This window comes from Bradyrhizobium sp. SZCCHNR1098, from assembly GCF_032489375.1.
Lineage (GTDB): Bacteria > Pseudomonadota > Alphaproteobacteria > Rhizobiales > Xanthobacteraceae > Bradyrhizobium.
In genome coordinates this window covers 1-57,671 of sequence record NZ_JAUEXY010000016.1, presented here as the reverse complement: position 1 = coordinate 57,671, position 57,671 = coordinate 1, and the positions used below count along the sequence as shown (strand labels likewise).

General features: G+C 65.4%; 46 protein-coding genes (1 of these 46 running past the window's edge). 23 read left to right on the top strand and 23 right to left on the bottom strand.

Going from position 1 to position 57,671, the window contains the following annotated elements:
* The 5 genes from QX135_RS28115 to QX135_RS28095 all read right to left on the bottom strand — a co-directional run.
* On the bottom strand, nt 1-966 hold the 5' portion of the coding sequence (locus QX135_RS28115) for an ABC transporter permease (protein ID WP_316181672.1). 213 nt of this gene lie to the left of the window's left edge; 966 of the gene's 1,179 nt are visible here — the first part of the coding sequence; it begins with the start codon at nt 964-966; its stop codon lies beyond the left edge, outside the window.
* Nucleotides 966-2,078, bottom strand: coding sequence for a microcin C ABC transporter permease YejB (locus QX135_RS28110; protein ID WP_315734646.1), 1,113 nt, complete (start codon nt 2,076-2,078; stop codon nt 966-968). The genes QX135_RS28115 and QX135_RS28110 overlap by 1 nt, the downstream gene beginning before the upstream one ends.
* A 3-nt stretch (nt 2,079-2,081) precedes the next feature.
* Nucleotides 2,082-3,959 carry an extracellular solute-binding protein gene (locus QX135_RS28105; protein ID WP_316181675.1) on the bottom strand — a complete coding sequence of 626 codons (1,878 nt, stop codon included), beginning with the start codon at nt 3,957-3,959 and terminating at the stop codon, nt 2,082-2,084.
* Nucleotides 3,956-5,800 (bottom strand): extracellular solute-binding protein, encoded by a 1,845-nt coding sequence (locus QX135_RS28100; protein ID WP_316181717.1) that lies wholly within the window; start codon nt 5,798-5,800, stop codon nt 3,956-3,958. Before QX135_RS28100 ends, QX135_RS28105 begins: the two co-directional genes overlap by 4 nt.
* Before the next feature lie 368 nt (nt 5,801-6,168).
* A complete protein-coding gene (locus QX135_RS28095) occupies nt 6,169-6,717 on the bottom strand; it encodes a c-type cytochrome (protein ID WP_315734650.1) in 549 nt (182 codons plus the stop codon).
* A 255-nt stretch (nt 6,718-6,972) separates the two neighbouring features.
* Here QX135_RS28095 and QX135_RS28090 point away from each other — a divergent pair, with 255 nt between their 5' ends.
* Both QX135_RS28090 and QX135_RS28085 read left to right on the top strand, forming a co-directional pair.
* Entirely contained in the window at nt 6,973-7,713 is a 741-nt protein-coding gene (locus tag QX135_RS28090; RefSeq protein WP_315783707.1) for a 3-deoxy-manno-octulosonate cytidylyltransferase, read from the top strand.
* 18 nt (nt 7,714-7,731) lie between these two features.
* Nucleotides 7,732-8,592 (top strand): prephenate dehydratase, encoded by an 861-nt coding sequence (locus QX135_RS28085; protein ID WP_315734654.1) that lies wholly within the window; start codon nt 7,732-7,734, stop codon nt 8,590-8,592.
* On the opposite strand, the gene QX135_RS28080 is transcribed toward QX135_RS28085, so the two are convergent.
* Entirely contained in the window at nt 8,573-9,496 is a 924-nt protein-coding gene (locus QX135_RS28080; RefSeq protein ID WP_316181678.1) for a LysR family transcriptional regulator, read from the bottom strand. The genes QX135_RS28085 and QX135_RS28080 overlap by 20 nt on opposite strands.
* A gap of 101 nt (nt 9,497-9,597) precedes the next feature.
* Between QX135_RS28080 and QX135_RS28075 the strand changes: the two genes are divergently transcribed.
* On the top strand, nt 9,598-10,467 hold the full coding sequence (locus tag QX135_RS28075; protein WP_316234386.1) for an NmrA/HSCARG family protein: 870 nt from the start codon (nt 9,598-9,600) through the stop codon (nt 10,465-10,467).
* Nucleotides 10,468-10,552: 85 nt separating this feature from the next.
* Nucleotides 10,553-11,221, top strand: coding sequence for an SDR family oxidoreductase (locus tag QX135_RS28070; RefSeq protein ID WP_316234385.1), 669 nt, complete (start codon nt 10,553-10,555; stop codon nt 11,219-11,221).
* A 25-nt stretch (nt 11,222-11,246) separates the two neighbouring features.
* Here the strand turns inward: QX135_RS28070 and QX135_RS28065 are convergent, their stop codons facing one another.
* Nucleotides 11,247-12,266 (bottom strand): LLM class flavin-dependent oxidoreductase, encoded by a 1,020-nt coding sequence (locus QX135_RS28065; protein WP_316234384.1) that lies wholly within the window; start codon nt 12,264-12,266, stop codon nt 11,247-11,249.
* A 371-nt stretch (nt 12,267-12,637) separates the two neighbouring features.
* Here QX135_RS28065 and metF point away from each other — a divergent pair, with 371 nt between their 5' ends.
* From metF to QX135_RS28035, 6 genes are all read left to right on the top strand, one after another.
* On the top strand, nt 12,638-13,555 hold the full coding sequence (gene metF / locus QX135_RS28060) for a methylenetetrahydrofolate reductase [NAD(P)H] (RefSeq protein ID WP_316234383.1): 918 nt from the start codon (nt 12,638-12,640) through the stop codon (nt 13,553-13,555).
* Nucleotides 13,555-17,424, top strand: coding sequence for a methionine synthase (metH, locus tag QX135_RS28055; RefSeq protein ID WP_316234382.1), 3,870 nt, complete (start codon nt 13,555-13,557; stop codon nt 17,422-17,424). The genes metF and metH overlap by 1 nt, the downstream gene beginning before the upstream one ends.
* Nucleotides 17,425-18,587: 1,163 nt before the next feature.
* Nucleotides 18,588-19,967, top strand: coding sequence for a hypothetical protein (locus QX135_RS28050; protein WP_316181685.1), 1,380 nt, complete (start codon nt 18,588-18,590; stop codon nt 19,965-19,967).
* Nucleotides 19,968-20,519: 552 nt separating this feature from the next.
* Nucleotides 20,520-21,653 carry an ABC transporter permease gene (locus tag QX135_RS28045; RefSeq protein ID WP_315775496.1) on the top strand — a complete coding sequence of 378 codons (1,134 nt, stop codon included), beginning with the start codon at nt 20,520-20,522 and terminating at the stop codon, nt 21,651-21,653.
* Complete coding sequence (locus QX135_RS28040; RefSeq protein WP_315797079.1) at nt 21,650-22,369, top strand: ABC transporter ATP-binding protein; 720 nt, start codon at nt 21,650-21,652, stop codon at nt 22,367-22,369. Before QX135_RS28045 ends, QX135_RS28040 begins: the two co-directional genes overlap by 4 nt.
* Complete coding sequence (locus QX135_RS28035; RefSeq protein ID WP_316181687.1) at nt 22,366-23,388, top strand: HlyD family secretion protein; 1,023 nt, start codon at nt 22,366-22,368, stop codon at nt 23,386-23,388. Before QX135_RS28040 ends, QX135_RS28035 begins: the two co-directional genes overlap by 4 nt.
* Nucleotides 23,389-23,494: 106 nt before the next feature.
* Here QX135_RS28035 and QX135_RS28030 read toward each other — a convergent pair whose 3' ends face one another.
* Nucleotides 23,495-24,127 (bottom strand): glutathione S-transferase family protein, encoded by a 633-nt coding sequence (locus tag QX135_RS28030; protein ID WP_316181689.1) that lies wholly within the window; start codon nt 24,125-24,127, stop codon nt 23,495-23,497.
* A 60-nt stretch (nt 24,128-24,187) separates the two neighbouring features.
* Entirely contained in the window at nt 24,188-24,781 is a 594-nt protein-coding gene (locus tag QX135_RS28025; protein WP_316181691.1) for a GNAT family N-acetyltransferase, read from the bottom strand.
* 110 nt (nt 24,782-24,891) lie between these two features.
* On the opposite strand from QX135_RS28025, the gene QX135_RS28020 reads away from it, so the two are divergent.
* Nucleotides 24,892-25,782 (top strand): alpha/beta hydrolase, encoded by an 891-nt coding sequence (locus tag QX135_RS28020; RefSeq protein ID WP_316181693.1) that lies wholly within the window; start codon nt 24,892-24,894, stop codon nt 25,780-25,782.
* Nucleotides 25,783-25,803: 21 nt separating this feature from the next.
* Here the strand turns inward: QX135_RS28020 and glpK are convergent, their stop codons facing one another.
* The 7 genes from glpK to QX135_RS27985 form a co-directional block, all read right to left on the bottom strand.
* Nucleotides 25,804-27,306, bottom strand: coding sequence for a glycerol kinase GlpK (gene glpK / locus QX135_RS28015; protein WP_316181697.1), 1,503 nt, complete (start codon nt 27,304-27,306; stop codon nt 25,804-25,806).
* Between the two features lie 290 nt (nt 27,307-27,596).
* A complete protein-coding gene (locus tag QX135_RS28010) occupies nt 27,597-28,370 on the bottom strand; it encodes an SDR family oxidoreductase (RefSeq protein WP_316181699.1) in 774 nt (257 codons plus the stop codon).
* 274 nt (nt 28,371-28,644) lie between these two features.
* Nucleotides 28,645-29,787, bottom strand: coding sequence for a pimeloyl-CoA dehydrogenase small subunit (pimD, locus tag QX135_RS28005; protein WP_315734685.1), 1,143 nt, complete (start codon nt 29,785-29,787; stop codon nt 28,645-28,647).
* 144 nt (nt 29,788-29,931) lie between these two features.
* Entirely contained in the window at nt 29,932-31,122 is a 1,191-nt protein-coding gene (gene pimC / locus QX135_RS28000) for a pimeloyl-CoA dehydrogenase large subunit (RefSeq protein ID WP_315813424.1), read from the bottom strand.
* Between the two features lie 251 nt (nt 31,123-31,373).
* A complete protein-coding gene (locus QX135_RS27995) occupies nt 31,374-32,561 on the bottom strand; it encodes an acetyl-CoA C-acyltransferase (RefSeq protein WP_316234381.1) in 1,188 nt (395 codons plus the stop codon).
* Nucleotides 32,562-32,580: 19 nt separating this feature from the next.
* Complete coding sequence (gene pimA / locus QX135_RS27990) at nt 32,581-34,245, bottom strand: dicarboxylate--CoA ligase PimA (RefSeq protein ID WP_316234380.1); 1,665 nt, start codon at nt 34,243-34,245, stop codon at nt 32,581-32,583.
* A gap of 178 nt (nt 34,246-34,423) precedes the next feature.
* A complete protein-coding gene (locus QX135_RS27985; RefSeq protein WP_316234379.1) occupies nt 34,424-36,517 on the bottom strand; it encodes a 3-hydroxyacyl-CoA dehydrogenase NAD-binding domain-containing protein in 2,094 nt (697 codons plus the stop codon).
* A 213-nt stretch (nt 36,518-36,730) separates the two neighbouring features.
* Between QX135_RS27985 and QX135_RS27980 the strand changes: the two genes are divergently transcribed.
* From QX135_RS27980 to QX135_RS27940, 9 genes are all read left to right on the top strand, one after another.
* Nucleotides 36,731-37,615 (top strand): IclR family transcriptional regulator, encoded by an 885-nt coding sequence (locus tag QX135_RS27980; RefSeq protein ID WP_315734694.1) that lies wholly within the window; start codon nt 36,731-36,733, stop codon nt 37,613-37,615.
* Between the two features lie 66 nt (nt 37,616-37,681).
* Nucleotides 37,682-38,479, top strand: a complete 798-nt coding sequence (locus tag QX135_RS27975) for an ABC transporter ATP-binding protein (protein ID WP_315734696.1) — start codon at nt 37,682-37,684, stop codon at nt 38,477-38,479.
* Complete coding sequence (locus tag QX135_RS27970) at nt 38,476-39,189, top strand: ABC transporter ATP-binding protein (protein ID WP_315753502.1); 714 nt, start codon at nt 38,476-38,478, stop codon at nt 39,187-39,189. The genes QX135_RS27975 and QX135_RS27970 overlap by 4 nt, the downstream gene beginning before the upstream one ends.
* 13 nt (nt 39,190-39,202) lie before the next feature.
* A complete protein-coding gene (locus QX135_RS27965) occupies nt 39,203-40,081 on the top strand; it encodes a branched-chain amino acid ABC transporter permease (protein ID WP_315753504.1) in 879 nt (292 codons plus the stop codon).
* A gap of 2 nt (nt 40,082-40,083) precedes the next feature.
* Entirely contained in the window at nt 40,084-41,100 is a 1,017-nt protein-coding gene (locus QX135_RS27960; protein ID WP_315753507.1) for a branched-chain amino acid ABC transporter permease, read from the top strand.
* 10 nt (nt 41,101-41,110) lie between these two features.
* Complete coding sequence (locus tag QX135_RS27955) at nt 41,111-42,334, top strand: ABC transporter substrate-binding protein (RefSeq protein ID WP_315734705.1); 1,224 nt, start codon at nt 41,111-41,113, stop codon at nt 42,332-42,334.
* A 313-nt stretch (nt 42,335-42,647) separates the two neighbouring features.
* Entirely contained in the window at nt 42,648-43,871 is a 1,224-nt protein-coding gene (locus tag QX135_RS27950) for an ABC transporter substrate-binding protein (RefSeq protein ID WP_316167360.1), read from the top strand.
* Between the two features lie 249 nt (nt 43,872-44,120).
* Nucleotides 44,121-45,344, top strand: a complete 1,224-nt coding sequence (locus QX135_RS27945; protein ID WP_316163838.1) for an ABC transporter substrate-binding protein — start codon at nt 44,121-44,123, stop codon at nt 45,342-45,344.
* 28 nt (nt 45,345-45,372) lie between these two features.
* Nucleotides 45,373-46,653, top strand: a complete 1,281-nt coding sequence (locus QX135_RS27940; protein ID WP_316181713.1) for a glycerate kinase — start codon at nt 45,373-45,375, stop codon at nt 46,651-46,653.
* 18 nt (nt 46,654-46,671) lie between these two features.
* Here QX135_RS27940 and QX135_RS27935 read toward each other — a convergent pair whose 3' ends face one another.
* Nucleotides 46,672-47,178, bottom strand: a complete 507-nt coding sequence (locus tag QX135_RS27935) for a MarR family winged helix-turn-helix transcriptional regulator (protein ID WP_315734713.1) — start codon at nt 47,176-47,178, stop codon at nt 46,672-46,674.
* A 196-nt stretch (nt 47,179-47,374) separates the two neighbouring features.
* Here QX135_RS27935 and QX135_RS27930 point away from each other — a divergent pair, with 196 nt between their 5' ends.
* Genes QX135_RS27930 through QX135_RS27920 form a run of 3 tightly spaced genes read left to right on the top strand, consistent with a single transcriptional unit; the run spans nt 47,375 to nt 50,910 of the window.
* Nucleotides 47,375-48,415 (top strand): branched-chain amino acid ABC transporter permease, encoded by a 1,041-nt coding sequence (locus tag QX135_RS27930; RefSeq protein ID WP_315734716.1) that lies wholly within the window; start codon nt 47,375-47,377, stop codon nt 48,413-48,415.
* Nucleotides 48,416-48,418: 3 nt separating this feature from the next.
* A complete protein-coding gene (locus QX135_RS27925) occupies nt 48,419-50,188 on the top strand; it encodes a branched-chain amino acid ABC transporter ATP-binding protein/permease (protein ID WP_315797096.1) in 1,770 nt (589 codons plus the stop codon).
* Nucleotides 50,185-50,910, top strand: a complete 726-nt coding sequence (locus QX135_RS27920; protein ID WP_315734720.1) for an ABC transporter ATP-binding protein — start codon at nt 50,185-50,187, stop codon at nt 50,908-50,910. The genes QX135_RS27925 and QX135_RS27920 overlap by 4 nt, the downstream gene beginning before the upstream one ends.
* Before the next feature lie 29 nt (nt 50,911-50,939).
* Here QX135_RS27920 and QX135_RS27915 read toward each other — a convergent pair whose 3' ends face one another.
* The 6 genes from QX135_RS27915 to QX135_RS27890 form a co-directional block, all read right to left on the bottom strand.
* Nucleotides 50,940-51,746, bottom strand: coding sequence for a shikimate dehydrogenase (locus QX135_RS27915; RefSeq protein WP_315775515.1), 807 nt, complete (start codon nt 51,744-51,746; stop codon nt 50,940-50,942).
* A gap of 102 nt (nt 51,747-51,848) precedes the next feature.
* On the bottom strand, nt 51,849-52,994 hold the full coding sequence (locus tag QX135_RS27910; protein WP_315775516.1) for an ABC transporter substrate-binding protein: 1,146 nt from the start codon (nt 52,992-52,994) through the stop codon (nt 51,849-51,851).
* Nucleotides 52,995-53,207: 213 nt separating this feature from the next.
* Entirely contained in the window at nt 53,208-53,627 is a 420-nt protein-coding gene (locus QX135_RS27905) for a thioesterase family protein (protein WP_315753531.1), read from the bottom strand.
* A gap of 240 nt (nt 53,628-53,867) precedes the next feature.
* Nucleotides 53,868-54,632 carry an SDR family NAD(P)-dependent oxidoreductase gene (locus QX135_RS27900; protein WP_315783751.1) on the bottom strand — a complete coding sequence of 255 codons (765 nt, stop codon included), beginning with the start codon at nt 54,630-54,632 and terminating at the stop codon, nt 53,868-53,870.
* Between the two features lie 25 nt (nt 54,633-54,657).
* Nucleotides 54,658-56,559 carry a feruloyl-CoA synthase gene (locus QX135_RS27895; protein WP_315797097.1) on the bottom strand — a complete coding sequence of 634 codons (1,902 nt, stop codon included), beginning with the start codon at nt 56,557-56,559 and terminating at the stop codon, nt 54,658-54,660.
* A gap of 1 nt (nt 56,560) precedes the next feature.
* Entirely contained in the window at nt 56,561-57,364 is an 804-nt protein-coding gene (locus QX135_RS27890; RefSeq protein ID WP_315772634.1) for a crotonase/enoyl-CoA hydratase family protein, read from the bottom strand.
* Nucleotides 57,365-57,671 lie beyond the last annotated feature (307 nt).

Below are 57,671 nucleotides of genomic sequence, written 5' to 3'. Positions count from 1 at the left end.
CGAGCTCGACACGATGAAGGGCAGGAACGTCATGGTCGCGACCATCGCGTTCGGCAGGAGATGGCGGACCATGATGACGGCATTGGAGACGCCGAGCGCGCGCGCCGCCTGGATGTACTCGAAATTGCGGCCGCGCAGGAATTCAGCCCGCACCAGGCCGACCAGCGAGACCCATGAGAACAGCAGCATGATCCCGAGCAGCGTGAAGAAGCCGGGCACCAGCACCGCGGACAGGATCAGGAGCAGATAGAGATAGGGAATGGCGTTCCAGATCTCGATGAAGCGCTGGAACAGAAGATCGACCCAGCCGCCGAAATAGCCCTGCACGCCGCCGGCGGCGATGCCGATGATCGAGGAGAAGAACGTCAGCGACAGACCGAACAACACCGAGATGCGGAAGCCATAGATCAGCCGTGCGACGACGTCGCGGCCCTGGTCGTCGGTGCCGAGCCAGTTGTATTCGAGATCCCGGCAGCTCTTCAGCCCCTTCTTCTCGACCACGGGTTTGCACTGTGCCTCCGTCAGCATCCAGGTCGGCGGCGATGGCGCCGGCGTCGGCAGATCGAGATTGTGCGTGGCGTAGGAGTAGCGGACCAGCGGCCAGACCACCGTGCCGCCCTTGTCCGCAATCAGCTTCTGCAAATACGGATCACGATAGTCCGCGGCGGTCTCGAAGTCGCCGCCGAATGCCGTTTCCGGATAGGTGACGAACGCCGGGAGATAAAGGTGGTCGTCGAACTTGATCAGGAACGGCCGGTCGTTGGCGATCAGCTCGGCGAACAGCGAGACGATGAACAGAAACAGAAACAGCCACAGCGACCAGTAGCCGCGGCCGTTGGCCTTGAAGTTCTGCCAGCGGCGCTGATTCAGCGGCGACGGCCGGAAACGATGCCGCGTCGGCGGCACAGCCTCGCCGAGCGGAGCCTGCGCCGTGGTCTCGACCGGAGGGGGGGCCGTGATCGTCATCAGACCTCCCGCGCCTCGAAGTCGATCCGCGGATCGATCCACATGTAGGTCAGATCCGAGACCAGGTTGATCGCGAGGCCGAGCAGCGAAAAGATGAAGAGATTGCCGAACACGACAGGATAATCACGATTGAGAATGCTCTCGAACGAGAGCAGGCCGAGCCCATCCAGCGAGAAGATCGTCTCGATCAGCAGCGAGCCGGAAAAGAACGCGTGGATGAAGGTGCCGGGAAAGCCGGCGATCACGATCAGCATGGCGTTACGGAAGACGTGGCCGTACAGCACCTGGTTCTCGCTGCAGCCCTTGGCGCGCGCCGTCATGACATATTGCTTGCGGATCTCGTCGAGGAAGGAGTTCTTGGTCAGCAGCGTCATGGTCGCGAAGGCGCCGAGCGCCATCGACACCAGCGGCAAAGTGAGATGCCAGAAATAGTCGATGATCTTCCAATACCACGGGAAGTCCGACCAGCCATCCGAGGTCAGCCCGCGCAGCGGGAAGATGTTGAGGAACGAGCCGCCAGCGAACAGGATGATCAGAAGGATCGCGAACAGGAAGCCCGGAATGGCGTAGCCGACGATGATCACGGCGGAGGTCCAGACGTCGAAGCGCGAGCCGTCCTGCACCGCCTTGCGAATCCCCAGGGGAATCGAGATCAAATAGGTCAGCAAGGTCATCCAGAGGCCGAGCGACATCGACACCGGCAGCTTCTCCTTGATGAGCTGCAGCACGCTGGTGTCACGGAAATAGCTCTTGCCGAAATCGAAGCGCGCGAAGTTCCAGACCATCAGCGCGAACCGCTCCGGCGCCGGCTTGTCGAAGCCGAACTGCTTTTCGAGCTGCTTGATGAAGGCGGGATCGAGCCCCTGCGCGCCGCGATATTTCGAGTTCAGCTCGCCGCCGGATCCGACCTGTCCCGGCGGACGCGCGCCGAAATCCGAACCGCTGCCGCCTGAAATGCGGGAGGTGCCGCCGGTGTCGGCGCCGGTCAATTGCGCGATGACGCGCTCCACCGGACCGCCCGGCGCGAACTGCACCACGACGAAGGAGATGAAGAGGATCCCGAGCAGGGTCGGGAGCATCAGCAAGATGCGACGGGCAATATAGGCAGCCATGAACTACTTCGCCTGCTCCAGCTTTGCGGCCTTGGCGGCATCGTACCACCAGATGTCGGGGGCGCCGACGCCCGAGGCGTATTTCGGCGGCTTCGGTGGATGGTCGAATTGATCCCAATAGGCGATCGGGTGGGTCTGGCGATACCATTGCGGTATCCAGTAGTGGCCGGCGCGGAACACGCGGTCGAGCGCCCAGCAGGCCAAGGTCAGCTCGCTGCGGCTCTCCGCGGCGATCGCCTTGGCAACCAGCGCGTCGATCGCGGGATTGCTGATCCCTGCGAGATTGTAGGAGCCCTTGGTCTTTGCCGTGTCCGAGGTGAAGTAAGCCCTGAGGCCGTCGCCGGGGGTCGGCGACATCGACATACGTTGAATGGCGATGTCGAAGTCGAAGTCCTCGACCCGCGCGCGATATTGCACGGCGTCGACGATGCGCAACTCGGCGTCGATGCCGAGCGTCTGCAGGTTCTTGATCAGGGTGCCGTGGTGCGGCTTGAACGAGACCTCGTCGATCAGGAACTCGATCGCGAACACCTCGCCGGACGGCAGCAGTCGCTTGCCGTCCTTGACCGGCAGGCCGGCCTGCTGCAAGAGCTGCATGGCCTTGCGCAGCAGCGCGCGATCCTGGCCGGAGCCGTCCGAGACCGGCGGCACGAACGGCTCGCCGAACACATCGTCAGGCACCTGGCCGCGGAACGGCTCGAGCAGCTTCAGCTCTTCCGCCGACGGCGGTCCGACCGCGACCATGTCGGAATTCTGGAACGGCGACACGGTGCGCGCATAGGCGCCGTACATGATGGTCTTGTTGGTCCATTCGAAGTCGAACGCGTAGGTCAACGCCTGGCGGACGCGCGGATCCCGAAACTTGTCGCGGCGGGTGTTGATGAACCAGCCCTGCCCGCCCGACGGCGTCTCGTCCGGCAAGAGCTCGCGCTTGACGCGGCCGTCCTTGATCGCCGGGAAATCGTAGCGCGTCGCCCAGATGCGCGAGGTGAACTCCTCGCGGAACAGATAGCTCTTGGCGGTGAAGCCCTCGAAGGCGACGTCGCGATCGCGATAGAACTCGTAGCGCACGATGTCGAAATTATACATGCCACGGCTGACCGGCAGGTCGGCCGCCCACCAGTCCTTGACGCGCTCGAACTCGACATAGCGGTTGATCTCGTACTTGCCGACCTTGTACGGCCCCGAGCCGAGCGGCACATCCAGCGGCCCCTCGTCGAAGGCGCGGTTGGCGTACCAGGCCTTCGAGAAGATCGGCAGGGTCACGACATAGAGCGGCACATCGCGCGCGCGCTTCTCGACGAAGCTCACCACGACCGTCGCATCGTCGAGCGCCTCGGCCTTCACGAAATCGCGCAACTGCACGACGATCAGCGGATGGCCCTTCTCCTTCAAGGTATTCAGCGAGAAGGCGACGTCGTGGGCCGTGATCTTGGACCCGTCGTGAAAGCGCGCCTCGGGACGCAGCGTGAAGCGATAGGTCAGCTTGTCCGCTGATATCGCGACGGACTTCGCGACCAGGCCATAGACCGCATCCGGCTCGTCGCTGGCGCGCACCATCAGCGACGCGAACGTCATGTCCATGCCCTGCGCGCCCTCACCTTTCAGGACGTAGGCATTGAACGAGTTGAAGGTCTGATAGGACTGGTTGTAGGCGCGCACCGACGGGATCAGCGAGAACATCCCGCCCTTCGGCGCATCCGGATTGACGTAATCGAAATGGTGGAAATCGGCCGGGTATTTCAGGTCGCCGAACGCCGACGTGCCGTGCGAGTCTGCGCCGAACTCCGCGGCCATGGCCGGCCTCAGGAGGGGGACGCTGAGCGCGCCGAGCCCAAGCCCGAGCACGCCACGGCGCGACAGATGCGGGAGCCCGGTCAAGAGCGCTTCACCTTGGCAGCCTTGTCGGCGTCGTACCACCACAGATTCGGCCAGCCGGACCGCGCATATTTCGGGAACGGCGTGAAATGGCTGAAGCGGTCCCAGCGTGCGCTGCGGGCAAATGGATAGGTGAACTGCGGAACGACGTAGAAATTCCAAAGCAGCACCCGGTCGAGCGCATGCGTTGCCGCTTCGAGAGAGGCGCGATCCTTGGCGTAGATGATCTTCTCGATCAGCGCGTCGACAGCGGGGTTCTTGATGCCAATCGTGTTCTTCGAGCCGGACTCGTCGGCGGCCTTGGAGCCCCAGAAATCGCGCTGCTCGTTGCCGGGCGACAGCGACTGCCCCCAGACATCGATGATCATGTCGTAGTCGAAGGTGCGCACCCGGTTCTCATACTGGACGTTGTCGACCTGGCGTACCGTCACCGCGACGCCGAGGCGCTCCAGCGACGGCTTGTAGAACAGCACGATGCGCTCGGACGACGGGTCCTGGACCAGCAGCTCGACCGTGACCGGCTTGCCGGCGGGATCGACGAGCTTGCGGTCCTTGATCTCGAAGCCTGCGTCCTTCAGCAGCTTGGTGGCCTCGCGCAGATTGGCGCGAACGTTCTCGGGATTGCCGCCCACCGGGGCCTGGTAGACCGTGGTGAACACGTCCGGCGGCACCTTGTCGCGCAGGCCCTCGAGGATCTGCAGCTCCTGGCCCTGCGGCAGCCCGGAGCAGGCCAGATCCGTGCCTTCGAAGTAGCTGTTGATGCGCTTGTACTGGCCGTAGAACAGCTGCTTGTTCATCTCCTCGAAATCGAAGGCGTAGTTGAAGGCGCGCCGCAGCCGCGCATCCTGGAATTGCGGACGCCGCAGGTTGAAGGCGAAGCCCTGCATGCGGCCGGAGTCGCTGATCGGGAATTCGTCCTTGACCACGCGCTTGTCGTTGATGGCCGGGAAGTCGTAGGCCGTGGCCCACTGCTTGGCCGAGTTCTCGTTGATCCAGTCGGCCTGGTCGGCCTTGAAGGCTTCGAGGGCGACGATGTTGTCGCGGAAGTATTCGAACTGCAGCTCGTCGAAATTGTTCTGGCCGATCTGGACCGGCAGGTTGGCGCCCCAATAGTCCTTGACGCGCTCCATCTTGATCGAGCGTCCGGGCACGAACTCCTTGATGCGATACGGGCTCGACCCGAGCGGCGGCTCCAGGGTGGTCGCGGTGACGTCGCGCTTGCGGCCCTGCGCGTCGGTGCCTTCCCACCAGTGCTTCGGCAGCACCAGCAGCTCGCCGACGATGTGCGGCAGCTCGCGATTGCCCGGACCATCGAAGGTGAACTTGACCTCGAGATCGCCGGTCTTCTCGGCCTTCACCACATGACGATAGTAGGATGAGTAGTGCGGGCTGTTCTTCTTCAGGGACTCGAGCGAGAAGATGACGTCCTCGGGCGTCACCGGCTTGCCGTCGTTCCAGCGCGCTTCCTTGCGCAGGCGGTAGATGACCCAGGAGTAGTCGTCCGGATAGGCCGCCGACTCGGCGAGCAGGCCGTATTCGGTCGACACCTCGTCCTGCGACCGCGTCATCAAGGTCTCGTAGACCAGCCCCGCCGCGGACGCGATGTTGCCCTTCACATACATCACGACGATGTTGAAATTGTCGAAGGTCCCGAGCGAGATCATCCGCGCGACGCCGCCTTTCGGCGCATCCGGATTCACGTAGTCGAAGCGCTTGAAGTCCGCCGGATACTTGATCTCGCCGAACAGCGACAGGCCGTGGCGCCAGACCAGCTGCTCGCCGGCCTGCGCCCGGGCGGCGTCGAGAGGGGCAAGGCTGGCCGCCGTGCCGAGCGCCGGGGTCATCGCAGCGAGCACGCTGCTCTGCAGGAGCTGTCGTCGGGTAATCGTCAAATGAGACTTCCTCTGAATAAGACCGCTTGAAGCAGGTGGTAGCCGTGGCCGCTGCTGCTCCCAGATCCAACGTCTGATCGTAACCCAATTCGCAAGGGCAGGTTTCGCCGGCCTCAGCGAGGTGCTCCCGCGAACCCGTTCCATTCAGGGGACCAATATACGGCAAGGTTTCGACCAATAACCTTGCTTTTTCCTCATGATACCGGGTTGTGAACGAGGTGGATGCGACCAAAGGTCCCAAATGCGGCGAAATTCGCCCCGCAAAGCAAAACGGCCGGGCTTGGGGCCCGGCCGTCGGAAATTGGTGGGTCAGCAGCCGATCACTTGGCTGCGGTGGGCAGCGGCGCCGGGCTGTCGGCCAGCGAGTTCAGATAGGCCAGCACGTCGGCCCGCTCTGAGTCCTTCTGGATACCGGCGAAGCCCATCGCGGTGCCCGGGATGTAGCCCTTCGGATTGGCGATGAACTTGTTGAGGTCGTCGATCGTCCAGGTGCCACCCTTGGCCTTCATCGCCGCCGAGAAGTTGAAGCCGCGGCCTTCGCCGATCTTGTCGCCGACGATGCCGTAGAGGTTGGGGCCGACGCCGTTCTTCTCGCCCTTCGCGAAGGTGTGGCAGGCCGCGCACTTCTTGGCGGCGGCGGCGCCCTTCTCGACCGAGGCGGTCTGCAGCAGCTTCTCGATCGGCTCGGCCGCGGCCGGCGCCGCGCCACCCTTGGCGGCGCCCTCGGCCTCCTTCACGGCGATCTCAAAACCCGGCTTCTCCGGCATTTTCGGCGCGAAGATCGCGCCAGCGGAGAAGCTCGTGACCAGCACGACCAGACAGGCAGCCAGCACGGCGCCGATGATTTTGTTCAGTTCGAAGGAGTCCATCTTGGAATCAGGCTCCGAGGGCGGATTTCATTGTTCTGTCGGAGGCCGCGAGGCCGCGACCGCGAATCGCCCCAGGACTCGAGATAAGGACTCGTCAAGGCATCGAGCGGAATCGAGCCGTCGCGCCTCCCCCTGCGGCAGAAGTGAGATATCGGTTTGCCCGTGCTCTGGCAACCCGTATAAGCGGGCGGCTTTCGCTGTCCCCATCCAGTCCGGCCCGCGCTGTTGCGACCGGCTCCGACCTGCCGTTCCCGGATGACCAAATCCCGAATTCTCGTGCTGATCCCCGCCCGCATGGCGTCGACCCGCCTGCCGGGCAAGCCGCTGCTCGACATCGCCGGCCAGCCGATGATCGTGCAGGTGCTCCGGCGCGCGCAGGAGGCCGCGATCGGCCGGGTGGCCGTGGCAACCGACACGCCCGAAATCGCCGCGGCCGTCGCCGCGGCGGGCGGCGAGGTGGTGATGACCAGGCCGGATCATCCCTCCGGGTCAGACCGCATCTACGAGGCCATGTGCAAGCTCGACCCGGCCCGCGAGGCGGAGATCGTGGTCAATCTGCAGGGCGACTTCCCGACCATCGACCCGCAGAACATCAGCGACGTGCTGCCCCCGCTCGAGGATCCCGCCGTCGACATCGCGACCCTTGCCGCGCAGATCCACACCGAGGAGGAGAGCCTCAATCCGAACGTCGTCAAGGCGGTCGGGTCGCCTCTCGGCGGGCGGCGCATGCGCGCGCTGTACTTCACCCGGGCCACGGCGCCGCATGGCGACGGACCGCGCTACCATCATATCGGCCTCTACGCCTACCGCCGGGCGGCGCTGGAGCGCTTCGTCAGCCTGCCGCCGTCGCCGCTGGAGCAGCAGGAGAAGCTGGAACAGCTGCGGGCGCTGGAAGCCGGCATGCGCATCGACGTGATGGTCGTCGACGCCGTGCCCCGCGGCGTCGACACCCCGGCCGATCTCGAAACCGCACGCCGGCTGCTGTCCAAGACCTAAGCTGCTACAAGGCCCCACATGAGCAAGATCTTGAAAATCGCATTCCAGGGCGAGCCGGGAGCCAATTCCCACATCGCCATCTCCGAGGCCTATCCAACCGCCGAGGCCATGCCCTGCGCAACCTTCGAGGACGCGCTGAGCGCGATCTCCTCCGGCGAGGCCGACCTGGGCATGATCCCGATCGAGAATTCGGTCGCCGGCCGTGTCGCCGACATCCACCATCTGCTGCCGGCCTCGGGCCTCTACATCATCGGCGAGTGGTTCCTGCCGGTCCGCCACCAGTTGATGGCGCTGAAGGGCACCAAGCTCGCCGACATCAAGACCGTCGAGAGCCACGTCCACGCGCTCGGCCAGTGTCGCCGCATCATCCGCCAGCTCGGCGTCCGGCCGATCGTGGCCGGCGACACCGCCGGCAGCGCGCGCGACGTCTCCCAGCGCGGCGACAGGAGCGTCGCGGCGATCGCCTCGCGGCTGGCGGCCGAGATCTACGGCCTCGACATCCTCGCCGAGGACATCGAGGACGAAGCCCACAACACGACGCGTTTCGTGGTGCTGGCGCGCCAGGAGCAGTGGGCGGAGCAGAATTCCGGGCCGCTGGTCACGAGCTTCGTGTTCCGCGTGCGCAACCTGCCGGCCGCGCTCTACAAAGCGCTCGGCGGCTTCGCCACCAACGGCGTCAACATGACCAAGCTCGAAAGCTACATGGTCGACGGCAACTTCTTCGCCACGCAATTCTATGCCGATGTCGACGGCCACCCGAACGACAAGGGCCTCGCTTTCGCGCTGGAGGAGCTGAAGTTCTTCTCCCGCGAGCTGCGCATCGTCGGCGTCTATCCGGCGCACCCGTTCCGGGCGACATTCAGCGAGCGGATGGAGTGATCGGACCGTCATCTCGCGGCTCCAGATAGGCCGCCAGCTCGGCCGGCGTTCCCATCGGGAACGCCTGCTTCAGATGGTCGAGAAAGGCGGAGACGCGCGCGCTCAACAGCCGCCGCGACGGATACAGCGCCCACAGCGCAACCGCTGGCGCGTCGAGATCCGCCCACTGCACGAGCCGGCCTGCAGCGAGGTCGTGGCTGGCGAGCGAGAGCGGCAGGCATGCGGCGCCGACGCCGGCACGGACCGCATCGCGCACCATGATCAGCGATGACAGCCGCAGGATCGGATCGATTGCGATGCGCGATCGTCCCGTTGCAGCCGTGACGTCCCACGCTGCGATCTGCTCGGTGCTGCGAACGACAGCAGGAACGAGCGCGCCGTCCGCCGGCCTCGTCAGGGCTGGGCTCGCCACGACCACCATCTGGTCGCGCAGGAAGATGCGCCCGACCAGCCTGTCATCGGGATCGGGATTGACCCGGATCACCAGATCATAGCCCTCCTCGACCATGTCGACGGCCCGGTCGTCGGTCGTCACGTCGAGCCGGACCTCGGGATATCGAAGCGCGAACGACGCGGCGAGCTTGCCCATCGCGGTTTGCGAGAACAGCAGCGGCGCGCTGATCCGCAGGCGGCCGCGCGGCGTGTCGCCGCCCGAGGAGATCGCAGCCACGGTCTCGTCGAGCTCGGTGAGCAGCGCGCCCGCCCGCTCGAACAGCGCCCGCCCCTCCTCGGTCAGCTTCAGCGCGCGCCCGCCGCGCTCGATCAGCCTGATGTCGAGGCTCGCCTCCAGCTCGGCGACCCGGCGCGACAGCGTCGCCTTGGGGCGACCGCTGGCGCGGGCGGCGCGGCCAAAGCCGCCGTGACGGGCGACCAGTGTGAAATCGGCGAGCGCCAGCAGATCCATCTGTTCCGCCAATGAGACGACCTGTCCATTTATAGCGTCTATTGGCTCGCATGTGGATCGCTATTTTCGGGGTGTCTCAACAACCAACCCGGAGTGATCCCATGACCATCCTCGTCACCGGCGCCACTGGAACCGTCGGCCGTCACGTCGTCGACCAGCTCATCAAGCGCGGCGCCGATGTCCGCGCCCTCGTCCGCGATCCTGCGAAGACCAGCTTTCCGGCAGGCGTCGCGGTCGCGCAGGGCGACCTGCTGGACGTCGATTCGCTGCGCAGCGCGTTCTCGGGTGTTTCGACCCTGTTCCTGCTCAACGCCGTCACGCCTGATGAATTCACCCAGGCGCTGGTCGCACTCAACGTTGCCCGCGAGGCCGGCATCGCGCGGATCGTCTATCTCTCGGTGATCCACAGCGACGTCTACGTCAACGTGCCGCACTTCGCCGGCAAGTTCGCCGTCGAGCGGATGATCGAGCAGATGGGCCTGAACGCCACCATCCTGCGCCCGGCCTACTTCATGACCAACGATCTCACGATCAAGGACGTCGTGCTCGGCTACAGCATCTACCCGATGCCGATCGGAGCCAAGGGCCTTGCCATGATCGACGTCAGCGACATCGGCGAGATCGCAGCGATCGAGCTGATCCGCCGCGAGCAGTCAGCCGTGCCGCTGCCGCTGACACGCATCAACCTGGTCGGTCCGGACACGCTGACCGGCGCTGATGCCGCTGCGATCTGGTCTGACGTGCTGGGCCGCACGATCGCCTATGGCGGCGACAACGCCAGGCAGTTCGAGACCAGCCTCCGGCAGGTCATGCCGAGCTGGATGGCGTTCGACATGCGGCTGATGGCCGAGCGCTTCCTCACCGACGGCATGGTGCCTGAGGCCGGCGACGTCGCGCGCCTGACGGCGCTGCTGGGTCGTCCCCTGCGCTCCTATCGCGACTTCGTCGCTGACATCGCGACCGCCGCCTGACGGCAACAAGCCCTGATCATCCACCAAAGCCAAACTGTGGGGCGCCTCCGCGGACGCGTCCCATGCCAAGTCTCAGGAGGTCATCATGACCCATTCCTCACGCGATAGCGCCAATGGCGCGAAGCCGAACATCCTGGTTCTCGGCGCGACCGGCGGCACGGGCCGGCTGATCGTGCGCGAGGCGCTGGCGCGCGGCGACAATGTCACCGCGCTGGTGCGCTCGCCGGGGAAGGCCGGCGATCTGCAAGGCGCGCATCTGATCGTCGGTGACGCCCGCGACGAAGCGACGTTGCGGAAGGCGCTGAAGGGTCAGGACGCCGTCATCAGTGCCTTGGGCACGCCGGCCGGTCCATTCCGGGAGGTGACGCTGCTCTCGACCGTGACGCGCTCGCTGGTCGACGCAATGCGGGCCGAGCGCGTCTCGCGGCTGGTTGCCATCACCGGAATTGGCGCCGGCGACAGCGCCGGGCACGGCGGCTTTCTGTTCGACCGGCTGATCTTTCCGCTGCTGCTGCGCAAGGTCTACGCCGATAAGAATCGGCAGGAGGCGATCATCGGCAATAGCGGGCTCGACTGGGTGGTCGTTCGTCCCTCGGTGCTGAACGACAAGCCGGGCGGACACACAGTGCGCGCGCTGACGGATCTCACCGACTTTCATGGCGGCACGATCGCGCGGGCCGACGTCGCGCGCTTCGTCCTGGATCAGGTGAGCGACGACAGCTTCCTGCATCGCTCGCCCCTGATCACGTGGTGAGACCAGCGACGCGCGGCGTCGATGCTCACGCCGCCGCCTTCCGCTCCAGGCCGAAGGCGTCGGCAAGCAGGCTGTAAGAGCGCTTGCGGGCGTCGTGGTCGAAGGTCGCCGTGATCACCATCAGCTCGTCGGCCTGGCTTGCCGCGATCATCGGATCGAGCTTGGCTCGCACCGTCGCCGGGCTACCCACGAACAGCCGCGACCGGTTGCGTGCGATCGAGGCGCGGTCCGCGTCTGTATACATGGTGGCCGCCGCCTCCTCGGGGCTCGGCAGCGGCAGGAACTGGCCGCAGTCGCGCCGCAGGCGGTTGAGGTCCATCGACGACGCCAGCCGCTCAGCCTCGGCGTCGGTCTCGGCCGTCACCACCGCGACCGCCAGGATCGCATGCGGCTGCGAGCGCCAGCGCGACGGCGTAAAATGCGCGCGGTAGGTTCGCATCGCGTCGACGGCATCGTGGCTGGCGAAATGATGCGCGAAGCCAAACCCCATGCCGAGTTGCGCCGACAGCTCGCTGGAATAGTCGCTGGAGCCGAGCAGCCAGATCGGCGGCAGCGGCGCATCGTCGGGCATGGCGATGACGTTGTTGTAGGGATGACCGGCAGGGAACTCGCGGGTCTCCCACAGCATCAGCTCATGCAGCCGCTCCAGGAAGTCGTCGCCCTCGCGGCGGTCGAGCCGGCTGCGCAGCGCATAGGCCGTGGTGCCGTCGGTGCCGGGCGCGCGTCCCAGACCGAGATCGATCCGGCCGGGAAACAGCGCCTCCAGCATCTTGAAGCGCTCGGCGACCACCAGCGGCGCGTGGTTGGGCAGCATCACGCCGCCGGAGCCGACGCGGATGTGCTGCGTCACCGCCGCGATCTGCCCGATCATGATGTCGGGCGACGGGCTCGCCACCGACGGCAGGCTGTGATGCTCGGCCAGCCAATAGCGGACATAACCGAGCTGATCGACATGGCGGGCCAGATCGATGCTGTTGCGCAACGCCGCCGACGGCCTGGTGGCCGTGGTGGTGACGGAGAGGTCGAGGACGGAAAGCGGGATCATTGGCTCAACCTAATGCCTGCGCGTCGCGCCACAATGGGCTGACCGCGACCGTGACCTGCCACGAATGCAAAGATCGACCGCAACGAAGTTGGGACATTCCGCCTGTATACAGGATGGTATCTAGCATCTCCCACTGGATATTTCAGCGAGAGCCGTCCGGGACACACAGGCACCCTTTGATATAACTCGTGTTTCTTCGCCCACAGTCAAGCCAGGCTCAGCCGCCAAAACAGCAATATTCGCAGCCAAGTGGGCTAAATCCCATTTACGGTGGGCTGTCTATTGCGACGCACTTCCCTTATCTTGGCATATTACGAGGGGGACGCCCCTCTTGAGTTGAAATTTACGCCCCATTCGGAACCTGCGTTGCCATGACCGATCTCGCCACTGCCATCGCCGACGGCCACACCGCGATTCCCAGGCCGAAGATCTCGTTCGAGTTCTTTCCGCCGAAGACCGAGGAGATGGACCGGACGCTGTGGGCCTCGATCAAGCGCCTCGCGCCGCTGGAGCCGAGCTTCGTCTCGGTAACCTATGGTGCCGGCGGCTCGACCCGCGAGCGCACCCACGCCACCATCGCGCGCATCCTGAAGGAGACCGCGCTGCTGCCGGCGGCCCATCTCACCTGTGTCGGCGCCTCGCGCCGGGAGATCGACGAGGTCGTCGACCGCTATCATGAGGTCGGCGTCCGCCACATCGTAGCACTTCGCGGCGATCCGCCCGGCGGCATCGGCACGCCCTACTCCACCCGTGCCGACGGCTACCAGACCTCGCCCGAGCTGATCGCCGGCATCAAGAAGCGCCACCCCGACATCGAGATCTCGGTCTCGGCTTATCCGGAGAAGCACCCCGAGAGCCGCGACTTCGACGCCGACATCGACATGCTCCAGGCCAAGGTCGACGCCGGCGCCACCCGCGCCATCACCCAGGTGTTCTTCGACAACGACCTCTACTTCCGCTACCTCGACCGTGTCCGCGCCCGCGGCATCGACATTCCGATCGTGCCAGGGATCATGCCGATGCACAATTTCAAGCAGGCGCGCGGCTTCGTCACCCGCGCCGGCACCACGGTGCCGCACTGGCTCGCGGAGAAGTTCGACGGTCTCGACGACGATCCAGAGACCCGCAAGCTGGTCGCGGCGACCGTCGCCGCGGGCCAGGTGCAAAAGCTCGCCAAGCATGGCGTCGACACCTTCCATTTCTACACCATGAACCGCGCCGACCTCGTGTTCGCGATCAGCCATCTGCTCGGCATCCGTCCGAAGTCCGCCAACAAGGCTGCTGCCTGATGCCCGCCCCCGTATCCCCAGCGCGTACCGCCTTCCTTGCCGCTGCAGCTAAGCGCATCCTGATTCTCGACGGCGCCATGGGCACGATGATCCAGGCGCTGCAGCTCGACGAGGCCGCGTTCCGCAGCGAGCGGTTCAAGGACTTCCATCGCGACCTCCGCGGCAACAACGATCTCTTGATCCTCACCCAGCCCGAAGCGATCGAGGACATCCACGCGCAATATCTGCGCGCCGGGGCCGACATCGTCGCCACCAACACCTTCTCGGCGACATCGATCGCGCAGGCCGACTACGACCTGTCCGACATCATCTACGAGCTCAACCGCGAGGGCGCCCGGCTCGCCCGCAATGCGGCCACGCGTGTTGCGGCCGAGGACGGCAAACAGCGCTTCGTCGCCGGCGCGATGGGCCCGACCAACCGCACCGCCTCGATCTCGCCTGACGTGTCCAACCCCGGCTACCGCGCCGTGACCTTCGACGACCTGCGTCTCGCCTATGGCGAGCAGGCGCGCGGTCTCCTTGACGGCGGCGCCGACATCCTGCTGCTCGAGACCATCTTCGATACGCTCAACGCCAAGGCGGCGCTCTATGCCATCGCTGAGCTCGCCGAGGAGCGCGGCATCGACGTGCCCGTCATGATCTCGGGCACCATCACCGACAAGTCCGGCCGCCTGCTCTCGGGCCAGATGCCGGAGGCGTTCTGGAATTCGGTGCGTCACGCCAAGCCGCTGACGATCGGCTTCAACTGCGCGCTCGGCGCCGAGGATCTGCGCGCCCATGTCGCCGACATCGGCCGCGTCGCGGATACCTTGGTCTGCGCCTATCCCAATGCCGGCCTGCCCAACGAGTTCGGCCAGTATGACGAGACGCCGGCCTATATGGCGCGGCTGATCGGCGAGTTCGCGAGCGCCGGCCTCGTCAACATCGTCGGCGGCTGCTGCGGCACCACGCCGGACCATATCGCCGCGATCGCCGCCGCGGTGGCCCCGCACAAGCCGCGCGCCGTGCCGGAGATCGCGCCGCGGCTGCGGCTGTCGGGCCTGGAGCCGTTCGAGCTGACGCCCGCCATTCCGTTCGTCAACGTCGGCGAACGCACCAACGTCACGGGCTCCGCCAAATTCCGCAAGCTGATCACCGCCGGCGACTACACGGCTGCACTGCAGGTCGCACGCGACCAGGTCGAGAACGGCGCCCAGGTCATCGACGTCAATATGGACGAGGGCCTGCTGGATTCGGAAGCCGCGATGCGGACCTTCCTCAACCTCGTCGCTGCCGAGCCGGACATCGCCCGCGTGCCCGTGATGGTCGACTCCTCGAAATTCCATGTCATCGAGGCCGGCCTGAAATGCGTGCAGGGCAAGCCGGTGGTGAACTCGATCTCGCTGAAGGAAGGCGAGGAGAAGTTCATCCATGAAGCGAAGATCGCGCGCCGCCACGGCGCCGCCGTCGTCGTGATGGCGTTCGACGAGACCGGCCAGGCCGACACCTACAAGCGCAAGACCGAGATCTGCGCCCGCGCCTACAAGATCCTGGTCGAGCAGATCGGCTTCCCGCCTGAGGACATCATCTTCGATCCCAACATCTTCGCCATCGCGACCGGACTTGAGGAACACAACAATTACGGCGTCGACTTCATCGAAGCGACACGTTGGATCCGGCAGAACCTGCCGCATGCCCACGTTTCCGGCGGCGTCTCGAATCTGTCGTTCTCGTTCCGCGGCAATGAGCCGGTGCGCGAGGCGATGCACTCGGTGTTCCTGTATCACGCCATCAAGGCCGGCATGGACATGGGCATCGTCAATGCCGGCCAGATGATCGTCTATGACGACATCGATCCCGAGCTGCGCCAGGTGTGCGAGGACGTGGTGCTGAACCGCGACCCCGGCGCGTCCGAGCGGCTGCTGGCGCTGGCCGAGAAATTCCGTGGCCAGGGCAAGCAGACCAAGGAGGCCGATCTCGCCTGGCGCGAATGGCCGGTCGGCAAGCGGCTCTCCCACGCGCTGGTGCACGGCATCACCGAGTTCATCGAGCAGGACACCGAGGAAGCCCGAGCCGCCTCGACGCGGCCGCTCGACGTCATCGAAGGCCCGCTGATGGCCGGCATGAACGTGGTCGGCGACCTCTTCGGCGACGGCAAGATGTTCCTGCCGCAAGTCGTGAAGTCCGCACGCGTGATGAAGCAGGCGGTGGCCTATCTGATGCCGTTCATGGAGGCGGAGAAGGCCGCCAACAAGGGCCGCGCCAACGAGCGCTCCAACGCCGGCAAGATCGTGCTCGCCACCGTCAAGGGCGACGTCCACGACATCGGCAAGAACATCGTCGGCATCGTGCTCCAGTGCAACAATTTCGAGGTCATCGACCTCGGCGTCATGGTGCCCGCCGCCAAGATCATCGAGACCGCCAAGGCCGAGAACGCCGACATCGTCGGGCTCTCCGGCCTGATCACGCCGTCGCTCGACGAGATGGCCTATCTCGCTACCGAGATGGAGCGCCAGGGCCTGAACGTGCCGCTCCTGATCGGCGGCGCCACGACGAGCCGCGTCCACACCGCGGTCAAGATCGATCCGAACTACCGGAATGGCCCGGTCGTTCATGTCAACGACGCCAGCCGCGCCGTCGGCGTCGCCTCCTCGCTGCTGTCGCCGGAGCGCAAGGATACCTACGCCACGGAGATTCGCAGCGAGTATCAGAAGATCGCCGCTGCGCATCTGCGCGGCCAGGCCGACAAGAAGCGGCTGAAGCTCGCGGACGCCCGCGCCAACGCGCCGAAGATCGACTTCGCCAAGGCGAAGCCGGTGAAGCCGACCTTCCTCGGCGTCAAGACCTTCGTTGATTACGACCTCGCCGAGCTGGTGCCCTATATCGACTGGACGCCGTTCTTCCAGACCTGGGAGCTCGCCGGCCGTTTCCCTGCGATTCTCGACGACGCCAAGGTCGGCGAGGCCGCACGGGCGCTCTATGACGACGCGCTGAAGATGCTGAAGCGCATCGTCGCCGAGAAGTGGTTCACGGCGCGCGCCGCGATCGGCTTCTGGCCGGCCAATGCCAAGGGCGACGACATCGTGCTCTATGCCGACGACAGCCGCACCACGGCGGTCGCGACCCTGCACACCCTGCGCCAGCAGCTCGAGAAGCGCGAGGGTCGCTTCAACACCGCACTCTCCGACTTCATCGCGCCTGTGGGTTCCGGCGTGCCGGACTATGTCGGCGGCTTCGTCGTCACCACCGGTCTCGGCGAGGACGCGGTGGCCGACCGCTTCAAGAACGCCAATGACGACTACTCCTCGATCCTGGTGAAGGCGCTGGCCGACCGCCTCGCCGAGGCCTTCGCCGAGCGGCTGCATGCCCGCGTCCGCCGCGAGTTCTGGGCCTACGCTCCGGACGAGGCGCTCTCGCCGGACGATCTGATCCTGGAGAAGTATCACGGCATCCGTCCCGCGCCCGGCTATCCGGCGCAGCCCGACCACACCGAGAAGGCGACCTTGTTCGAACTGCTCGACGCCGAGAAGAATGCCGGCGTGCGGCTGACCGAGAGCTTTGCGATGTGGCCGGGCTCGTCGGTGTCGGGCCTCTATTTTGCCTCGCCGGAGAGCTTCTATTTCGGCGTCGGCAAGATCGAGCGCGACCAGGTCGAGGACTACGCCGCGCGCAAGGGCATGACGGTGGCCGAGGTCGAGCGCTGGCTGGCGCCGATCCTGAACTACATTCCGGCAAGGGGGACGCCAGAGGCCGAGGCGCCTCGCGCCGTCGCGGCGCCGACACCGCCGCCCGCCAACGACGCCGCGCCCGCGGAGCTCGCCAGCCACCCGCCCGGCTGCACCTGCGCGGTGCACCTGGCGTGGCGCAAGAAGGCCGTGGGCGCGAAGTAGCCCGAGCACGCACCCCGCCCACCACCGTCGTCCCGGCGAACGCCGGGACCCATACCGCGTGATAGATCCGTAGTCCGCGGTGGCAGAGATTGAGCACAACAACATCTCCCTATGGTTGGGTCCCGGCGTTCGCCGGGACGACAGCGGATATGACGCGCCATGATCGGCACGCATATGCAGCGTTTAAAGTTCAATCAGGGCGGCAGACACGCCTCCTCAGCCTCGCGACGCTGATCGCCCGAGTTGATCCGGCAGGTCCGCCCTCGAAGCAGCAGGAGGGCGCAGGGAAGGCCGGGAGCTCGCCGCCCCCATGGCCCCCGTGCGAGAGAAAAGCACGGGGCAGGAACCACAGGTTTGGCAGGACATCCCGGCCTTCCCTGCGCGATGGGCTTCCGCCTTATACGTGCTCTCCCCGGGGACCGGCTGTCTTGCCCCCGTCGCTGGCGGATCATCGCCGCCGGCTTGGCATCAGCATCGGGATGCCAGGACCACACGATTTCGGCGTCCGCCGTCTGCCGTTCGTCGGTGTGAGACACACTGCGGCAGATGGCGTCCATCGCTCCCCGCGTCCAACGTTCGTGACGATCGCGATCCGCCCCTCTAGGGGACACGGGATGCGACATCTATGCATGAATTCCGAAAACGCGAAACAGAATTATTTCTGCGCGCGGGACTGGACAGGGCAAATCAGTCTGATGCGGCTGAGGAATCCGGATTTTCCACGCAGGTGACTTTCGGGACCTGAGCGATCCGTCAGACGGCTGCGCTTCTTTGATTCGCATCGCTCTCAGCAAGTGAGTCGCCTGCCCGTCCTTAAACCGGGAGGTCAGATCTCCTAGCGCCCATATCCTGAAGCGCACCCAAGCACTGTCTGACAAAGGCCCGCCAACGCGGCGCTAGGCCCAGAAGCCGCGTTAGTGGTTGCGACCATCGCGCCGACATCATCAAGGCAACTAAACTTTCCTGAAGCAAAGTCCTTGACTTTTCCAGGACACCCGCTCAAGTTGCGACAGCTCCCGGACGGGGGCTGGAAATGAACCGAGAGCGGTTCTGGCGAGATCTTCTGCCGGATGGCAGCTGAAATCTAGGTGTTAGCGGATGCTGCGCAGATTTCTGCCCTTAGGGATCAGGCCAGAGCAGTTCTCCTACCCAGGAGAACCAAAGTGAATCCCGACAATCTGATACTGCGATACGAGCAAGTCCACGAACAGGTCGAGGGACCGGTTAGACGAATCGTTGGTTTCGTGAAGGCAAAGAATATGCTTGCCTTGTTTGATGCTGCCGATCTGGACGCAAACCCGCGATCCGCTAAGGCAGGTCCAGTCACCGAGGCCATCATCGAAAGCATAGTCGAAACGCCAGAAACATTTCCTTTTAAGACAAAGGGGGTGCTTGTCGGCGCTTCTGACTATGACGCTCTGGACCGCCGCCGTTACGGCTTGCGCTTTGAGAACACACACATCGAGGGCATTCTCGACGGCGGGCACAATATGCTCGCTATCGGCACCCATATCCTTTCTATCGCAACAAACGACATAAGAATTGCGCGGAAGCTGAAGCGATGGCCCGATTTCAAGCAAGCCTGGGAGGAAAACCGCGCGGCCGTGGCTGCTCTGCGCAAAATTTCCGCGGCCGATGATGGCGAAATTGGCCCTCTGGACTTCTTGATCCCAATCGAGATTCTCGTTCCATCAGACGTTGAGAATCCTGACATCGTACAGCAATTCAACAGTTCGTTGCTCGACATCTGCGCGGCCCGCAACAACAACGTAGAGCTGCGACTTGAAACCAAAGCCAATCAGAAAGGCTACTACGAAGCACTTAGCCAAGCGCTGCCTACCGACATCGTCCCCCGCGTGGAATGGAAAACAAACGATGGCGGCGAAATCAAAGTACGAGATCTGATTTCCCTCGCGTGGATTCCACTGTCTATGCTGGATTTGCCTTCAGACGAAGACGGACGACAGATTGAAGCTCCAATTCCTCAGAACATCTACAGAAATAAAGGGGAATGCGTGAAGCTCTTCGATAGGCTGATGGGAAATCCCCAGGTATCCCGAAAAACGGACGGAGAGTACACGCACGAACTTCATAGCGAAGCAGTAAAGAGCGCGCTTCAACTTGCGGGACAGCTCCCAGAGCTTTACGATCGCATTTACCGAGATTTTCCATATTGGTACAACGACGGCGAAGGAAAATTTGGTCGTATAAAAATTGTCAAAATGGCAAAAGATATGCGGTCCAAGCCTCTGACTCACTTCACAAGTCAAGAGGTGGAATACAACTATCCGGACGGACTAATCATGCCATTGGTTTATGGCTTGAAGGCCCTCATGAAAAAAAGCCGGAGCGGCCGCATTGAGTGGAAAGTCGATCCGAATGCGTTCCTGGACGGTCACGGTAGTGCAATCGTCAAAAAATACCGAGTTATCCTCGACGCGTTCAATTTTGATCCGCAGAAGATCGGCAAGAACGAAGGTTCATATAACTTGGTTCTTGATGCATTCGATACCGAGCTTCTCAGGCTCAAGAGTTCATCTTAGGTGCTGAGATGGCAACGTATCGTGCTTTGCCAAGCGGCATCACACTCTCGGATCGAGACGCAGCGATTATAAAGGGCATGATGGCCCGAGGCGATCGCCAACACGACATAGCAGCTTGGTTCGGTGTCAATGGCGGCAGAGTTGGCGAGATCGCATCAGGACGAAAGTTCCCCGAAGTTCTTCCTGCTCCGCAAGAATATCTACCACCGGCAGGCCCTTATCTCTCAGGTCGCGACACTGCTGTGCTTTTCTCCGTGCTAGCGGAAATGCGGGGACTGATTGAGAAGGTGGAGAGTTTCGTGAAACACCAAAACTATTGACTGCTGTCACCTTGTGGAAGGAGCTCCAACGATCGTTGGGGCTCCTTCCATGCGCGCTCACCGCCTGTTACGGGTTACGTCGGCTGGCCTCGATGGCGATCCCCCCCGTGTCCCCCGCGCCACGGCCGCCGCGAATGACAAAGCGCCACAGCCGGCGCCATGCGATGCAGCGTGGACTTATCCCCGCTAACCGGCTGAAATGCCGCCGGGGCCTCCGGGTGGTTTTTCGTTCATGTCGTTGCAGTTCAGGCTTGCGTCCCGAAACCTGTTCCATGACAGGCTTCGTTTCATTGCCACCATCATCGGCATCATCTTCTCGATCGTGCTGGTGACCGTGCAGATGGGCCTCTATGTCGGCTTCCGCCGCATGGTCACGACCATGATCGACCATTCCCCGGCCGAGCTGTGGATCATGCCGGTCGGCACCAAATGCTTCGAGGATCCCTCGTTGCTTGACGAGCGGCAGCGGTTCCGGGCGCTGGCGGTTCCCGGCGTGGCGGAGGCGACGCCGCTGGTGATCGGCTATGCGCAATGGCGGCTGCCGCAGGGCACCACGACGCCGGTCTTCGTGGTCGGCTCGGAACTGCGCGGGCTCGGGCTGCATCCCTGGAACGTGGTGGAGGGACGGCTGGACGACCTGTCCGTGCCGGGCGCGGTCGCTATCGACCAGACCTATTTCGAGCGGCTCGGCATCGGCGGCGCCGGCCAGGCTGCAGAGCTCCGCGACCAGAAGGTGCAGGTGATGGCTGTCACCAAAGGCATCCGCTCGTTCACGACAACGCCTTACGTGTTCACCGACGTCGACCGCGCCCGCGCCTATACCGGCATCGCCTCGAACAAGGCGTCCTATCTGGTGGTCAAGCTGGCGGCCGAGGCCGACCTCTGGACCGTGCAGCGGGCGCTGCGCGACAGCCTGTCCAATGTCGAGGTGCTGACCGCAGCCGAGTTCGCGAGCCGCAGCCGCTCGTTCTGGCTGTTCGGCACCGGCGCCGGTGCCGCGCTGTTCGCCGGCGCCCTGCTCGGCCTCATCGTCGGCACCGTGATCGTGGCGCAGACGCTCTATTCCAGCACCAAGGATCACATCAACGAGTTCGCGACCCTGCGCGCGATCGGCTCGTCCAGCCGCTACATCTACACCGTCATCATCTGGCAGGCGCTGCTCAGCGCCATCGTCGGCTTCGCCGGCGCTGCGGCGATCGGCAAGATCGTGGCGGCGGCGACCGCGGAATCGGCGCTGCCGGTCATCATGACACCGACGCTGACGGTCGCGCTGTTCGTGCTGACGGTGACGATGTGCGTCGGCTCGGCGATCGCGGCGATCCTCAAGGTCATGCGCATCGACCCGACCCTGGTATTCTCGCGATGACCGACACCGTGCTCGAGGCCACCGATCTCGTGCATCACCTCGGCCAGGGGGCCGGCAGGGTGCAGGCACTGAAGGGCGTGAGCCTGTCGCTGAAGGGCGGCGAGCTGGCGCTGCTGATGGGCCCTTCGGGCAGCGGCAAGACGACGCTGCTGTCGATCCTGGGTTGCCTGATGACGCCGGATGGCGGTGCCGTGCGGGTTGCCAACCAGCCGGTCGCGGGGCTCGATCCCGAGGCGCTGGCGAAGCTGCGCCGCGAGCGCATCGGCTTCATCTTTCAATCCTATCATCTGTTTCCGACGCTGAACGCCGAGGACAATGTGCGGCTCGCGCTCGATGTGCGCGGCGAACGCGCGGGGTCTGCGAAGAAGGCGGCGCGCGAGGTGCTCGAGAGGGTCGGCCTCGGTCCGAAGAAGCGGTCGTTCCCGCGCGAGCTCTCGGGCGGCGAGCAGCAGCGCGTCGCGATCGCCCGCGCCATCGTCGGCAAGGCGCAGGTCATTCTCGCCGACGAGCCGACCGGCGCGCTCGATACGGCCAATGGCCATGCCATCATGACCCTGCTCGCGGACATCGCCAAGGATCCCTCACGCGCGGTGCTGGTGGTCACGCACGATCCGCGCATCCTGCCGTTCGCCAATCGCGTCATTCACATCGAGGACGGCCGCATCGTCCGCGAGGAGAGCGGCGGCGAGTCCATGAAGAAAGTCTCGCACGCATGATATCGGGAATTCCAGAACGCGCTCACCTGCTCGGGCTCGTCGCAGCGGCCGCACTTGCTATCACCGTCACGCCGACCTCGATTCCACCGACAGCGCGCGCCGCCAATGCCCAGGAGGAACGCTGGCTGGCCGTCGCACCCGGCCGGGTCGAGCCGGCATCCGGCCTGATCAAGCTCGGCGCGCCCGTGGTTGGGCTGATCCAGGAGGTGCTGGTCAAGCCGCACGAGACCGTGTTCACCGGCCAGGCCCTGGTGCGGCTCGGCAACGCCGAAGCCCGCGCGCAGCTCGCCAGCGCCGAGGCGCAGGTCGCGATGCGCAAGCGCGTGCGCAACAAGGAGTCGACACCGTCTGGCGCGGGCCCGCGGCGCCGGGCCGAAGACGGCGTCGCCGACGCGCAGGCGGCCGTGTTCGACGCGCGTACTGCGCTCGACAAGGCGGTAGCCGAGCGGCGCGCCGGGCGCGGCGCCGATGCCGATGTCGACACCGCACGCACACAACTGACAGCCGCGCAGGCGAAGCTGGAGCAGCAGGCCGACGAGCTGCGCAAGGTCACCGCTGATGCGCCACTGCCGATCAGCGCCGAGGGCCAGCTCAACGTCGCCCGCAGCGAACTGCAGGGTGCCCGCGCCACGTTGGAAAAGCTCACCATCCGCGCGCCGCTCGACGGCACGGTGCTGCAGGTCAATGCGCGCACCGGCGAGATCGCCTCGCCGCAGGCGACCCAGCCGATGGTGCTGCTCGGCGACACGTCGTCGCTGCGCGTACGCGCCGAGCTCGACCAGCGCGACCTCGACAAGATCAAGGTCGGTCAGCAGGCCGTGGTCCGCTCCGACGCCTTCCGCGGCCGCGACGTCGCCGGCAAGGTCGCCGCCATCGCCCCCCTGGTCGAGAGCAGCCGCGCTGCTGCGCTCAGCCAGCGCAACATGACCGATGTCGATGTCGTCGAGGTGCTGGTCGATCTGGCCGAGCCGGGCCCGTTCGCGGTGGGCATGAAGGTGGACGTGTATTTCCGGCCGTGAGGGGCGCGCCGTGCGGCCCACGCCTCGCGCGCTGCTGCCCACCCTCCCCTGGAGGGGAGGGTGAGCACCGAGCAAGCGGCACGGTCTGACGTCTCGATGGACTCCATCAATCCCCGCTCGGCGGGGCCAGCGGCTGGACGATCTCCTGGAATGGCGGCAGCGCCTCGCACCTTGCGGCATGCGCGGCCAGCGCCGGATAGCGCGTGGCGTCGAACAGATGCGGATGCGCCTCGCGTGTGAAGCGCAGCACGCAGGCGACGGCAATGTCGGCATGGCCGATTCGCTCGCCATACCAGTAGTCTGTCGTGATTGCGGCGCGCTCCGCCTCGAGCATCGCCAGCACGCCCGAGATCTGCGTCTCGCAACGCGCGACCCACAGGGCCAGGCGGTCCTTGCGCAGCACGCGCTCATAGATCAGGCTGACGGCCTTGTCGCCCAAGCCAGTCGCGAGCGCGATCGTATGCAGCTGCCTGCGGCGCAGCGCGCCGCTCCGCGCCAGCATCGCGCGCTCGGGCCCGACGGTCTCGTCGAGATGATCGAGGATCGCCACCGAGTCGATCAGCGCCTCGCCGTCGTCGAGCACCAGCACCGGCACGCGCAGCAGCGGGTTGTACGGCGCGATCTTGTTGGCGTCGCCGAAGGTCGACCACGGCTTGTGCTCGAACGGCAGGCTGTAGAGCCTGAGCGCGATCGCGGTGCGGCGGACGAAAGGCGAGTCGTATTGGCCGATCAGGAACATCGGTTATCCTCCTGTGCGGCGCATTGAAGCGCCGTTCGACGCCGTTGTCAGCTCCCATGTTCAGGCGAGCAGCGGCACATGCGGTGCGACATCGCACGGCAGCGTGCCGTCGAGGCGCGGATCGGGGGCGATCTCGATCTGGCGGCGATAGGGCCGGAAGCCGGAGCGCTGGTAGAACGCGAGCGCGCGCGGATGATCGAAGCTGCAGGTGTGGACCCAGAGCCGGGTCAGCGGCTGCGCCCAGGCGCGGCGTAGCGCGTGATTCATCAGCAGGCGGCCTGCGCTGGTGCCGATCAGCTTCGACGTGACGCCGAACAGCACCAGCTCGCAATCGGACTTCTTGCGGAAATCGAGCTCCAGCAGGGCTTCATCACCGCCGTCATGCGCCAAGGTGTAGATCTCGACTCCGTCAGCGCGAACTGTCTTGGCAAGCTCCGCATCGCTCATCCGCGTGCGCTGCGACCACAGCCACTCCCAGCCGACGCGGGCATAGAGGTCACGGTACCAGTCGAGATCAGGCTGCGCGACGCGGCGAATGCTCCAGTCGCCGATCGGATCGGGCGGCAGCACTGGCGGTGCCAGCATTTCCAGCGAGGTCACCACGGCCGCGACCTTGCCGGGCGGGACGTCGAAATATCCGTCGGGAATGGTCACTCAAGACGACCTGATTGAAGAGTGATCGGCAACTTGCTTACCCCGGACGTAATTGGAACCGCACAGCGGTCCCGGCATGGTCGGCGCATTCAACATCAGGAGCCATGCCCATGCAACGACGAGACGTGCTGCTGACCGCGGCAGCAGCCAGCTTCGCTGCGACGGGAGCGAGCCTCGCCGCCGCACCGACCGCGGCGCGCCCGCGTATCCGCTGCAGCGACGGCGTGACGCTCTATCACGAGGAGTGGGGCAGCGGCCGGCCGGTGCTGTTCGTACATGCCTGGGCGCTGACCAGCGCGATGTGGACCTACCAGATCTCCGATCTCAGCCAGCGCGGGCTGCGCTGCATTGCCTTCGACCGCCGCGGCCATGGACGCTCCGACGTGCCGGGCAGCGGCTACGAGCTCGACCGCCTGGCCGACGACATCGCCGAGGTCATCGCGCAGCTCGACCTTGATGACGTCGCGCTGGTCGGCATGTCCATGGGCTGCAACGAGATCCTCAACTACGTCGCGCGGCACGGCACGGGACGCATCTCGCGCATCGCGATGCTCGGACCGACGACGCCGTTTCCGCTGCAGACCGCGGACAATGCGCTCGGCGCGCCCCACGGCTATTTCGAGCAGTGCTGGGCCGCGTGGCAGAGCGACTTTCCGAAATGGATCGAGGACAACAAGCTGCCGTTCTTCACGAAGGACGCCTCGCCGCAGATGATGGAATGGGTCGCGGCGATGATGCGCCAGATGCCCATTCCCGTCGCGGTCGCCACCAACCGCGCGCTGATCGCGACCGACCTGCGGCCGGTGCTTGCGAAGATCGACCGTCCCGTGCTGATCCTGCACGGCGACAAGGACGTCTCGGCGCCGCTCGACATGACGGGACGGCCGACCGCCAAGGGCATCAAGGACGCCGAGCTGAAGGTCTATCCCGGCGGCCCGCATGGGCTGTTCGTGACCCACATGAAGCAGGTCAATGCCGACCTTGCTGCGTTCCTGGCTTAGCTGCTGTGGGACGTGAGCGCCCTACTCGCCCTCGTCGCTCGCCAGCACGCCCTTCACGGCGCGCGCCCAGCCGGCGAGCTTGCGCTGCCGGGTCGCCGCACTCATCGCAGGCCGGAAGCGGTGCTCGAGCCGCCAATTGTCGGCGAACTTCTCCGGCTCCGGATAGACGCCCGCATTCAGGCCGGCGAGATAGGCGGCGCCGAGCGCGGTGGTCTCCTGGATCATGGGACGGTCGACCGGTGCGTCGAGCAGGTCGGCGAGACGCTGCATGGTCCAGTCCGAGGCGGTCATGCCGCCATCGACGCGCAGCACGATGGTGGCGGCCGACGCGTCCGGCCAGTCGGCGCGCATCGCGGCCCACAGATCGTAGGTCTGATAGCAGACGCTTTCCAGCGTCGCATGCGCGAGTTCGGCCGGCCCGGTGTTGCGGGTGAGGCCGAACAACGCGCCGCGCACGCGCGGATTCCAATAGGGTGCGCCGAGGCCGACGAAGGCCGGCACCAGATAGACCGACTGCATCGAGTCGGACTTGTCGGCGAGCGGGCCGGTTTCCGCGGCATGCTTGATGATGCCGAGGCCGTCGCGCAGCCATTGCACGGCCGAGCCGGCGACGAAGATCGAGCCTTCGAGCGCATAGGTCCTGACGCCGTCGAGCTGATAGGCGATGGTCGTCAGCAGCTTGTTGTTCGATTTCACCGGCGTGGCGCCGGTGTTGAGCAGCGCGAAGCAGCCGGTGCCGTAGGTCGACTTCATCATGCCCGGCGTGAAGCAGGCTTGTCCGATCGTCGCGGCCTGCTGGTCGCCGGCGATGCCCGCGACCTTGATCGAGCCGCCGAACAGATCCGGCGTCGTGGTGCCGAAATCGGCGGAGGAGTCCTTGACCTCCGGCAGCATCGAGCGCGGCACGCGCAGCAGCTTCAGCAGCGTCTCGTCCCACTGCCCGGTGTGGATGTTGAACAGCAGCGTGCGCGAGGCGTTGGTGGCGTCGGTGGCGTGGACCTTGCCGCCGGTCAGGCGCCACAGCAGGTAGCAGTCGACGGTGCCGAACATCAGCTCGCCGCGGTCCGCCCGCTCGCGCGCGCCCGGCACGTGGTCGAGAATCCAGGCGACCTTGGTGCCGGAGAAATAGGGATCGATGATCAGGCCGGTTTTGGCGCTGACGTCCGGTTCATGGCCGTCCGCCTTGAGCCGCGCGCAGATGTCGGCGGTGCGGCGGTCCTGCCAGACGATGGCGCGGTGCACCGCCTGGCCGGTGGCGCGGTCCCATACCACGGTGGTCTCGCGCTGGTTGGTGATGCCGATCGCGGCGATGTCCTTTGCAGCCAGGCCCGCCTTTGTCAGCGCGTCGCGGCAGGTCATCACGGTCGAGGTCCAGATGTCCTCCGGCTCGTGCTCGACCCAGCCCGACGCCGGGAAATGCTGCGGGAATTCCTGCTGCGCCACCGCGGCGATCGAGATGTCGGAGCGGAACACGATCGCGCGCGAGGACGTGGTGCCCTGATCGATGGCCAGCACGAAGGACATGGAGTTTCTTCCCGGGAGGTTGACGACGTTGGCGACAAGCAAGCGGATCAGGCGGGCGAGGTCAAGGTGGAGCAGCACGCGGGATGCCCACCCTCCCCTGGAGGGGGAGGGTCGGCTCGCATGAAGCGCAGCGGAATGCGAGACGGGGTGGGGTGAGCCACAGGCGCGGTGCTCGTGGAGAGATCACCCCACCCCGCCTCGCATTTCGCTTCGCTCAACGTGAGGCGACCCTCCCCCTCCAGGGGAGGGTGAGGAAATCGATCGCTGCTGCTCGGTTGGGTAGGAGCCCGCTACACCGCAGCCGTGGTCACACCGCCATCCACGACGATGGTCTGGCCGGTCATGAAGGTCGACGCATCCGAAGCGAGGTAGGCGACCGCGCCGGCGATCTCGTGCGGCTCGCCGATGCGTCGGAGCGGCGTGGTGGCGCAGCGCTGCTTCAGGCGGGCTTCGTCCTCCCACAGCGCGCGGGCGAAGTCGGTCTTGATCAGGCCGGGCGCGACGCAATTGATGCGGACGCCCTGCGGGCCCCATTCGCCGGCGAGACTGCGGCACAGCGCAAAGTCGGCAGCCTTGGAGATGCCGTAGGCGCCGATCACGGTCGAGCCGCGCAGGCCGCCGATCGAGGAGACGATGATGACCGAGCCCCTGCCCCGCGCCGCCATCGGCGGGATCGCCTTGGCGCAGAGCCAGAGGTTGCTCTTCACGTTGGAGGCCATGATCTTGTCGAAGGCCTCGTCGGTGATGTCGAGCAGCGGACCGTAATACGGGTTCACCGCCGCGTTGCAGACGAGGATGTCGACCTGGCCGTAATGCGTCACGGCGCCGTCGATCAGCGCATCGACTTCGGCGCGACGCGAGATGTTGCAGGGGATGACATGGGCGTCGCCGCCGTTGGCGCGGATGCCGCTCGCGACCTCCTCGCAGGCGTCAAGCTTGCGGCTGGAGATCACCACCTTGGCGCCGAGCTGCGCGAGCAGCTCCGCCGAGGCGCGGCCGATGCCGCGGCTGGAGCCGGTGACGACGGCGACCTGTCCGGTGAGGTCGAAGGGATTGGGGGTCATATCTGCTTCCTCCGCGTCATTGCGAGGAGTGAAGCGACGAAGCAATCCAGAGTTGCGCGTGACGCCCTGGATTGCTTCGCTCCTCTCGCAATGACGGCTCGACGATCAAATTGCTCCGGAGCCAGTCGACGCCGGCAACGTAGCTCTCTCAAATCCGTCATGCGCGGGCTTGACCCGCCTGCGGGGCCGAAGCCCCTTCGGCGCGGCGAAGGCCCGCGCATCCATCTCAGAGAGCGATGGGTTGCCGGGGCAAGCCCGGCAACGACGCATTCGCTTAGATCAACCCGCCGGCCTCGCTGACGCGGCGCATGTGGTAGTCGGTGTCGCCGAACGTCGTCTCGATCATCGACAGCCGCTTGAAGTAGTGGCCGATCTTGGCCTCCATGGTCATGCCGATGCCGCCATGGAGCTGGATCGACTGCTGGCCGACGAACTTGGCCGATTTGCCGATCTGGACCTTGGCTGCGGCAATCGATGTGGTGCGCTCCTTGGCGTCGTCGAACTCGGCGGCCATGGTCGCGAACATCGACATCGAGCGGGCCTGCTCCAGCGCGACGAACATGTCGGAGGCGCGGTGCTGCAGCGACTGGAACGAGCCGATCGCGACGCCGAACTGCTTGCGCGTCTTGATGTACTCGACCGTGGTCTTGAGCGACTCGTCCATCAGGCCGACGGCTTCCGCGCACAGCGCGATGCGGGCTTCGTCGACGACGCGCTCGATCAGCGGCAGGCCGTTGGCGGAATCGCCGATCACGGCGTCAGCCCCCACTTCCACGCCGGTGAAGGTGATGTCGGCCGCGTGCAGGCCGTCCTGCGTCGGATAGCCCTTGCGGGTGACGCCCTTGGCATCCGCCGGCACGATGAACACGCCGATGCCGGACTTGTCGCGCTGGCCGCCCGAGGTGCGCGCGGTCACGATCAGGGTGTCGGCGTTCTCGCCGTTGAGGACGACGAACTTTTCGCCGTCGATGACATAGCCGTCGCCCTTCTTCTTCGCCGAGGCGGCGACATCGAACAGGTCGTAGCGCGACTGCTTCTCGAGCTGGGCGAAGGCGAACGTCTTGCTGCCGTCGATGATGCCGGGAAGATGCGCCGCCTTCTGCGCTGCCGAGGCTCCATGACGCAGGAAGCCGCCAGCGAGCACCACGGTCGCCAGATACGGCTCGAGCACCAGCGCGCGGCCCATCGCCTCCATCACGATCATGGTCTCGACACCGCCGGCGCCGAAGCCGCCATCGTCCTCGGAGAACGGCAGACCGAGCAGGCCCTGCTCGGCGAGCTTGGACCACATCGCCTGGCTCCAGCCGCCCTTCTCCTTCATGTAAAGCTTGCGCTTGTCGAAATCATAGGCATCCGCCAGCAGGCCGTCGATGCTGTCCTTGAGGAGGCGTTGCTCCTCGGTGAGATCAAAATCCATTGGTTGACTCTCCAGTATCCCCATTCTCCGTCATGCCCGCGCTTGTCGCGGGCATCCACGTCGTGCCGTTATGCGGGCGGCGTGGATGGCCGGGTCAAGCCCGGCCATGACAGCGTGCGTCGTCGAGGCGCTGCGGCTCACATGTCAGAGCCCCAGCACCGCCTTGGCGATGATGTTGCGCTGGATCTCGTTGGAGCCGCCGTAGATCGAGACCTTGCGGTTGTTGAAGTAGCTCGGCGCGATCTGGGCGGTCCAATCCATGGTCTCGTTGCTGTCGTCGTCGCCGTGCACGTCATACGGCGCGGCGAACGGGCCGATCACCTCCATCAGCAGCTCGGTCGTGGTCTGCTGGATCTCGGAGCCCTTGATCTTCAGCACCGAGGACGCCGGATTGGGCTTGCCCTTGCCGTGCTTGCCTTCGTCGGCGACGACGCGCAGCTGCGTCAGCTCCAGCGCCTTGAGCTCGACCTCACACGCCGTGAGCTTCTCGCGGAACGACGGGTCTTCCAGCACGGGACGGCCGCCGGATTCGATCTTGCCGGCGAGCTCCTTGATGCGGCGGATGCGCTCCTTGGAGACGCCGACGCGGGCAATCCCCGTGCGCTCATTGCCGAGCAGGAACTTGGCGTAGTCCCAGCCCTTGTTCTCCTCGCCGATCAGGTTCTCGATGGGCACCTCGACGTCGTCGAAGAACACCTCGTTGACCTCGTGGCCGCCGTCGATGGTCTGGATCGGACGCACCGTCACGCCCTTCGACTTCATGCTGAAGACGATGAAGGAGATGCCCATCTGCTTCTTCGCCGCGGGATCGGTACGGCACAGGCAGAAGATCATGTCGGCGTGCTGAGCCAAGGTGGTCCAGGTCTTCTGGCCGTTGATGATCCACTTGTCGCCGCGGCGCTCGGCCTTGGTCTTCAGCGAGGCGAGGTCGGAGCCCGAGCCCGGCTCGGAGAAGCCCTGGCACCACCAGTCGTCGACATTGGCGATGCGCGGCAGATACTTCCTCTTCTGCTCCTCGTTGCCGAAGGTGTAGATGACGGGGCCGACCATGCTGACGCCGAAGGCGAGCGGCTGCGGCGCCGGATAGGCCTGCAGCTCCTCGTTGAAGATGTAGTGCTGCACGGAGGTCCAGCCGGTGCCGCCATATTCCTCCGGCCAGTGCGAGACACCCCAGCCCTTCTTGTTGAGGATGCGCCACCAGGTCACCATCTCGTCCTTCGACAGATGGCGGCCTTCGATCATCTTCCGCCGCGTCTCCGGCGGCACATTGTCCCTGAAGAACTGCCGCACTTCCTCGCGGAACGCCTGCTCTTCCTTCGTAAATGCAAGATCCATCGGATCCTCCCTTTAGGTATTCAAATCGACCTGCGGTCAGTTCGTCTTGCTCCGCTGTCGTCCCTGCGAACGCAGGGACCCATATCCACCGGCGGACGTTGGAGGCAAAGGCGTCTGCCAGAATGCCTCAAGCGATATCACGCGGTATGGGTCCCGGGTCTGCACTTGCGAGCGCTCGCGCGCTCGCAAGCTTGCCCGGGACGACAGCTGTGGGAAATCCCGCGCGAGATTCGCGCGGGACGACAATCAAGTTACTGCAGCACTTCGAACAGGCCGGCGGCGCCCATGCCGCCGCCGACGCACATGGTGACGACGGCGTATTTGGCCTTGCGGCGGCGGCCTTCGATCAGCGCATGGCCCGTGAGCCGCGCGCCCGACATGCCATAGGGATGGCCGACCGCGATGGCGCCGCCATTGACGTTGATCTTGTCGGGGTCGATGCCGAGCTTGTCGCGGCAGTACAGCACCTGCACCGCGAACGCCTCGTTGAGCTCCCACAGGCCGATGTCGTCGACGGTGAGGCCGTGGCGCTTCAAGAGGCGCGGCACCGCGAACACCGGGCCGATGCCCATCTCGTCGGGCTCGCAGCCATGCGCAACGAAGCCGCGGAAGATGCCGAGCGGCTGCAGGCCGCGCTTGGCCGCGTTGGCGTCGCTCATGATCACGCAGGCCGAGGCGCCATCGGACAGCTGGCTGGCATTGCCGGCGGTGATCGAGAAGCCGTCGCCGCGCACGGCCTTGAGGCCGGCGAGACCTTCGGCGGTCGTCTCCGGACGCGGGCCTTCGTCCTGCGAGAAGGTCACGTCCTTGAACGAGATGTTGCCGGTGGCCTTGTCGGTCAGCGCCATCTTGGTGGTGATCGGCGCCAGTTCGTCGTTGAACTTGCCGCCCTGCTGCGCGGCCGCGGTGCGGCGCTGGCTCTCCAGCGCATATTCGTCCTGCCGCTCGCGCGAGATGCCGTAGCGTTTAGCGACGATCTCGGCGGTGTCGATCATCGGCATGTAGACGTCGCCCTTGATCTCGAGCAGCGCCGGATCGGTCGCCTGGAAGGCGTTCATCTTGTCGTTCTGGACCAGCGAGATCGACTCGCCGCCGCCGCCGACGGCGATCTCGACGCCGTCGAAGATCACCGAGCGCGCCGCGAGCGCGATCGCCTGCAGGCCGGAGGCGCATTGGCGGTCGATCGTGGTGCCGCCGACCGACACCGGCAGGCCGGCGCGCAGCAGCGCCTTGCGCGCGATGTTGCCGCCGGTCGAGCCCTGCTGCAGGGCCGCGCCCATCACGACATCCTCGACCTCGGCCGGATCGACCTTGGCGCGCTTGACGGCCTCGCCGATGGCGTGGCCGAGCAGCGTCGCGCCGCCAGTGGCGTTGAGCGCGCCGCGATAGGCCTTGCCGATCGGCGTGCGGGCGGTGGAAACGATGACGGCATCGGTCATGGGCGACCTCCTGTTGTTGTTACTGATGTTTGTTGTGAGACGTGGGTGATTGCTGCTGGCGCAGTTCGTGACGCGACAGCTTGCCGACCGGCGTGCGCGGCAGCTCGTCGACAAACTCGACCGCCGCCGGCAGCTCGTGCTTGCCGAGCTTGCCGGTGAGGAAGGCGCGGAGATCCTCGACCGGGAACGGTGCTGCGCCGTCGCGCAGCTTGATGAAGGCCTTGGCCGCCTCGCCGCGATAGGCGTCGGGAATGCCGATCACGATGACCTCCTGCACCGCCGGATGGGTGTAGATCGCCTGCTCGATCATCTGCGGATAGACGTTGAAGCCGCCGGAGATGATCATGTCCTTCTTGCGGTCGACCAGGAAGTAGAAACCGTCGGCGTCGACATAGCCGATGTCGCCGGTCAGGAAATGATCGCCGACGAACGACTGCGCCGTTTCCTCCGGCCGGTTCCAATAGCCCTTGGTGACGTTTGGCCCCTTGATCCGGATCTCGCCGACCTCGTTCACGCCAAGCACCTTTGAGGGATCCTCGAGCGACACGACGTCCATCTCGATGCCGGGCAGCGTGATCCCGATCGAGCCCGGCTTGTCCGGGCCGCCCTTGGGGTGGGCGGTGCCGGGCGAGCAGGTCTCGGTCATGCCCCAGCCGCTCTTCAGCTTCATGCCGACGCGGCGCTCGAGGATGCGCGCGACCTCGACCGGAAGCGGCGCGCCGCCGGAGCCGACGCTGGTCAGCGACGACAGATCGCGCGTGTCGAGGTCGGGCAGGTTGGCGATCGCGATCCACATCGTCGGCACGCCGGGGAAATAGGTCGCGCGCTTGACCTCGATGTCGCGCATCACGGCTTCGAGATCGAAGCGCTGGTGCAGCGAGATCAGGCTGCCGAGGCGTAGCGAGGTCAGCAGCACCACCGTCAGCGCATAGATGTGGAACAGCGGCAAGACGCAGATCACCCGGTCGGAACCATTGCCGTTCGCACGCGTCGCGCGCCCCCAGATGGCGGCGATCGACACCGCCGAGGTGAGATTGCCATGCGTCAGCATCGCGCCCTTGGGCAGGCCGGTGGTGCCGCCGGTATATTGCAGCAGGGCGATGTCGTCGGGCGAGATGGCCGGCCACGCGGCCGGCGCGACGGCGCCGTCGACGAAGGCGCGGTGGGTGATCACGGCGGGACTATCCGGCAACGGCGTTTGCGGCGTGCCGACCTTGCCCCAATGGTCATCCTCGCAGACGATCAGCCGATCGATCAGACCCTTGTCGAGGAACTTCAGCGCGGTGGGTAGCAGCGCGGCGAGGTTCGACGTCACCAGGATGCGCGCGCCGGAATCGCTGAGCTTGTGCGACAGCGCGATCTCGCCGTCGAGCGGCGACAGATGCACGATTCGGGCACCGGCCTTGAGTGCGCCGAAGAAATTGATCGGATGGTCCGGCGTGTTGCCGAGGAACAGCGCGATCGAGGCACCCTTGCCAAAGCCAGCACGCAGGAAGGCCGCGGCGGCCTGGTTGGCAAGCGCTTCGAGCTGCTTGAAGGTGACCGGCCGATCGCGGAATTCGAGCGCGTCGCGATCGCCGAACTCGCTCACCGCCTGCGCCAACAGGTCCGGCAAGGTGCCGCGCGCGATCGGCGCGTCCCAGCGGACGCCTTGTGGATAGTATTGTTCGCCGGGATGGGTCATGAGGACTCTGTATTTCTTGCCGTAAGGCGGCCCCGCTCTCTCCGTTCCCTCCCCCCTTGTGGGGGAGGGCCAGGGAGGGGGGTGGCCCCAGGCGAGACCGCCGTTGTGGACCCCCACCCCCGCCCCCTCCCCGCAAGGGGGAGGGGGGCGCAGTTGAGCGCGGAGCTAGAGCGAAGCCTCAAGCGGCCTTCCCCTGTGCCAGCGACGCGAAGGTCTTGCCTTCGTCGGCGAGCTTCTTCAAAAGCGGCGCCGGCTCCAGCGACGGGTCATTGGTCTCCTTGGCGTAGTAGGCCAGCCGCTCGGCGATGTGCTTCAGACCGACGCTGTCGGCCCAGTACATCGGCCCGCCGCGATAGATCGGCCAGCCATAGCCATAGAGCCAGACGACATCGATATCCGACGGCCGCGCGGCGATGCCCTCGGCGAGGATCTTCGCGCCCTCGTTGATCATCGGATACATCATGCGCTCGAGGATCTCCTCGTCGCTGACCGCGCGCCGCCTGAGGCCGAGCTTGGCGAGTGTCTCGTCGATCAGCTTCTCGACATCGGGATCCGGCAGCGGCGCACGCGAGCCGGCCTCGTATTTGTAATAGCCCTTGCCGGTCTTCTGGCCGAAGCGGCCGGCCTCGCACAGCGCGTCCGCGATCTCGCTCTTGATGCCGCGGTCCTTGCGCGAGCGCCAGCCGATGTCGAGGCCGGCGAGATCGCCCATCGCGAACGGGCCCATCGGCATGCCAAACTTGGTGACGACAGCGTCGACCTGCTGCGGCAGCGCGCCTTCGAACAACAGCTTCTCGGCCTGCTTGCCGCGCTGCGCCAGCATGCGGTTGCCGACGAAGCCGTCGCAGACACCGACCACCGCCGGCACCTTGGCGATCTTGCGCGCGATCGATACTGCCGTGACGAGCGCGTCCGGCGCGGTTTTCTCCGCGCGCACGATCTCGCACAGCTTCATCACGTTGGCGGGTGAGAAGAAGTGCATGCCGAGCACGTCCTGCGGGCGGCTGGTCTCTGCGGCGATGGCGTCGATGTTCAGATAGGACGTGTTCGAGGCGAGCACGGCGCCGGGCTTGGCGTATTGATCGAGCTTGCCGAACACTTCCTTCTTGACGGCCATGGTCTCGAACACCGCCTCGATCACGAGATCGGCATCCTTGACGTTCTCGAGTCCGACCTTGCCATCAATCAGCGCCATGCGCTTGGCCGGCGCATCGGCCGGGATGCCGCCCCGCGCGGCGGTCGCCTCCCAGTTCTTCTGCATGATGCCCATGCCGCGCTTGAGCTGCTCTTCGGCGGTCTCGATCAGGGTGACCGGAACACCGGCATTGGCGAACGACATCGCGATGCCGCCGCCCATGGTGCCGGCGCCGATGATGGCGACACGCTCGACCTTGCGGCCCTTGGTGCCCTCCGGCACGCCGGCGATCTTGGCCGCCTCGCGCTCGGCGAAGAACGCGTAGCGCTGCGCCTTGGACTGGTCGCTGGTGAGCAGCTTGAGAAAGCCTTCGCGCTCCTTCTTCAGGCCCTCGTCGAACGGCAGGTCGATCGCATAGCCGACCGCGTCCGCGGCTGCGAACGGCGCCTCGAGCCCGCGCGACTTCTTGGTGATCGCCGCCACCGCACTGGTGAAGATCGAGCGATCGGCCTTGGCGGCCGCCAGCTTGGAATCGTCGTCACGCAACTTGCGCAGCGGACGGTTCTCCGCCACCACCTTGCGCGCGAAGGCCTCGCCGCCCGATGCCGGCCCCTCGACGATCTCCTCGATCAGGCCCGCCTTCAGCGCTTCCGCTGCGCCGATCGGATCACCGCCAACGATCATCTTGACCGCGAGCTCGGGGCCTACGGCGCGCGGCAGGCGCTGGGTGCCGCCCGCGCCCGGCAGCAGGCCGAGCTTCACCTCGGGCAGGCCGAGCTTCGCCTCCTTGGTGGCGACACGATAATGACAGGCGAGCGCCACTTCGAGACCACCGCCCAGGGCCGTTCCATGAATGGCGGCAATCACCGGCTTGGGGCTGTTCTCGATCGTGCTCAAGACGTCGTTGAGCGCCGGCGGCTTCGGCGGCTTGCCGAATTCGGTGATATCGGCGCCGGCGATGAACGTGCGCCCGCCGCAGGTGAGCACGATCGCCTTGATCGCGGGATCGGCGATCGCCGCCTTGACGTTGTCCAGGATGCCGCCGCGCACTGCGGCACTCAGCGCATTGACGGGCGGACTGTCGATGGTGACGATGCCGATGATGTCATGACGATCAAGCTTTGCCACTTCGCTCACGCGTAAGCTCCTTGGGATGTCGTTTCTTTGCGGCCGGTTAACGTGCCGGCCAATTCTTGGCTTTTCATTTGCGCAGAGTATCAGCCTTGCTTGCGTCTACCCGCTGTTGAACGTCAATTCCGCAGTGCGAAATCTAATTCCACATCTTGACATCCAGGGTTATTTTGAAGCACGAGCGTTGTCAACGAGGCTCATCAATCAACAGCCGATGACATGAAACGCCCAGGGAAGAAACCAGCGACCGATCGGAGCTTCGTCGTCGCGCTGGCGCGCGGCCTGGACGTGCTGCGGGCATTCCGGCCGAATGACGGCCTGCTGGGCAATCAGGAAATCGCCGCGCGCACCAACCTGCCGAAGGCCACGGTCTCGCGCCTGACTTACACGCTCACCAAGCTCGGCTATCTCACCCCGGTGCCGCGCTTCGAGAAATACCAATTGGCGCCATCGGCGCTGGCGCTGGGCTATGCCGCGCTCGCCAACCTCGGCATCCGCCATCTTTCCGAGCCATTCCGCGAGCAGCTGATGCGCGAGACCGGCGGCGCGGTCGCGATCGGCGGCCGCGACCGGCTCAGCATGATCTATTTCGGCCAGAGCCGTCACGGCGTCGTCAACGTTCAACTCGACGTCGGATCGCGCATTCCGATTGCAACTACAGCGATGGGCCGCGCCTACATCTGGGCGCTGCCGGACGAGGATCGCGCCGCGTTGATGCGGGAGATGCGCGAGCATTATGGCAGCCGTTGGCCGAAGATCCGCGACGGCATCGAACGCGCCGGCGAGACCGTCGCGAAATATGGCTTCACGATCTCGGCCGGCGAATGGCAGGACGACGTTCATGCGGTCGGCGTCGCGTTGCGGCTGAACGACGGAACCGGTCCCTACGCCGTGAATTGCGGAGCACCGGCATTCCGCTTCACGGAAGAGCGTTTGCGGACCGACATTGGACCTCGTCTCGTCGCGATGGTAAGGAACATCGAAGCGGCGCTCGGCGGCCTCGCGCTGTCAACTAATCAAACAAGCAGCCCATCAAACAAAGAACTCAATAAGAAGCCGAAGCCAGGAGGAAAAGTTGCCCGTGTTGCCGAGGGTATCAGATAGCCTGCATCATCGCGGTCGGCTGGCGCCGCGTCCTGACCTGAACGAATTCGGGAGGGGCGAGACGAGATGACGCAGGCACAACTCGCCCAGACCAACGATCCGCTGCTCGCCGTCCGCGACGTCAGCGTCGTGTTCGGCGGCATCGTGGCGCTGAACGGCGTCTCGTTCGACATGCGCCAGGGCCAGATCCTCGGCCTCATCGGCCCGAACGGCGCCGGCAAGACCACCCTGTTCAACTGCCTCAGCCGCCTCTATCAGCCGAGCTCCGGCGACATCCTGATGGAAGGCCGCAGCATCCTGAAGCGGCCGCCGCACCGCATCGCCGAGATCGGCATCGGCCGCACCTTCCAGAACGTCGCGCTGTTTCCCAATCTCTCCGTGCTCGACAACGTCCGCGTCGGCACCCACGCGCGCACCTCCAGCGACATCATCTCGGATTCGCTGCGTCTGGCCTGGGTCCGGCGCAGCGAGAATTCCGTCAACACCAAGGTTCACGAGATTCTCGCCTATCTCGACCTCGAGGAGGTCGCGCACAAGACCGTGTCCGGGCTGCCGTTCGGCACCCAGAAGCGCGTCGAGCTGGCACGCGCGCTCGCCGCCGACCCGAAGATCCTGCTGCTCGACGAGCCCGCCGGCGGCCTCAATCACGAGGAGGTCCATGTGCTGGGCGATCTGATCCGGCGCATCCGCGACGACCGCAAGGTGACCGTGCTGCTGGTCGAGCATCACATGGGACTGGTGATGTCGATCGCCGACCACGTCGTGGCGCTGAATTTCGGCCGCAAGCTCGCCGAGGGCACGCCCGCCCAGGTGCAGGCCGATCCCGACGTCATCAAGGCCTATCTCGGGAGCAAGGATCAATGACGCCGCTGCTCAACGTCAAGGACCTGCGCGCCTATTACGGCCAGGTCCAGGCCCTGCACGGCCTCTCCTTCTCCCTCAACGAAGGCTCGCTGACGACCCTGCTCGGCGCCAATGGCGCGGGCAAGACCACCACCCTGCGCGCCATCTGCAACATGGTGCGCTCGACCGGCGCGATCGAGTTCGAGGGCAAGCCGCTCAACAACAAATCGACCGAGAGCATCGTGCGCTTCGGCATTGCCCATGTGCCGCAGGGCCGCGGCACCTTCACCAACATGACGGTGGAAGAAAACCTGCAGCTCGGCGCCATCACCCGCAGCGACAAGGCCGGCATCGTTGCCGACATCGAGCGGATGTATTCCTACTTCCCGAAGCTGAAGGAGCGCCACACCCAGCAGGCCGGCACCCTGTCCGGCGGCGAGCAGCAGATGCTGGCGGTGGCGCGGGCGTTGATGCTGCGTCCCAGGTTGATGCTGCTCGACGAGCCGTCGTTCGGCCTCGCGCCGCTGGTGGTCCGCGACCTTTTCGGCATCCTCGGCAAGATCAACCGTGAGGAAAAGGTATCGATCCTCGTCGTCGAGCAGAACGCGCAGCTCGCGCTGGAGCTCGCCGACCAGGCCTATGTGATCGAGACCGGCCGCATCGTCATGTCGGGTGTCGCCTCGGACATCGCGAACGACGAGAACGTCCGCAAATCCTATCTGGGCTACTAACGGAGGCGGGACAATGGAGCTGTTCACCAACCAGGTCCTGGCCGGCATTGCGACGGGTGCGATCTACGCCTGCATGGCGCTCGCGGTCGTGATGATCTACCAGGCGATCGACCATCTCAACTTCGCGCAAGGCGAGATGGCGATGTTTTCGACCTTCATCTCCTGGCAGCTGATGCAATGGGGCCTGCCCTACTGGGTTGCCTTCGTGGTGACGCTGGCCTTCTCCTTTGCCGGCGGCATCGCCATCGAGCGCGTGCTGTTCAAGCCGCTCACCAAGGCGCCGATCCTGACCCAGGTCGCAGGCTTCATCGCGCTGTACTCGATCATCAACTCGTTTGCCGGACTGACCTGGGACTTCACCATCAAGCAGTATCCGACACCGTTCGGATCGTCGCCGTTCCTGGGCAGCCAGCTGATCTCGACGCATCAGGCCGGCATGATCGGCATCACCTTGCTGCTGCTGATCGGCCTGTACTTCTTCTTCCAGTACACCAGGGTCGGGCTTGCGATGCGCGCGGCGGCGGCGGTGCCCGAGTCGGCGCGACTGGTCGGCATCAACACGTCCTGGATGATCGCGCTCGGCTGGGGCATGGCGGCGGCGATCGGCTCGATCGCCGGCATGCTGATCGCGCCGGTGGTCTTCCTCGAGCCCAACATGATGGGCGGCGTCCTGATCTACGGGTTCGCCGCGGCCGTGCTCGGCGGCCTCACCAGCCCGTTCGGCGCGGTGCTCGGCGGCTTCCTGGTCGGCATCTTCGAGAATCTCGCCGGAACCTACATCCCGCATGTCGGCAACGAGATGAAGCTGCCGATCGCGCTGGCCCTCATCATCTCCGTCCTGGTCATCAAGCCCGCCGGCCTGTTCGGCCGCAGCATCGTGAAGCGAGTCTGATCATGAGCGCAATCGAGGACATCACATCCCAGGCGCCCGCGGTCGAGGCCGTTCCGAAGCGGGCCATGACCTTGAGCTCCGGTACGACCTTCGTGATCGTGCTGCTGCTCCTGGTGGTGCCGCTGTTCGTCAAGAACTTCATCATCTTCCAGATGACGATGCTGCTGATCTACGGACTGGCCGTGCTGGCGCTGAACATCCTGACCGGCGGCTCCGGCCAGTTCTCGCTCGGCAACAGCGCGTTCTATGCCGTCGGCGCCTATACTTCGGCGATCCTGATGGAGCAGTACAACGTCAACTACGCGCTGACCCTGCCGGTCGCCGGCGTCATCTGCTTCGGCTTCGGCTTCCTGTTCGGCCAGCCGGCGCTGCGACTGTCAGGTGTCTATCTCGCGCTCGCCACCTTCGCGCTCGCCACGGCGATGCCGCAGATCCTCAAGCTCGGCTTCTTCGAGCAATGGACCGGCGGCGTGCAGGGCCTGGTGGTGACCAAGCCGGATGCGCCGTTCGGCTTGCCTATGTCCCAGGACATGTGGCTGTACTACTTCACCCTGGCGATCACGATCGCGATTTACGTGTTCTCGGTCAACCTGCTGCGCTCGCGCTCCGGCCGCGCCTTCATGGCGATCCGCGACAACGAGATCGCGGCCTCCGCCATGGGCATCGACGTCGCGACCTACAAGACGCTGGCGTTCGGCGTCAGCGCCGGCATCACCGGCGTCGCCGGCGGTCTCGGCGCCATCGCCGTGCAGTTCGTGGCGCCCGACAGCTACACCATTACGCTCGCGATTTCGCTGTTCCTCGGCATGGTGGTCGGCGGCGTCGGCTGGCTGCCCGGCTCGTTCGTCGGCGCCGCCTTCATCATCTTCGTCCCCAATATCGCCGAAAGCATTTCGAAGGGCCTGTCCGGCGCGGTGTTCGGCGTGCTGCTGTTCCTCGTCATCTTCCTCGTGCCGCACGGCTCGCGGCAGGTGGCGATGGTGGCGCAGCAGCTGCTCGGCAAACTCAGAAAGAACTAAGGAGGAACTCTTGCAGCTCATTCAACAACTACGAATCGCCGCGCTCGCGACGGCGGTCATCGCCCTCACCTCGGGCGGAGCATTCGCCCAGAAGAAATACGACACCGGCGCCTCCGACACCGAGATCAAGATCGGCAACATCATGCCCTATAGCGGCCCCGCGTCCGCCTACGGCGTGATCGGAAAGACCGAGGAGGCGTATTTCAAGAAGATCAACGCTGAGGGCGGCATCAACGGCCGCAAGATCAACTTCGTCAGCTATGACGACGCCTATTCGCCGCCCAAGGCGGTCGAGCAGGTGCGCAAGCTGGTCGAGAGCGACGAGGTGTTGTTCGTCTTCAATCCGCTCGGCACGCCGTCGAACTCGGCGATCCAAAAATATCTCAACGGCAAGAAGATCCCGCAGCTGTTCGTCGCCACCGGCGCCACCAAGTGGAACGACCCGAAGAACTTCCCGTGGACCATGGGCTGGCAGCCGAGCTACCAGAGCGAGGGCCGCATCTACGCGAAGTACCTGCTCAAGGACAAGCCCGGCGCCAAGATCGGGGTGCTGTTCCAGAACGACGATTTCGGCAAGGACTATCTCAAGGGCCTCAAGGACGGCCTGGGCGACAAGGCCGCGTCCATGATCGTCATGGAAGAGAGCTACGAGACCTCAGAGCCCTCGATCGACGGCCACATCGTCAAGCTCAAGGCCTCGGGCGCCGACGTGTTCTTTAGCGTCACGACGCCCAAATTCGCTGCACAGGCGATCAAGAAGCTCGCGGAGATCGACTGGCATCCGACCCATCTCGTCGTCAACGTGTCGGCCTCCGTCGGCAGCGTGATCAAGCCGGCCGGCTTCGAGAACTCGCAAGGGATTCTTTCGGCCGCCTATGCCAAGGATGCTGCGGATCCGCAGTGGAACGATGATCCCGGCATGAAGAAGTTCTTCGACTTCCTCGCGCAGCATTATCCCGACGCCAACAAGCTCGACAGCTCGACGGTCTATGGCTACGGCGCCGCGCAGACGCTGGTGAAGGTGCTGCAGATGTGCGGTGACGACCTGACCCGCGCCAATGTGATGAAGCAGGCCGCGAGCCTGAAGGACTTCGCGCCCGACACGCTGCTGCCGGGCGTCAAGATCAACACCTCGGCCACCGACTTCGCGCCGATCGAGCAATTGCAGATGATGCGGTTCAAAGGCGAGAAGTGGGAGCTGTTCGGCGAGGCGATCAGCGGCGCCATCGAGTAATCGCGCATCGCCGCAGAAAGCGGTGCCGATCTCCACTGGCCCTCCGCGCTATCGGCGCGGAGGGCTTTTTCATATCTGGATCGGCATCGAGCCATTTATCTCAGGCTGTTCTTGCAGAGCACTCACTCGCGGAGATTGCGCCGGTCTCTCGCAGTTGCACATGACATGGACCGCCCAGGCACCGCGAAAACACGGACCGTGCCGTGATGTCGCAACCACCCCGGTGCAGCTCTGCTATAGTTCCGGGCGTAACAAGAGCCTCCATCAAGGCGGCCGCGACACGTCAACCAAACCAACACGGGAGAAACGCACCATGATGATCACGCGAAGGGCCGCCCTCGCCTCGGCCGCCGCCATCGTCCTCGCCTCGAGCTCCGCAATCGCCGCCGACAAGAAGTACGACACCGGCGCCTCCGACACCGAGATCAAGATCGGCAACATCATGCCCTATAGCGGGCCGGCCTCGGCCTACGGCATCATCGGCAAGACGGAAGCGGCCTACTTCAAGAAGATCAACGCCGAGGGAGGCATCAACGGTCGCAAGATCAACTTCATCTCTTATGACGACGCCTATTCGCCGCCAAAGACGGTCGAACAGGCACGCAAGCTGGTCGAGAGCGATGAGGTGCTGTTCATCTTCAATTCGCTGGGCACGCCGCCGAACTCGGCAATCCACAAATACATGAACTCGAAGAAGGTCCCGCAGCTGTTCGTCGCCACCGGCGCCACCAAGTGGAACGACCCGAAGGATTTTCCCTGGACCATGGGCTGGCAGCCCAACTACCAGAGCGAATCCCGAATCTACGCAAAATATCTGCTGAAGGAAAAGCCGGACGCCAAGATCGCTGTGCTGTATCAGAACGATGATTACGGCAAGGACTATCTGAAAGGGCTGAAGGACGGGCTTGGCGCCAAGGCCGCCTCAATGATCGTCATGGAGGAGAGCTACGAGACCGCCGAACCCTCGATCGACAATCACATTGTCAAACTCAAGTCCACGGGCGCCGACGTATTCGTGAACATCACCACGCCGAAATTTGCGGCGCAGGCAATCAAGAAGGTCAAGGAGATCGACTGGAAGACGCTGCATATCCTCAACAACGTCTCCGCCTCCGTCGGCAGCGTCCTGAAGCCGGCTGGCTATGAGAATTCGCAGGACATCATCTCGGCGGCCTATCTGAAGGACGTCTCCGATCCGCAATGGAAGGACGATGCCGGGATGAAGCAATTCCTCGACTTCATGTCCAAGGATTTTCCCGATGGCGACAAGCTCGACGGCGGAACGGTCGTCGGCTACAGCGTCGCGCAGACGCTGGTCCAAGTGCTGAAGCAGTGCGGCGACAACCTCACCCGCGAGAACGTCATGAAGCAGGCCGCATCCCTGCGCAACTTCCGCACCGAGATGCTGCTGCCTGGCATCACGATCAACACCTCGGCGACCGACTTCGCACCCGTCAGCCAGTTGCAGCTGATGCGCTTCAAGGGCGAGAAGTGGGAGCTGTTCGGCGACGTGATCTCCGCCGACGTCGGCGGCTAACGACGGAACGCAGTTGAAACCGCCTCCTGCGGCCTCCCGTCGCAGGCGGCGCTCTCTCCAAGCATCTTTGCTGTCTTTGCCAAGAATTTCTTAAGCTAGGAGTTGAAAGAGAGGCGGTCATGCAGCGGCGGCGGTTACGCCGAGCGCGCGGCTGCGCTATGGGGACTCGTCCGGAGTGAAACGAGTCGCCCGCCTTGCGGGCGGATCCAACAACAAGGCCAAGCTCCAAGGCCGAGAAGGAGTCCCCACGTGACCACTGCCCTCACCCGCCGCACCGTCTCCAGCATGCTCGGTCTCGCCCTGGCCGGCGCAGTTGCCGGCAGCGCCCATGCCGACAAGAAATACGACACCGGCGCGAGCGACACCGAGATCAAGATCGGCAATATCGTGCCCTATAGCGGCCCGGCGTCGGCCTATGGCTCGGTCGGCAAGGCGATGACGGCCGTGTTCAAGAAGGTCAATGACGACGGCGGCATCAACGGCCGCAAGATCAACTTCATCTCCTATGACGACGCCTATTCGCCGCCGAAGACGGTCGAGCAGGCGCGCAAGCTGGTCGAGAGCGACGAGGTGCTGTTCCTGTTCGGCGTGCTCGGAACCGCGCCCAATACCGCGATCCAGAAATATCTCAACTCCAAGAAGGTGCCGCAGCTGTTCGTCGCGACCGGCGCCACCAAGTGGAATGAGCCCAAGACATTTCCATGGACCATGGGCTGGCTGCCGAGCTACCAGTCCGAGGCGCGCATCTACGCGAAGTATCTCACCGCGCAGCAGCCCGCCGGCAAGATCGCCGTGCTCTACCAGAACGACGACATGGGCAAGGACTACCTGAAGGGCCTCAAGGACGGGCTCGGTGATGCGTCGCGCCTGGTGCTGGAAGAGAGCTACGAGATCGCCGAACCCACGGTTGAATCGCACATCGTCAAGATGAAGTCGGCCAACCCCGACATCGTCGTGCTGTTCACCACGCCGAAGTCCGGAGCGCAGGCGATCAAGAAGCTCGGCGAGATGAACTGGAAGCCGCTGACCATCATCTCGAACGTCAGTGCCTCCACCGCGGCCGTGATGCGGCCGGCCGGCGTCGAGAACTCGCAAGGGGTGATCTCGGCGGCCTATGCCAAGGACGCGTCCGATCCGCAATGGGCCAACGACCCGGGCCTCGGCGCGTTCAGAGAGCTGCTCGCCAAATATCTGCCGGAAATCAACCCCGTGGATTCGTCGGCGCTGACCGGCTACAACATCGCCACCACGATGGTCGAGGTGCTGAAGCGATGCGGCGACGAATTGACTCGCGCAAATGTCATGAAACAGGCGGCAAGCCTGAAGCAGTTTGCGCAAGGCGGGCTGCTGCCCGGCATCACGCTGACCACGGGTCCCGACGATTTCCAGCCGATCGAGCAGCTGCAGCTGATGCAGTTCAAGGGCGAGCGGTGGCAGCTGTTCGGCGAGGTGATGAGCGGCGAGCTCAAATAGGCTTTGCACGTCAGACGGGCGGCGCCGCATGACCAGCCGCCGTCCGCTGTTGCGCGCCGTTTTCGATGCCGCGGTCGCCGCGGCGCATCCCGACGTGGTGCTTCCGGCGCATCTGCCGGCGGCACCCCGGGGGCGGATCATCTGCCTCGCCGCAGGCAAGGGCGCCGCGGCCATGGCGGTGGCCGCCGAGCGGCATTACCTGGACACGCTCGGGTTCGATCCGGCGAGGCTGACCGGAATTGCGACCACCCGTCACGGCCATGGCGTGCCGACCCGGCGGGTCAAGGTGATCGAAGCCGGCCACCCGATGCCGGACGAGGCCGGGCTGAAAGCGGCAGACGACACGTTGCAGCTGGCGGCGACGGCTGAAGCCGACGACCTGATGCTGGTGCTGATCTCCGGCGGCGGCTCCGCCAACTGGATTGCTCCGGCCCATGGCGTGAGCTTCGCGCAAAAGCAGCAGCTGACCCGTGCGCTGCTGCGCTCGGGTGCGCCGATCGGCGAGATGAACACGGTGCGAAAGCATCTGTCGCGCATCAAGGGCGGACGCCTGGCGCGGGCCGGGCAGAAGGCCGAGATCGTGACGCTGGCGATCTCCGACGTGCCGCATGACGATCCCTCGGCCATCGCATCGGGGCCGACGGTGCCGGATCCGACCACGCTGGCCGATGCCCGCGCGATCGTTGCGAAGTACAAGCTCGAGGTCGACCCGGCGATCGCCCGGGCGCTCGATGATGCCGCCAACGAGAGCTGCAAGCCCGGCGATGCCGCCTTCGCCCGCGCGTCGTTCGAGCTGATCGCGCGCCCCGCCAGCTCGCTCGCGGCGGCCGTGGCCAGCGTCAAGGCCGCGGGCTACGACGTGCTCGATCTCGGCGCCGACCTCGAAGGTGAGGCGCGCGAGGTCGCGACCGATCACGCCAAGCTGGCGCGGGAGGCCCGCGCGCTCGGCCGCCGCATGGCGATCATCTCCGGTGGCGAGCTCACCGTGACGGTGCGCGGCCAGGGCCGCGGCGGCCCGAACCAGGAATATGCGCTCGCGCTCGCCGACCTGCTCAAGGACATGGAGGGCGTCGCGGCGCTCGCCGGCGACACCGACGGCGCCGATGGCGGCGGCGGCAGCGCCTCCGATCCGGCCGGTGCGCTCGTTGATGCCGAGGTCATCGCCGCGATGCGGGCGCAGGGGCTGGATCCGCAGGCCTATCTCGCCAACAACGACGCCACCGCGTTCTTCGCCGCGACCGGTGGCCTGCTGCAGACGGGACCGACGCTCACCAACGTCAACGACGTCAGGGTCATCCTGGTCGATTGAGGGGCGCGACTGCGTCCTTCAGAACTCCTCCGCGATCTTGGTCAGCATCGCCAGCAGCGCCTCGCGCCCATCCGGTCCGAGCAGCTCGTTGAGCCGCGCCTCGTGCTTTGACACCACCAGCTTCTTGGCGCGGGCCAGCACGGCGCGGCCCTTCTCGGTCAGCATCAGGATGTGCGAGCGCCGGTCGTTGGCCGAACGCACCCGCGCGCACAGGTCGCGGCTCTCCAGGCTGTCCAGCAAGGACACGAAGTTGGGCCGCAGGATGCCCAGGGTGTTGGCGATCTCGGTCTGGTTCCGGCCCGGATTGGCGTCGAGCAGCAGCAGCACCGAAAACTGGGCCGGCGTCAGTTGCAGCGGCGCGACGCAGCGCAGGAAGTCCTCGAACACCTTCAACTGCGCCCGTTTCAGCACATAGCCAAGCAGATCCGACAGCTCGCCGAGCTGGACCGCTTGCGTCTCCTCGACGGCTACGGCAGCTTCCTTCCGGCCTTCCCTCTTGCCGACGGGCTTGGCGCTATCGGCCATCACGATCCGCCGAATTCATCACAGTGGCTTCCATCCCTGGTCCCGAATGCCGCAGCCGGAACAGCGGCCTTGAGATTATAATCGATAATTGTTATCCACCATATCAAACACGGGCAGCCGAATTCAACTGCCCCGACCTGCGGACGGCGCACAGCGTCGCCCGCATCCGGTCACCACCGAGGGGGAGCGTCCTGTCTTGAACACAACGATCTTGCTGTTCCTGTTGCAGGACGGCATTACCAATGGCGCGATCTACGCCCTGCTCGGGCTGGCGCTCGTGCTGGTGTTTGCCGTCACCCGGGTGATCCTGATCCCGCAGGGCGAATTCGTCACCTACGGCGCCCTCACCTATGCCTCGCTCGCGGCCGGCCGAACGCCGGGGACCGCGAAGCTTGCCGTCGTGATCGGCCTGGTGGCCTTTGCCTTCGACCTCTATGCGATGCGCAAGACGCTGCACATGCCGAAGATCCTTCGCACCTTCGGCCTCAACGTCGCCTTCCCGGTGGTCGTCATGCTCGCCACGATGTGGGCCGCCGATCAGCGCATGCCGGCCGGCGTCAGCCTCGTACTGTCGCTGCTGATCGTCGCCAGCATCGGCCTGTCGTTGTATCGGATCGTGTTCCAGCCACTCGCGCACACCTCGGTGCTGGTGCTGCTGATCGCCTCGGTCGGCGTGCATCTGGCGCTGCAGGGCCTTGGCCTGCTGTTCTTCGGCGCCGAGGGCCAGCGCGGCCCGACGCTGCTCACGGCCAGCGCCACGCTCGGCTCGCTGCGCTTCACCGGCCAGGGCATGGCGGTCTACGGCATCACCGTCGCCTTCATCGTCGGCCTCTGGCTGTTCTTCGGCCTGACCCTTTACGGCAAGGCGCTGCGCGCCACCGCCGTCAACCGGCTCGGCGCCCGCCTCGTCGGCATCCGCACCACGCTCTCCGGCCAGATCGCGTTCCTCCTGGCCTCCACCATCGGCGCGCTCTCGGGCATCCTGATCGTCCCGATCACGACGCTCTATTACGACACCGGCTTCCTGATCGGCCTCAAGGGCTTCATCGCCGCGATCATCGGCGGCCTGATCAGCTATCCCCTGACCGCGGTCGCCGCGCTGGTGGTCGGCATCGTCGAGGCATTCTCCTCGTTCTATGCCTCGAACTTCAAGGAAGTGATCGTCTTCACGCTGCTGATCCCGGTTCTGCTGCTGCGTTCGCTCGCCGCGCCCGCGGTCGAAGAAGAGAAGGATTGAGCCGTGCGCGAGCGTTGGCCTCTCATCGTCTTTGCCGTCCTCGTCGCGGCGATTCCGTTCATCCCGGGCATGCCGCCGTTCTGGATCGTGCTGCTCGACAATATCGGCCTGTCGGCGCTGGTCGCGATGGGGCTGGTGCTGCTGACCGGCGTTGGCGGTCTGACCTCGTTCGGCCAGGCGGCCTTTGTCGGCTTCGGCGCCTACACGACCGCCGTGCTGTCGGCGCAGTATGGCATCTCGCCCTGGCTGACCTTGCCGCTGTCGCTGCTGGTCTCCGGCCTCGCCGCAGTGCTGCTCGGCCTCGTCACGGTCAGGCTGTCCGGCCACTATCTGCCGCTCGGCACGCTCGCCTGGGGCCTTGGCCTGTACTACCTGTTCAGCAAGCTCGCCTTCCTCGGCCGCAATGACGGCATTTCCGGCATCCCGCCGCTGTCGATCGGCAGCCTCAAGATGCTCGATCCCGGCACGATCTATTTCGCGATCTGGGCTGCCGTGCTGATCTCCGCGCTGCTGACGATGAACCTGCTGGACTCCCGCACCGGCCGCGCCATCCGCGCGCTGCGCCGGGGTCACATCGCAGCGGAAGCGTTCGGCGTCTACGCGCCTCGCGCCAAGCTCCTGGTGTTCATCTACGCGGCCGTCCTGGCCGGCCTCTCGGGCTGGCTCTATGCGCACTTCACCCGCGCGGTGAACCCGACGCCGTTCGGCGCCCAGGCCGGCATCGAATATCTGTTCGTCGCCGTCGTCGGCGGCGCCGGCTATGTCTGGGGCGGCGTGCTGGGCGCAGCGATCGTCGTGGTGCTGAAGGAGGTGCTGCAAAGCTATCTCCCGCTGCTGCTGCATGGCGAGGGCCAGCTCGAGACCATCGTGTTCGGCATCCTCCTCGTCACGCTTCTCCAGCTTGCGCCGACCGGCCTGTGGCCGTGGCTGACGGCGCGGCTGCCGTTCAAGCCTGTTGCCAAGCAGCCGGACACGTCGGTCAAGCTGCCGGCGCGGGAGCGATCTGCGACGACTCCAAACGTACTGCTCCAGGTCGACAACGCGCGAAAACAGTTCGGCGGCGTGGTCGCGGTCAACAACGTCTCGTTCGACGTCCAGGCCCGCGAAATCGTGGCGCTGATCGGTCCCAACGGCGCCGGCAAGAGCACGACCTTCAACCTGATCACCGGCGTGCTGCCGCCGACCTCCGGCAACATCGCGGTGCTCGGCAAGGCCGTCGGCAACGCCCCGCCGCAGGACGTCGTCAAGCTCGGCATTTCCCGCACCTTCCAGCACGTCAAGCTGGTGCCGGACATGACGGTGCTGGAGAACGTCGCGATCGGCGCGCATCTGCGCGGTCACTCCGGCGCGCTCTCCAGCATGTTCCGGCTCGACCGCGGCGACGAAGCCAAGCTGCTCGCCGAGGCCGCGCGCCAGATCGAGCGCGTCGGGCTCGGCGACCAGATGCACCAGCTCGCCGGCTCGTTGTCGTTGGGCCAGCAGCGCATCGTCGAGATCGCCCGCGCGCTGTGCGTCGATCCGATGCTGCTCTTGCTCGACGAACCGGCCGCGGGCCTGCGCCACATGGAGAAGCAGCGCCTCGGCGCGCTGCTGCGCGACCTCCGCGCCGGCGGCATGTCGGTGCTGCTGGTCGAACACGACATGGGATTTGTCATGGACCTCGCCGACCGCATCGTGGTGCTCGATTTCGGCACCAAGATCGCCGAGGGCACACCAGCCGCGATCAAGACCAATCCCGAGGTCATCAAGGCGTATCTCGGAGCCACCGCATGAGCACGCTGCTGGAAGTCACCGACGCCCACGTCTCCTACGGCAAGGTCGAGGCGGTCCGCTCGGTCTCGCTCACCGTCGCCGAGAACGAGATCGTCACCATCATCGGCGCCAACGGCGCCGGCAAGACCACGCTGCTCAGTGCCATCATGGGCGTGTTTCCGCTGAAGGGCCGCGTCGCGTTCCTCGGCGAGGACATGGCCCGGCTGGAGATCGAGGACCGCGTCGCGCGCGGTCTCTGTCTGGTGCCGGAGCATCGCGAGCTGTTCGCCACCATGAACGTCGAGGATAATCTGCAGCTCGGCGCTTTCAGAATGTCGAAGGCGCACGCCGCACGCGGCTTCGAGCACGTCTACACGCTGTTTCCGAAGCTGAAGGAGCGGCGCAAGCAGCTCGCCGGCACGCTCTCCGGCGGCGAGCAGCAGATGCTGGCGATGGGCCGTGCCTTGATGGGCGCGCCGAAGATGCTGATGCTGGACGAGCCGAGCCTGGGCCTCGCGCCGATCATCGTCGCCGGCATCTTCGAGATCGTCGCCAAGCTGCGCCAGGAAGGCGTCTCGGTGCTGCTGGTCGAGCAGAACGCCAAGGCCGCGCTGAACGTCGCCGATCGCGCCTATGTCATGGAGCTCGGCGAGTTCGTGCTCAACGGCAAGGCCAGCGAGATCGCCACCGACGAGCGCGTGGCGGCGAGCTATCTCGGCTTTGCCGAGACGGCCGCGAGCTGAGCCTGATGTCGATGGGGTGAGGCGCTGCTTCAGGAGGGCGCCTCCTTCGACAGCAGGAAATCGACCATCACGCGCTCCAGCGCCCGGTACATGTCGGTGCCGGTCGCCGTCAGGCAGCCGCGCTGGCGCGCAGCGGCGATGAAGGGCGAGACCTCGGGCCGGGTGATGACACAGCCGCAATAGGCCGACGGGCTGACGGTCGTCATATCGACCGGCAGAGGATCGCCGGGCTGCATGCCTGCCGGCGTGGCGTTGGCAACCATGTCGAAGCCTGTTGCGTTCATCGAGCCGACAACGGCGCGGCCTTTGCCCCGCTCGTTGAGGCGCGCGATCAGCACATCGCGGCGTCCGGCATCGCTGTCGTGAATGGCAAGCTCGCGCACGCCGGAATCGATCAGTGCGAGCGCAATCGCCGAGCCGGCACCACCCGCGCCGATTTGCAGGGCACGCGCACCATTGGGATCAAATCCCCCAGCTTTCGCAGCACCGACAAAGCCGAGACCGTCGACCATGTCGCCATGCCAGCCGCCGTCCGGGCTGCGGCGCATCAGATTGACGGCGCCGATGAAACGCGCGCGCTCGGTCGCGGTTGCACAGGCGCGATAGCAGGCGAATTTGTGCGGAATGGTCGCGACGATGCCGTCGAGATTCTTCACGCGGGTCATCGTCGCCAGGAAGTCGGCGAGATCGGCCGGCGCAATCTGCACCGCGACCAGGATCGCATCGCTGCCGCGATCGGCAAAGGCCTGGCTGACGCCGGCCGGCGCGCGCACCTGAGCGATCGGATCGCCGATGATGATGTGGAGCCGGGTGACTCCAGTGGGCGCAGGGATCATGGCGGGCTTTCCGGCAAAAACTCTAAAAGTCATGGTCCTGATGGCCGAAAGGCCGGCTCACCGAGCCGGCCTTTCCTGATCGAAGCTATGGTCCCCGCAAGCTCACTTCGCCGGGACGTATTTTCCGTCCTTCACGGTCAGGATGATGCGGGCGCGGTCGTCGAGGCCGGAGCGATCCTTTTCGGTGAAGTTGTAGACGCCCTGCGAGGCCGCCAGGTCCTTCTCGGTCAGCAGCGCCTGGCGGATGGCCTCGCGGAACTCCGGCGTGCCGGGCTTGGCGGTCTTCAGCGCCACCGGAATCACGCGCTTGAGGATCTCGAACGCGTCGAACGAGTGGCCGGCGAACTGGCTGCGGCTGTTCGGGCCATATTTGCCCTCATAGGCCTTGTTGAGCTCCATGCCCGGCTTCTTGGTGAGCGCGCTGTCGTCCTGCGTCTCCGGCGACATCACCGGACCGGACGCCATGATCACACCCTCCGCCGCCTTGCCGGCGATGCGGATGAAGTCCATGCTCGCGGCACCGTGGGTCTGATAGATCAGGCCCTGATAGCCGCGTTCGCGCAACTCGGTCTGCGGCAGCGCCGCCGCGGTGCCGGAAGCGCCGACCAGGATGGCGTCCGGATTGGCGGCAACCAGCTTCAGCACCTGGCCGGTGACCGAAGTATCGGGACGCGCGAACCGCTCCTCATCGGCAATCGTGATGCCCATCGGCACCGCCTGGTTCTTCAGATCGTTGAACCAGAGATCGCCGTAGGAGTCGGAGTAGCCGATGTAGCCGACGGTCTTGATGTTGTGCGCCCTCATGTGCTCGTACAACACCTTGCCCATGATCGGCACCGGCTGCGGCATCACCACCGACCATTTGGTGCGCTCGGGCGTGACCGGGAACGGCGCCAGGCCGAAATGCGGAATGCCGGCTTCATTGGCGACGTTGGAGACCGCGATGGTCGGCGGCGTCAGCGCCGAGCCCATGATGATGTCGGCTTTCGACTCCGTCACGAAGCGCCGCGCATTCGTCGTCGCCGTGGTCGGATCGCCGCCGTCGTCGAGCACGATCACCTTGAGCGGCACGCCGCCGATCTCCTTCGGCACGAACTCGAGCGCATTGCGCTCGGGGATGCCGAGCGCCGCGCCCGGCCCCGTCGTGGTCGTGGTGATGCCGATGGTGATCTCGCTGGTCTGCGCCAGCGCCGGCGCTGATGCCAGCATCGCGATGACGCCAGCCGCCGCCAGATAGGCCTTCCTCATAAAATCCTCCCTCAATCTTTTCGGTTCAGCTCGTGATCCGCCGATCCTGTTTGCAGTCCAGCCCCGACAGGGGCGTCTTCCATCTCGGACGGCCGATGCGTGTCCAAACGTGATCATAGCATTGAACACGAGAAGATCACCTCTCACCAGTCGACCAAAGCACGACGACGATTCATCCTTAAGACGGCCGCATGTCGCACCCAATGCCGCGCGTCAGCCCTCGAGAAACTTGGCCCGCATCTCCTCTGGAAAAGGCGCCGATTTCAGCTTGTCCGGGTCAACCGGATCGCGCCCGACCAGCACCCGGGTCTCGAACCCCTCGAGCGCCAGCGCCTCGCCCTTGAACACCTTGTGGGTGACGTCGAACGAGGAGCGCTTGATGCTCTCGATCCGGCTCTCGATCGTGATCCAGTCGCCATAGGTCGAGGGGATGTAGAACTTGGCGCGGGTGTCGACCATGGGGATCCCGACCAGGCCGTAGCGGCGGACGATGTCCTGCTTGGAAAACCCGGCCGCCTCGAACATGACAGAGGTCGCATCGTCGAACATCGCGAAATAGCGCGGATAGTAGACGATGTTGGCGGGATCGCAGTCGCCCCACTGGATCTGCACGTCGCGGCGGTGAACGAACATCGATTAAGCCTCGCTACGCCAACAACAACGGTCGGTAGGGTGGGCAAAGGCGCGACGCGCCGTGCCCACCATTTTCCGGGCCGGTGGGCACGCTGCGCTTTGCCCACCCTACGGCTCTCTCCGTCATTGCGAGCGAAGCGAAGCAATCCAGGGCCGGGTCGGGACTCTGGATTGCTTCCGCCTTCGCCCGATGGGCTGCGGCGGATACGTCGTCGCTACGCTGCTCGCAATGACGGAAAATCACTTCGGCGCCATGCGCAGCGAGCCGTCGAGGCGGACGACCTCGCCGTTCAGATAGGCGTTCTCGACCATATGCAGCGCAAGTGCGGCGAACTCATCGGCGTGACCGAGGCGGCGAGGGAACGGGATCGCGGCGGCGAGCGAGTCCTGGGCCTCCTGCGGCAGGTTGGCGAGCAGCGGCGTCAGGAATAGGCCGGGCGCAATGGTCAGCACGCGGATGCCGAACTGTGCGAGCTCACGCGCGATCGGCAGGGTCATGCCGACAATGCCGCCCTTCGAGGCCGAATAGGCGGACTGTCCGATCTGGCCGTCATAGGCCGCGACCGAGGCGGTGTTGATGACGACACCACGCTCGCCGGTCGCCTGCGGCTCCAGCTTGGTCATGCCGTTGGTGACCAGACGCAGCATGTTGAACGAGCCGATCAGGTTGACCTTGATGACCTTCTCGAAATCGGCCAGCGGCATCGGACCGTCGCGGCCGACGACGCGCTTGGCGACGCCGATGCCGGCGCAGTTCACCAGCACGCGCGGCTGCTGGCCGAGCGCCTCGACCGCCTTGGCGACGCCGGCTTCCGCGCCGGCGGCATCGGAAACGTCGCAGACCACGGCCACGCCCTTGATCTCGGCGGCGACCTCCTCGGCCAGCTTGGCATTGAGATCGAACACGGCGACCTTGGCGCCCTGGGCAGCGAGCTTGCGGGCGGTGGCGGCCCCGAGGCCGGAAGCGCCGCCGGTGACGATGGCGGCCTGATCCTTCAACAACATGTCGTTTCTCCCTTGGATGCGTCGATCAGCCGGCGATGATGATGTCGTCGTCCGGCGTCGCGGCGTAGATACGTTCGATCAGGTCCTTGCGGTGCTCCAGCACGGCGCGCTGGTTGATCGATCCCTTGTCGGTGACCTCGCCCTTGTCGATCGACAGCGGCACGCCGAGCAGGACGGCGCGCGTGATGCGCGTCGACGAGCCGGTCGCGGTCTGCAGGAATTTTGCGAAGCGCTCACGGAAGGCCTCGATGATCAGCGGATCGGCCGCTGTGGCGGCGAGATCGTCGAACGGCAAGGTCGCGTTGATCAGCCGGCAGCCGTCGGGATCGAGCACGACGATGGCAGCGATCTCGTCGCGGTTGATGCCGGCAATGATCACGTCGCGCGCCAGCGGCGCGCAGGCCGCGACGAAGCGCGCCCGCAACGGGCCGACCGAGACCCAGGTGCCGGACGCCAGCTTGAAGTCCTCGGCGACACGGCCGTCGAAGTCGAAGCCGGCATTGAAGTCGTCGGGATCGACGGGCTTCAGCGCGTCGCCCATCTTGTAGTAGCCTTCGTCATCGAAGGCCGCGGCCGAGACCTCAGGCAGGCGCCAATAGCCCGGCGTCACGTTCGGCCCCTTGGCCCGCACCTCCATCTTGCCATTGTTGGGCACGAGCTTGGCCTCGTTGCCCGACACCGGCAGGCCGACATGGCCGGAGCGGCTGGTGCGCGGATTGACCGACATGAAGAACGGTGCGGTCTCGGTCGAGCCGAGGCCCGTCAGCATCGGCACGCGAGTGCCGGTCTCGGCCACCGAGAGCTCATCGAGCTCGTTCCAGACATGCGGCGCCAGCGCGGCGCCGGAGAAGAACATCGCATGCAGCCGCTGGAAGAAGGACTTCCGCAGCGCCGGGTCCTCGCGGAAATAGGGCAGCAGCGACTCGTAGCCCTTGGGGACGTTGAAATAGACCGTCGGCGAGATCTCGCGCAGGTTTCGCACGGTCTCCTCGATCCCGCCCGGCACCGGCTTGCCCTGGTCGAGATACATCGAGCCGCCATTGAACAGCGTCAGCCCGATGTTGTGGTTGCCGCCGAAGGTGTGATTCCAGGGCAGCCAGTCGATGATGACGGGCGGCTCGTCCTTCAGGAACGCGAGCGTCTCGCGGATCATCACCTGGTTGGCGCAGATCATGCGCTGGGTGTTGATCACGGCCTTCGGGTTGCCGGTCGAGCCCGAGGTCAGCAGGAACTTCGCAATCGTGTCGGGGCCGATCTTGTCATGGGCGGCGTCGAGGCCGGGGAACAGCGGCGATGCGATCAGATCGGCGAGCATCGTGATCTTGCGGCCCGGCACCGAGCCGAACGACGCCACGATCTCGGTGCCCTCGGGCACGTTGGCGACGAGCGCGTCGGCGAACTTGTCGGCGTCGTCGACGAAGACGAGGCCCGGCGTCAGCAGCTTCATCAGATAAGCGAGCTTGCCGTAGTCGCGTGACACCAGCGAATAGGCTGGCGACACCGGGCAGAACGGGACGCCGGCATAGAGCGCGCCGAACGCGACCAGCGCATGGTCGATCGAATTGCCCGACAGGATCATCACCGGCCGGTCCGGCGACAGCCCGCGCGCGAGCAGCCCCGACGCGATGTGCCGGCTCGCCGCCAGCAGCGTGGCATAGGTCAGCTCGCGCCAGCCCTCCGGGCCGACGCGCTCGGCCATGAACACACGCTCAGGCGTGGCTTTGGCGAAGTGATGCAGCCGGTCGGTGATCCGCGGTGGATAGTCGCCGAGCGGCTGCTTCGGACGGAGATAGATGGTGCCGTCGTCGCGGCGGTCGACCGTGACAGCCGGATCGTTGAACGAGATCGCGCGCAACGGATGAACACTGGCGCTGCGCGCCGTGTTGTCCGTTCCTCCCTGTGTGCTTGTTATTGTTTGTGCGGTCATGTCACGTCGGCTTCACTTTTGCGGTCTTGTGATCGAGGAAGGCGCGGATGCGATTTTTGGCCTCCTTGTCGCTCTGCGCGACGGTGGCCATCAGCGATTCCATCAGCAGGCCGGTCTGCGGATTGGCCTCGGCGATCATCGGCAGCGCCTGCAGCACCGCGAAATTCGTCAGCGGCGCGTTGTTCGCGATCTTCGCCGCCAGCTCCATCGCCTTGGTCATCGAGGCACCGGCCTCGACGAGATATTGCGCGAAGCCGTAGGACGAGCCTTCGGTCGCCGAATAGACCCGGCCGGTCAGCATCATGTCCATCATGCGGGCGACGCCGATCAGGCGCGGCAACCTGACGGAGCCGCCGCCGCCGACGAAGATGCCGCGCTGGCCCTCGGGCAGCGCGAAGTAGGCCGACGGCTCGGCGACACGGATATGCGCGGCGCAGGCGAGCTCGAGGCCGCCGCCGATGACGGCGCCCTTCAGCGCGGCGATCACCGGCACGCGGCAGTACTGGATGCGGTCGAACACGCGATGCCACATCTGCGAATGCACCAGGCCCTCGGTCGCGTCGCGCTCGCGCAGCTCGGAGAGATCGAGGCCGGAGGAGAAATTGTCGCCGATGCCGTGGATCACGACGCAGCGGACGTCTTCAGGCAGGCTGGTGAAGCAATCGCCGATGGCGAGGATGATGCCGTCATTCAGCGCATTGCGCTTGGCCGGGCGGTTGAGCCCGATCGTCAGGACGGCGCCCTGCTGCTCGATCTGCAGCAGAGACGGATCGCCCGCTGGCGTGGCGGTGTCGGCGTTTCCCATCGCTTGATTGTGTCCTGTTCAGAATAGTTATGTTTTATAACGATCTTCGCGGGAGTCAACAAGCGGCGTCCGACATCATGTTGTGCGATGCAAAAGAACAAGCCGCCGAGGGGCTCGGTCACGCGCAGCATCGTAAGACCCGCCTGCGCGCAAAGGCAAATGACATGATCCGGCGTTCCCGCGGCGAAATCACGCCCGGGGCTTGCTGATATGGTTCGCCCTCTCATGCGGAGGGCGCAGGGAAGGCCAGGCGTCGGCTGACGCCTGCGGCCCGCCTGCGAGAAAAAATGCAGGCGGCAGGTACCAC

What these genes read in the sequence shown, in the direction of transcription:
- QX135_RS28110 (WP_315734646.1), bottom strand. Translation starts at nt 2,078, where the DNA reads ATGGCTGCCTATATTGCCCGTCGCATCTTGCTGATGCTCCCGACCCTG.
- pimA (WP_316234380.1), bottom strand. Translation starts at nt 34,245, where the DNA reads ATGACCCATCCCGGCGAACAATACTATCCACAAGGCGTCCGCTGGGAC.
- QX135_RS28065 (WP_316234384.1), bottom strand. Translation starts at nt 12,266, where the DNA reads ATGATCCCGCTTTCCGTCCTCGACCTCTCCGTCACCACCACGGCCACC.
- QX135_RS27905 (WP_315753531.1), bottom strand. Translation starts at nt 53,627, where the DNA reads ATGTTCGTTCACCGCCGCGACGTGCAGATCCAGTGGGGCGACTGCGAT.
- QX135_RS27900 (WP_315783751.1), bottom strand. Translation starts at nt 54,632, where the DNA reads ATGTTGTTGAAGGATCAGGCCGCCATCGTCACCGGCGGCGCTTCCGGC.
- QX135_RS27965 (WP_315753504.1), top strand. Translation starts at nt 39,203, where the DNA reads ATGGAGCTGTTCACCAACCAGGTCCTGGCCGGCATTGCGACGGGTGCG.
- QX135_RS27960 (WP_315753507.1), top strand. Translation starts at nt 40,084, where the DNA reads ATGAGCGCAATCGAGGACATCACATCCCAGGCGCCCGCGGTCGAGGCC.
- QX135_RS27970 (WP_315753502.1), top strand. Translation starts at nt 38,476, where the DNA reads ATGACGCCGCTGCTCAACGTCAAGGACCTGCGCGCCTATTACGGCCAG.
- QX135_RS27980 (WP_315734694.1), top strand. Translation starts at nt 36,731, where the DNA reads ATGAAACGCCCAGGGAAGAAACCAGCGACCGATCGGAGCTTCGTCGTC.
- QX135_RS27935 (WP_315734713.1), bottom strand. Translation starts at nt 47,178, where the DNA reads ATGGCCGATAGCGCCAAGCCCGTCGGCAAGAGGGAAGGCCGGAAGGAA.
- QX135_RS28045 (WP_315775496.1), top strand. Translation starts at nt 20,520, where the DNA reads ATGTCGTTGCAGTTCAGGCTTGCGTCCCGAAACCTGTTCCATGACAGG.
- QX135_RS27920 (WP_315734720.1), top strand. Translation starts at nt 50,185, where the DNA reads ATGAGCACGCTGCTGGAAGTCACCGACGCCCACGTCTCCTACGGCAAG.
- QX135_RS28090 (WP_315783707.1), top strand. Translation starts at nt 6,973, where the DNA reads ATGACCAAATCCCGAATTCTCGTGCTGATCCCCGCCCGCATGGCGTCG.
- QX135_RS28030 (WP_316181689.1), bottom strand. Translation starts at nt 24,127, where the DNA reads ATGTTCCTGATCGGCCAATACGACTCGCCTTTCGTCCGCCGCACCGCG.
- QX135_RS28035 (WP_316181687.1), top strand. Translation starts at nt 22,366, where the DNA reads ATGATATCGGGAATTCCAGAACGCGCTCACCTGCTCGGGCTCGTCGCA.
- QX135_RS28095 (WP_315734650.1), bottom strand. Translation starts at nt 6,717, where the DNA reads ATGGACTCCTTCGAACTGAACAAAATCATCGGCGCCGTGCTGGCTGCC.
- QX135_RS28020 (WP_316181693.1), top strand. Translation starts at nt 24,892, where the DNA reads ATGCAACGACGAGACGTGCTGCTGACCGCGGCAGCAGCCAGCTTCGCT.
- metF (WP_316234383.1), top strand. Translation starts at nt 12,638, where the DNA reads ATGACCGATCTCGCCACTGCCATCGCCGACGGCCACACCGCGATTCCC.
- QX135_RS28040 (WP_315797079.1), top strand. Translation starts at nt 21,650, where the DNA reads ATGACCGACACCGTGCTCGAGGCCACCGATCTCGTGCATCACCTCGGC.
- QX135_RS28085 (WP_315734654.1), top strand. Translation starts at nt 7,732, where the DNA reads ATGAGCAAGATCTTGAAAATCGCATTCCAGGGCGAGCCGGGAGCCAAT.
- QX135_RS27975 (WP_315734696.1), top strand. Translation starts at nt 37,682, where the DNA reads ATGACGCAGGCACAACTCGCCCAGACCAACGATCCGCTGCTCGCCGTC.
- QX135_RS28075 (WP_316234386.1), top strand. Translation starts at nt 9,598, where the DNA reads ATGACCATCCTCGTCACCGGCGCCACTGGAACCGTCGGCCGTCACGTC.
- QX135_RS27940 (WP_316181713.1), top strand. Translation starts at nt 45,373, where the DNA reads ATGACCAGCCGCCGTCCGCTGTTGCGCGCCGTTTTCGATGCCGCGGTC.
- pimC (WP_315813424.1), bottom strand. Translation starts at nt 31,122, where the DNA reads ATGGATCTTGCATTTACGAAGGAAGAGCAGGCGTTCCGCGAGGAAGTG.
- glpK (WP_316181697.1), bottom strand. Translation starts at nt 27,306, where the DNA reads ATGTCCTTCGTGCTGGCCATCGATCAGGGCACCACGTCCTCGCGCGCG.
- QX135_RS28080 (WP_316181678.1), bottom strand. Translation starts at nt 9,496, where the DNA reads ATGGATCTGCTGGCGCTCGCCGATTTCACACTGGTCGCCCGTCACGGC.
- QX135_RS28100 (WP_316181717.1), bottom strand. Translation starts at nt 5,800, where the DNA reads ATGACCCCGGCGCTCGGCACGGCGGCCAGCCTTGCCCCTCTCGACGCC.
- QX135_RS27895 (WP_315797097.1), bottom strand. Translation starts at nt 56,559, where the DNA reads ATGACCGCACAAACAATAACAAGCACACAGGGAGGAACGGACAACACG.
- QX135_RS27890 (WP_315772634.1), bottom strand. Translation starts at nt 57,364, where the DNA reads ATGGGAAACGCCGACACCGCCACGCCAGCGGGCGATCCGTCTCTGCTG.
- QX135_RS27915 (WP_315775515.1), bottom strand. Translation starts at nt 51,746, where the DNA reads ATGATCCCTGCGCCCACTGGAGTCACCCGGCTCCACATCATCATCGGC.
- QX135_RS28070 (WP_316234385.1), top strand. Translation starts at nt 10,553, where the DNA reads ATGACCCATTCCTCACGCGATAGCGCCAATGGCGCGAAGCCGAACATC.
- QX135_RS27910 (WP_315775516.1), bottom strand. Translation starts at nt 52,994, where the DNA reads ATGAGGAAGGCCTATCTGGCGGCGGCTGGCGTCATCGCGATGCTGGCA.
- QX135_RS28010 (WP_316181699.1), bottom strand. Translation starts at nt 28,370, where the DNA reads ATGACCCCCAATCCCTTCGACCTCACCGGACAGGTCGCCGTCGTCACC.
- QX135_RS27995 (WP_316234381.1), bottom strand. Translation starts at nt 32,561, where the DNA reads ATGACCGATGCCGTCATCGTTTCCACCGCCCGCACGCCGATCGGCAAG.
- metH (WP_316234382.1), top strand. Translation starts at nt 13,555, where the DNA reads ATGCCCGCCCCCGTATCCCCAGCGCGTACCGCCTTCCTTGCCGCTGCA.
- pimD (WP_315734685.1), bottom strand. Translation starts at nt 29,787, where the DNA reads ATGGATTTTGATCTCACCGAGGAGCAACGCCTCCTCAAGGACAGCATC.
- QX135_RS27950 (WP_316167360.1), top strand. Translation starts at nt 42,648, where the DNA reads ATGATGATCACGCGAAGGGCCGCCCTCGCCTCGGCCGCCGCCATCGTC.